Here is a 48,594-nt window from a genome sequence, read left to right on the forward strand (position 1 = left end):
CAGGGAACAGGGAACACACCGAACAGAGATTAAGAAGGAATATTCAGGCATTTTCTTCAATAACCAACATTATTTCCCTTATACGGTAAGCCTTTTCGGATTTTATCAAAACAATTTAGCATATTAGGTACTGAAGAACCTGAATAATTAAAGGCTCACGTTTTTTAGTCGCCCAAACAACAGCTTAATATAACCGCCATAAAGCCATAATTAAATTGATAAATTAAATCAAAAAATCACAGAATAAATCAAAATCACCTCAACCTCCTTCCAAGTCGGTTTTTAACCGACTTGAGCTTTGAGACGGGGAATTCATTCCCCGGCTCCGGTGTGTGGATAAATATCGACTATACCTAACGTGTGGAAACCCATGGACTGGCTCCGGTGTGTGGATAAATATCGACTATACCTAATGTGTGGAAACCCATGGACTGGCTCCCCCGTATGGATAACGATCGCCCCTGCGGTGTGTGGATAACTATTCACCGGCTCCCCCACATGGTTGTACGCGGTTATAAAAATTAATCAGGTCTTCCCCCATTTTCAGGGAACTAAAACGTTGAATATTTTCCAGTCCCGCTTGCACTAGCTTTGTTGCTTCCTCCGATTGGTTGAGTAAAAAGTCACACTGTGCAACTATGGCTGATAAATCATCAGGACTGGCCATCAGAGCAGCATTACCAACTATTTCAGGGAGAGAACCACTGTTAGAGCAAACAACTGGACAGCCAAAAGCCATCGCTTCTAAAGGAGGCCAACCAAATCCCTCATAGTAACTGGGAAAAAGCAAGATGGAAGCCTTCAGGTATAGGGAAGATACCGCCCCATCATTGGGATGGGAAACAAAGGTAATTTTGTCACCTACTTGCAGTTCTTGAATGATCATTTGCAGCTCCATATCTGGAGGAGACCCAGCCATCACCAATGACAGGGGGTGACTCTTGACCAGTTCGGCAAAAACTCGAATTACCGTTGCTCGGTTCTTATAGAAGCCATTGTTACCAATGTGCAAAATTATTCTTTTCCCATCCCGCACTCGTTCCTGCCATCCGGGTATTTCTGCCGGAATTAAGTCTAATAAGCTACTCCTAATACCCGGAAAAATGACGGTGGGAACAAGATTGCTAACATTCTGTTGAAAGTCCTGACCTGTGCAGGTGCTGTCAACACATATATTTTTCTGGGATTTGAGGGATTTTAGGTTTTCTCTAATTAACCAGCGGGCGAAAAAACCAGGCGGGGGTATGGGGAATTCCCCTTTTTGTTGCAAAACCGGAATTAAATCATGAAGGGTGACCACACATTTTTCTGGCGGTATTCCCCTGAGAACATAGCAGCTACTACCATCCATCAGGTGAAATATGTCCCCATTGTATTTGCGCATATATTTGCGCAACTGTAGCGGGGAAATCAAGAGTAACCAAAGCTGTTGAAACCGTTTTTTCAGTTTAGCCGGGAGAAAAAAAAGATCGGGGACAAGGTTCAGTAAGTCAATCCTGGTCAGTCGGACTTTTTGTGAGTAAGAAGATAAGGTTTCCGTCACCATTTCCACATAAATCAGCATACTGCCTACAGACTCAGTTGAACAAGTGGTGATTAATGCTACTTCTATCCCAGTTTGATTATCGTTAAGGGAAGGTAAGAATCCAGCCGATATTTCGGTCAATTTATCGGTCAATTTCAGAGTTTCCTATTGTTAGATTTTGGTTTATATTCTGGGTTTGATGCCATAAAAAAGCTTGCCAATACTTGGCGAAGGACAATACTAACCCCAGGGAGAACGCAATAAAAAAAGCAATAAAAGGGTCTGCCAATATTTGCCCAGAGACCATCAAGCTGCCAATGTTTGCCAGGAAAAAGGCTAAAATTCCACCTGTGTAAACCCCTAAGTACATTTGCAACTTGAATAGGGACTGCACTTGTGCCCATGCTGAAAGGACTAAACTGAGCAGCAGAAGGACTAAGGCTATAAAACCCGGTACTCCCAGTTCGACCATCACCCTACTGGTGCCACTTTCTTGCCAAGTTCTCGGTCTTTGGACATTGAAGATGGCAAGATTCTGGCTTCCTGGGGAAGCTGACCCCAGACCGGCTCCAAAAAATCCCGACTGACGCACTGTTTCGATCAAGGCATCAAAATTATGCTGTTGAAATTGTTCACCCGCAACAGCAAAATTATCTTGGTAATATCTGACATAGGTGGAGTCTTCTCCCAGATTGTTGCCAATATATGTCATAATTAACAGTGGAATCAGTAGAACGGGCAAAACGGAAAATATCCGCCCTCCACGGGCTTGGGCATAGATCAAAGTAAAAACTATTGCCGCTACGGGTAACATATAAAGCATCTTGCGACGACCACAGAAAAACAGGGCGGCGATCGCTATGACACAAATAGCTAACCAGAGGTAGCGTTGGCTCGGTTTCGAGGTGGTGGACAGAAAAAAACTGAGTATAGAAGTTGCTGAAGCGTGCCAGCCCATCACATCTGGGGAACGGTAAAAACCTGCTATCAGCTTGACAACGTAGCCAGTACTATGTCGCACCCAATCAAAGTCTAAGGCACTGGTACCTATAAGAGTCCATCCCGGCACGACATTAAAGTATTCTAAAAATGTACCACTCAGCATGACCACGGAGAGGAGACAATAAAAACTAAATAGTCTTTGGATATCTTCCAGGGATTGGGCAAAGTGAAAACCCACCAAAATCGCCGCCAAGAAAACGCCATAGTTAAAGATGCCAAAGACTGTCAGGAGCCAGGAGTTGGCACTATAGGTCAGAGAAATCAAGGCTGGTGGGATGCAGGCCACCAAAAACCAGTTAAAACTGCGGTTTACATTGGGATACATTCGCCAGAATGAATGCAACCAGCCTTTTTGTCCCGACATACCCACTATTATACCTAATATAATTGGCACACTTGCTAACAGGACACTGGCGGGGGCACCGGGGATCATTTTTCTCAGGGGGTCCTGTACTGCTGCTAGGAATACTAGCCAGTATATCCCCCGCCGCCAATTGCCTAGGGCGAGAATCGCCCCTAAAACTGAAATAAGTAATACTATACCAGATGCCATAAATCACTTTCCATTGTTGCTGGTAACAGTTAACTCCGCACATAACGAATGGCTTCTGTAATACCACAGACTACTTTTTGGTAATTATATTCCATCATCACTTTTCTCTGGGCGTTACTTCCCATCTCAGCCAGCTTTTCTTGACCTAGTTTGATCGCAGTGGCTAGGCGATCGCCTAGCTTGTCTATTTGTCCCATGGGGTAAGTCCAACCGGTTCCCGGTGCAATCAGGTCAAGATGACATCCCACTTGATCGGAAACAATCGCTGGTAGTCCACAAGCCATGGCTTCATTGACCACTAGCCCCCAGGTTTCACCGGCATCAGAGGGGAGGACGAGACAGTCGGACACCAGGTAAGCAGCAATGATTTCACTCTGGTTGAGGAACCCGGCAAACCTAACTGGTAGTTGGTGCTCTCGGACAAATTGTTCACAGATGGGGCGTAATTCCCCGTCTCCCACCATCAGTAGTTGCCCTGTGGGTTGATGGTTTTGTTGTAATAGGGCGAGCGCCTGGAGTAAATCTAGGGGATGTTTTTTAGGGATAAACTTAGCACAGTAAAGGAAGGTGACGGTGTGGGGGTCTAAGCGGAATTTTTCTAGAAGAGAGGATTTTTCACCAAGGATCTGACTGGTATGGGCAGTAAATCTCTCGTTGTCTATACAATAGGGGGTAGAAAATAGTTTTTGTGGTGCTACACCATTGTTGAGATAAAACTGTTGGTTAGCTCTTCCAATAGACAAACAGGCACTATACTGACTAATTAATAGCCGTTGCAGTTGTTTTTTCCACCATGCCCTATGGGCAAGATGATTAGATTCCCCCCGGACAATACAGGGAATGCCATACAACCGGCAAGCTACCAGGAGTTGCAGGCAGCTTTTAACAACCCAACCATTGACGATAAAAGCATCCCAATTGCCGTTTTTGACGATCGCAAAAATTTCTGGGGTATCACAGCCCCCAGAGTTGGTTACAGATGGTGTTTGGGCAATATTTGTTAAAACTTGATATTCATAGCCATTTAATAAAGGAACATCCCACTCAAAAGCCACCCCAAATCCATCCCCCTGCTGCATAGCATTGGGAATCATACAGAAAAAGACGTGCAGATCGATGTCGGCGTTCTGGGCTAATAGGCGAAACCAGGGTACTTGATATTGAATTGGGTGGGTGGTGAGAATACCGACTTTAAAGACCATAATTAAAAGACATAATTTAAAGTTAAAGGTAGCTAATTAAAGGCTTGGAAACTTTGTGCCATCGGAATCGCTCTGTATTTTCTAGTGCCATGGTAGAATAATTTCTCCAAGTTTCCCTATCAGTCAGCAAACATTGAATTAGTGGAATCTGCTCCTGGATTTGTTGTGGATCAATGACTATACCACCCGGTCCAGCCACTTCGGGTGGAGCGCACACATCCGCCACAATAGTTGGAGTCCCAAAGGCTTGGGCTTCTACTGCGGGTATACCAAAGGACTCTGAACGGCTTAAAAGACAAAATGCCCGAGCGCGGCGATAGTGTTCCCGTAGTTGACTGACAGATACTTTACCAGTAATTGTGACAAAATTACTGAGTTTGAGGGCTTGTATTAATGTTTCAATTTTCGAGCGGTAATCATCCGTACTCCAAGGACCGACTAGGCTTAAATGGGCACGGGTATTCAATTCGTGGAGTCTTGAGAGTACTTTGACAACATCTTCAATGGCTTTGTGGGGTGTCATTGCGGAAACAGTCAGGATTTCTAATGGACGTTGTTCAAAGGTTAGGTATTGACTTTGAGCGATTTGGTAGGTTTCGTCATCAATACCAACATAAAGAATTTTACCAGCTTGAGGTTTTACCCCCGCATCGTTTTCGTAGAGTCTGGCGACATATTCAGATAAATAAAACATGGCCTGTGCTTTTTTTTGGGCTTGTTTGTAGCCCTGTCTTTGCAGCCGCGCCTTCAGTCGATCGCCAATTGTGTAGTGAAATTCCCTAACATAACACCAGGGATTCTGGGCAATAACCACTTGGGGTAATTTAGTTCCCGGAACCAGAGCGCCGGAGGTTGAGATCATCAGTTGAGCTTCTAGTTGGGTCAGAAGGGACTCTAACTGAGTAAATTGCCACCAAAGTCGAGCCGGCCAGTTTTCACCAAAATTAGGGCACTCTATCCAGTGAAAACTCGAGCCTAGATCGCAACAAAGATCCCGATTGTTGTGGTGATGTAGAACAAAAAATTGATGGCGATCGCCATGATACTTGGCCAACATTCGTAAATGCCCAGAAATGACGTGTCTACCTGACATATGATTAATGGGCAGAGCATCTATGATGATGTTCATATATAGGAATCCGGTTTGATTTATGAATCTTTCGCAGAGGCAGGGAACAGGGAACAGGGAACAGGGAACAGGGAAAGAAGGGTTTCAGTATGTACTGGGTCTTGTTCAATAATCAAATAGAAGTCCTATATAGGACTTTTTGTCAGTAGTCCGTACTGGATAACGGGGAACGGGTCGAGGTCAAACAATATTTGATACACTAATCATAACTTGACAAACATCCTCTTAGTTAGCGAAAAACTATCGGGTAGGATGGTCCTTGACTAATCTTATGAATGGCTAAACTTAGCCCTCTGGCCTCTGCAATTAACGTGGGGAAGATCCACCAAGGATGAGTGATATGGTGTTTTGTGCGAATGGAACGCAATGGTCGCCAAAGTATTTGCCATAGCCAGCCATTGGGTTTTGACTTTAACAGGTAATAGTAAGCTCCCACAGCATGGGCGGGTTGGGCAGTTCTCAGGTGGTGACCATAGCTGCGTGTTCCTCCCCTTTCTACCCGTAGGTGGTGAATCAGGGCTTTCGGTTCGTAGGTAATCAAACCGTATTTTTGACAGTAGCGATGGGCAAATTCAGCTTCATAGCGGTACGCAGCCCCTATGAAGTTTTCATCAAATCCCCCCAGGGCGATCGCCACAGTGCGCTTAATGGAAAAATTGCCCCCCATGAACTCCGTAATTTGCCTGGGAATGTTACTAGTAAAGCGAAATGGATCCCCTGGTTGTAATGTCAGAGATTTTTCCCCGGGCTGTAGTACCTGTCCTGCAACCAGATCAGCTTGTTGATGGGCTTGCTGGTGAGCCTGTAGTAAATCCTCATGGGGGATAATATCATCATCGAGGAAAAGGACTATCTCACCTTTAGCTTCCAAGATTCCCCGGTTCATGGCCATGGGAATAGATGGTTTAGGTAGGCGAATCCAACGAATAGAGCCTTGTTCGGCCAAGCTGTTTAATCTCGACTCAATTGTTACAGAATGATTTAAGGTCTGGTCAATCACCAAAAGTTCAAATTCTGGTGCCATTAGTCGCTGTAAGGACTCAATGGTATCAAGCAGAACTTCTCCCCGCTCATAGGTGGGGATGATCACGGAAAGTTTCATTAGTTTTTTCCCAGTCAAAAGGTTAGTTAAATATTATTATGTGGTTGATAGTTGGGATTTTCAACGATTACCGTTTTGACCTAGGAAACTCGCTGGACGACTGTTAATGAGTCACAATGATCAATTTCTTTATATCGTTCATCTTTGAGAATAACGTTTTGTGTATACTGGGCAGCACCAACGTGATCGATGTTTCTTCCTTCATAAGATCGGCTATCATGCAATGCAATTATTCCTCCACATCTAACTAAAGGTGACCAGAGTATCCAGTCGTTTTTTATTCCTTCATAGCTATGATCGCCGTCAATAAACATGAAGTCTATAGGTTGAGTCTCTATCTGCTTAAATTTCTCAATTGCTTTATGGGAAAACTCTTCTAACCATATGATATTGCCATTTTGGGTTTTAGATGCTTCGGAATGAGCAATCAGCTTTTGCCAAGAAATCCCCAACTTACCCGGCTCAAAAGGGTCAATTGCATAGATGGTTCCCTCGGTATTCATGACTTCTCTAAGTTTTCTGGTATTAACTCCATGCCAAATGCCGATTTCTACCAGGCAAGTTTTATTTTTCGCATACTTAGTCAAACATTTTGACTCAGAAGAAGTTGTTTGTGTCAAGGCTGGCTGAATAGCCACTAAGTAAGTAAGATAGTATAACAATGGGTTGTTTTTAAACATGAGAGATGCAAGAATTAGCGTTTAAATACTAACTGAGTTCCGTTTCGAGGGTATTCAAAGGGTAGTGCTTGAACCAGAATCAATCCTGATGTTTCAATTTCAGTCTTCAAAGAATCGACAGTCTCATAGCTCATTGTTGCCCACAAGTCAGGACTAATTCCTTCATTTGACCCAGGGTCGGCTTCAATTATCAAGTAACCATCATTTTTAAGTAATCTTTTTATTTCTGAAAGTATTAATTTCAACTCATAACAATGGTCAAGGGAGTTTGAATAGATTACATCAACAGAATTATCGGAAAATTCTAATTTGTGGAAATCACCGTACATGACATAAGGATTGTTGTTACCAGGATTTAAATCAACGCCAACGGCAAAATAGCCTAAATCTCGAAAGGCCGCAACTTCAGCACCTAATCTTGCACCAAGACACAATGCTGTACGGTTTGAGGGTTTAATATAATCCTGTGAATGTAACTCTGATAATCTTTGCCTTAAGGATGTCCTAAATTTTTTTTCATGGCTAGATAGGTCTAGGTATTCAAGCTTAGATTTTTGAAGCTTGATATACTGGTCATAGGATGGGACATTTCTCTGAGAAATGTTTCCCGTGTTTTTCCAGTCATTCCTGGCAATAACTCTAATCTCTTGAAATCTCAGCCATTTTTTGAGAGATGAATAATCAAATAATTTGCCTAAGCGTTGCGGGCGATTGAGTGTATCTTTTAATTCTTTGACTACTATTTGTATGAGGTTCATATTCAAAATATGTTCTATTTAAACAGGGCTTGTATGTAAAAACGAGTTGCCTCGGTGGCACATTTCTTCCATGTGTAGGATTGTGAAGTAGTCACAGCCTGTTTGCTCAATTTGGTGGAAAATTCTAAGTTTTTTAAAAGTAAGGATATTCGGTTAACAAATTCCTCTGAATTACCAACTTCACATAAAAACCCATTTTCTCCAGATTTTATATAATCTTTCATTCCTCCTTGATTACTGGCTACTACACAAAGACCCCTTGACAAGGCCTCTAATGAGGTTTTCCCTGCTCCTTCTACGAAGGAGGGAAAAATAAAAATTCCACATGAATCATATAAAGCAATAAGTTTTTCTTGGGGTTGCCAATCTAGAAATACTACACGAGATAAAATCTGGGCATTAAGCAAGGATTTTAAATAATTATGGGAGTTAACAGGAGTAACCCATGTCATTGTGACATCGCGATTAGAAAGTAATATTTTGTTGATGATTGCAGCTAAGATGAGTGGTGCTTTAAAAAAAGCAGATTGCCCGACATAGAGAAGTTGCTGATGTCTTTCTAAGGAATATGATTGATTCGGTGTATTGAAAAATGCTTCAGGAACTCCATGGTGTATGACTTTAATTTTCTCCGCATTGATATTAAGCTTACTTACAAGACAGTGGCTATCATCTTCACAAGTAACAATGACACCATCGCAGTATTTAATCACTTCATGCCACTGACGCTGTAACAGACTACGCAGCCCTGTTGTTAATACTGCAGGAAAACGCGATTCCGGAACACCGAGTTTCTGATACCAGTAAGGTAACACTTCATCCACTCTTAACTCAACCCCATGACTGCGATTGATTACCAATCCTTTAAAGCCCCCCTGTTTTAAAGCCTTGGCGGCTAAATAAGCTTGAGGTTGACTCATTTGAATAACATCATAATCTTTTGTGGCGATCGCCTTCATAACAGCCCGGCGGTAGGCTCTAGGTTGCTCTAACAAGGAATGGAGATTACCGTGAGCAATGCGCCTGGGTCCTAAATCATCAGCCCAAATTTCATCTACCTCATGACCAATTTCTCTCAATGCTTGGTTGGTGTAATAAACTGTTCCTGCGGCTCCAGAGTTAGGATCGCAAGGAGTATCGGCAACTGTCAGAATGCGTAAAGAGGACTTCATCATCAATAGGTTCAGTGAGCGTAGTCGAACTGGTGAAACAGGAAGAAAAAGCCAACTTTTGTTAGCATTAGTTAGCTTTTTTGTATCGGAAATTGTAGAATACTTTGCCCCAAACGAAACCATCCTTTCCAGTGCCAGGGACACAGACGTACTGTTTGCCATAGGTAGTTAACTGCTCGGCGATCGCCGTTGGTTAGTAATTGAGATCCCAAAAAATAGGCAGCTTTAGCAACAGCCAAGGGATCGGGAGGATGTTTTGGCGATTTGTTGGCGAGGAGTTGGCTGCGTAGTTGTTTTGCTTGTTCTAGATAAACAGATTCTGACTGGCTGTTTAAACGGGCGGTTTTACACAGTTGACCCAGTTCTCCAAATCGCAGTTGTATGGCACGATTAACACCGGAGGTAGAGTTAATCTCCCTGCGGTGAAGATATAGTACCTGGGACAAGCTGGCAAACTGGGCTTTTTCTGCTATCCTTAACCATAAATCTGAATCTTGAGCAAAATAGAAATCAGGGCGGTAACCACCGACGGCATTGTACAGTGATTTGCGAAACAAAACACTACCATGGGCACCCGGACCCTGGCGGCGATGAAGTAATTCCTGGGTGGCTATTTCCGGCGTTTCAGCTCGTTGAATAATGGTCAGTGGCTCTCCTTGAGGTCCGATATATTGGGTAGAGCAGGAAACCATACCAATCTGTGGGCTACTTTGGATTTTAGCCAATTGCAGTTCCAGACGTTGCGGGTGGGAGTAGTCATCAGCATCCTGACGAGCAATGAATTCACCTTGGGCTTGGTTACACCCCCGGATTAAGGCCTGGGTTAGCCCAGTATTTTCTTGGTGAATTACTCTGATCCGCGAGTCCTGACTGGCTAGGCGATCTAAAATTGTTCTTGTTTCATCTGTTGAACCGTCGTTGATGATAATGAATTCAAAATCTGTGAAGGTTTGGTTCAAAATACTGTCTACTGAGGTTTTAACCCTCTGAGCATCGTTATAGACGCTCATAACAACGGAAATGATAGGCATACAGAAAGATTTTTATTTGGCTGAGTTTTTTAGCGGGGGGAAGACCGTAACCATAGCACTGTGAAAATGACTCCTAAACCAGCCCCCCAATTACGTCCGGTTAATGCTCCCAGGAATATAGCATGGCGACTGGGGTTAGGTAATCGCCAGTTGCTCGGTTGCCATAGATCAGTTTGATATACTGTGTGGGCAATTAACCCTCCCAAACCTATACCAGTGCCAGTGATTGTAGCCACTAGTATTAATCCTAACAATAGTTGAACCAGTGAAAGGGGCTGTCTCCTGTCGAGTTTGTGGGATGCTGTTAATATTGTGCCCACAAACAGACCAAACCGGAGTCCCCAATCTTGATGTTCTTGGGGGATGACAATGTAATCATAGCTGAGGCGATATAAACCGTAACCCAGCACTCTACCACCGATGGCACCAAACAATCCGGCGACAAGGATAATGAATATCCACACCCCAAGGCGCACTGACCTGCTGTTCATGTTATGTTCTTTTCTATATTGTTTCGGCACGCTAGACAAGTGCGCGGCTTACTTACTGGTGTTTAGATGATCGTCCCCCACACCACCATGAGGCGATCGCCATACCACTAATATCGCTAAATCTTTTGGTAATCACAATTTCATCTATCCGAGGAATCTTGTGTCAAAGTCATTCTTTAACGACGCAAAAACAAACACTACCAGCACGATATAGTTTATCTAATTCCTTCATTTTTTCCCCAAAAACAAATCTGGGGATAGGACTTTATGGATATCCACAGTTGCTGGATGATCTTCATATTGAAGCCAACCAGGTCCAGGTCGGGGTATTGACCAACCTTGGAACCATTGAGGATTTGTGCCGGGGTGAGGATATTCCTGGGGTAATGTAATCATTGTATTATTGCGAACTCTCACCTGGGGATGCCAAGGGGGATTATTCATCCCTTCCACGGCAAAGATATTTTCTTCCACCCATACATCTTTAACGGGTGGCCCCCAATAGGCAAGATAACGCCCAACAAAGGTATTATTGCGAATCTGAATATTTTGAATCGGGCTTTGATTATTGGGCGAACCGGTTTTATACCAAGGATTGAGTAACTTGACCTGGGAGCCATTGACCCCACCAGCAGGATGCAGGAATCGGTTATTTTCTACTAAAACTGGCCCGGTTAAAACTGGATTTAATCCTAAGTTTTGTTCAAAGTCGTAAACTAGGTTGTGATGAAAATGAACTTTTTCAGCAGGTCCATCCATTTCGATGGCATCATCCGTACCATACATTAAAAGATTACCATAGATATTTGCCCCATTCTGCCCGGGTTTATCCAGATGAGGGGAAATCTGCAAGGCATCACCACCATGGCTAACCACATTATGACGAATTACTAAATTAGGAGAACTCGCAGAAATCAGTGTAGAGTCTGAGTAATGAGCGTATACTTCATTCCAGGGAAGCCAATTCTTTAGCCAGTTGTATTGGGGATAATTATGGTAAAGGTTATATTCAACCACGAGATGGGATGGTGCATTGATGTGAGGTGAAGCACTAATTCCTGTGCCAGCGCCTGTCAGCAGAGTATTTTTAATAGTAATGTAACCACTATCCCACAGCAAAAAGCCAGAACCAACGCCAAGTTCTAACCGTAGACCGTCAAAAACTAGATGTTGTGCCTCTAGCCAAATATTGGCCACCCGACTATTGCCCCACTCTCGCGGTGACGGAATTTCTCGGTGAAATACTAGCTTTTGATTATTTGGTATTTCTCCATGGGGTAGAAAAAGATAAAAACGCTTTGTTTCCCTATCGTAGGTAAAAGTACTGTAGGAGTTGGGTTGACTTACTAAGGTTTTCAGTCTTTCTATTCCCCCCCAGCGAACATCATAAAGAACACTGCCGTTATACAGGGCATAGTAGATAGGCCAAGGGGTCTGGGTTGAATATAGTCCATTGCCATGCGATCGCCAGGTTAGATATTGGGTTACCTGTGGTGGAACAGCATTAGTGATGGTTACTGTTCCCGGTTGTTGGGCGCGAAAGGTAATGGGGCGATTGGGTGTTCCCCCACGGCGAACCCGCAGGTCTTCCCGATAGATACCGGGTAAAATAACTACCTCTTCTCCCGGTGTGGCCATATTCGCAGCCCGTTGTATAGTTTTAACAGCCCTTTGGGGACTGTTGCCTAGATTCCAGTCAGATCCCTGGGGAGAGACGTAAATTTTACCCTGGCGCAACCAAGGGGTTGGGGGTTGCCATAGATTGATGGCAGCTAAGAGGGTGCTAATTATTAGCAGGATGTCCCGCGGATAGTTTTTTATATTTTCCGACATCTAACGGCTTTTTTTCAAGGCTTCTGTCCAGGTTACTGCTCTTGGCCAACCCAAGACTTTTGTTAACGCTTTGAAGGTTCTAATTTCCCAAGGTGCATGGTGGGTAGCAACCATCTGTGTGGCAAAGCTGAGGGCTTCCTTAGCTTCTGCTATCAGTTGTCGTTCGCCGCATAGTCGAGCAATCCAGAACATTTTACGAGAAAATTGTTCTAGATAACTCCAATCAGTTAAGCCCTGGGATTTCATCCGCAGCCAAATGGATTTATGGGCCCGGAAGAAATCACGGGTCAAGGCTGGGGTAAACCCTGTTTTCATCCCACTGGCCCGATCGCCTTGATGGTCTCGAACAATAACGGCAACTTCCGGCACATGGACGGTTTTGACTCCTAACATCCCGGCTCTGAGATCGTGTTCCCAGTCTTCCATACAGCGGAAGTTACCCCACGGACCTATAGCATCGCAGACGCTACGTCGCCACAGAGGTGCATTGGTATCCCAGCCTCGTTGGGGCAAAAAGTCGGGAAAAATATTGTCAATTTTTTCGTTTGTTCTCGCCCAGGGTTTAATTTCACCTGTCACCATGTTTTTGCGTAGAGTAATACCGTAGGCTACCCCAGCATCAGGATTTTCTTGGAGGGCTTTGACCTGTAGCTGTAATTTTGTCGGTTCTAACAGGTCGTCTGAGTCTAAATATTGAATAAATTCCCCTTGAGCATGGGCTAAACCGGTATTTCTGGCGATCGACTGGCCGGAGTTTGGTTGGTAGATATATTTGACTAAATACGGATGCTTACTTGTTAGCGCATTGATCTTTTCCTGTGTGTCATCGGTTGAACCGTCATCAACCACTACAACTTCTATGGTACAATAGCTTTGGTTAATGGCAGACAGAATTGATTCAGTAACTAATCCCGAACGGTTATAGACTGGAACTATAATAGAAACAAGTCTGTTTTTAATTTTTTCATTATTCACCATCATTTCGGATCAAAAAGGGTAAATATAGAATTTACATGTTAAGGTATAAACCATACCTGCCTCAAATCTAGGCTAGCATGGACTTTATTCACCACTCATCTGTAAATGCTATAAAAGATTATTAATTTTTAGTTGTGATTAATTTTATACCACCTCAATCTTTGAACTGTTGCATTAATATTATCAATACCCAAAAATCGGTCGCAATAGTTTTTTTCTACTTCCCTGTTGCAATCATGTACAAAAACATCTGTATTTTGACTCGCCAAAATTGACGACCAAAAGATGCTTTTCATTCTTCCAGGCGCAGAATCGGAGCTACCGTCGGGCGCATCAACTAAAATGACATCCCAATCTTTGTTTAAGAGAAAATCAGGAAGTTGCTCCCTTAGACAATTGGGATTCAATAAAAGTTTTTGCCACTCTGCTCTAAACGTACCATAACTAACAGGGAGAATGTTTAAATATGGATAAATTGATTTAGCTATTTCCACCCATTCAAGGTTGTCTTCTACAAATAGAGTCTCACCTTTTTTGTTAAGAAGATACCAGAATTTGCTGTCATGTCCCGTACCAAATATTAAGAATCGAACTTTACTATTTTTTCTTTCTTTGTGTTTTACAACATCTGCTATTAATTTTAATTCTTCAACAGATAATTGAATTTTACAAAAGCTACGCATTTTTTCCAAAAAATAAGGATAAGGAAAATGGGATGCTATAGGCAAAAAAACTGAATTTCCTAAAGCTCTTATCATCCTATGCTTTATTATTCTAAATAAATCTAAACTAATCATCTTAATAAAAGTCTAAAGTAATGTTTAAATCTGAAAGTTTTGATACACAATCATGGTCGCTATTGATTGTTTTGTAAAACCAATTCTCTAAAATAATCTATCGGTATCTCATTGTCTAATGAGCGTAAGAGTCCACTAGGGAATGTAAATGAAATTCTTAGCTTATTTATAAAAATTTTATTGAATTCATCGTTAAATTGTCGTTGGTATCCTGCATCTCTCAACAAACTTTCAACTAAATTGATGAATTTCTCTCTATGGATCTTCATTTTTTGTATAGTCTTATTTCTAACGATAAAAGGATCTATTTCTCGATTTACAAGATTTTTGACAGCCTCACTAATCGACTTTGCAGAGTCTTCTACAACTTCAACATAATCGGAGTCAAAAAAGACCTCTCTACCTCCTAAGCTATGGGTGGAAACAACTGGCAAACCGCATAACATGTACTCAATACTAGCAGCCATTGGTCCCTCCTCGGCAGAAAGACAAAGTCCAACTTTGCACTGATTTAGATAGTTGATAATCTCACATGGCGGCACAAATTTTTTTAACGTATTCAACCATGTTGCATGATTTAATAGCTGACGAATACCATCTTCATATTTTTGAAGTTCATCATGATTATGGCGATGAGCTTGGTAAGTTATAATAGCCAAGTTTTCAATATTTGATGCTAATTCAAACCTTTTATAAGGTTTAAGTTGAGCATTATAAACAGCGTCAAAAACTCTTGGAGTATCAGGAATAACATAAAACATATTTTCATCAACAAAAGCATTTTTGTTAATAAAATAACAGTTTTTTATCCCTATGTCAGTAAAAAGTTTTAACTCCGATTCTGTTGGACAGATAAATGATAGGCTATGTTGAGGATATAATTGGTAGAATATTTCGACTTCTAATTGTAAATTATGCAGACGGTCTAAGCGCTCAAATGTGTGATAGGAATTTTTGATAAAATAAACTTTTTCATCCTTTAGTAATTCGGCAATTTCAAAAGTATGCTTCATTATGTTTCCAATATAAATTATAATTGGATCTCTACTTAAGAGATAGTAAGTTTTGAGGCTTTGTTGGTATAAATTTAGTTTGCTTAAGACTTGAATTAAATATCCACTAGTATTATTACCAAGTAATTTCTTATACTTTCTGGCAAAAGATATTTTATCTAAGTCAATATCTGGGATTATCGGATGTTTCATAACACTATTTTCTATTGGTCTACATATAAAGATATACCAAAATTATTCCAGATATTTTTAATCTGGTTAATCTGCCTTTCTTCTAGTTGATCTTTCCAAGTATGGGCCATTGCTAGGCTATTTCTAGCCACAGCATGGGGATGATAATTTTCAATAGCCTGTAATTCTCCATAACATAGGTGCTGATGTCGTTTTTTCACTTGGTCATCATAGGGCAAATTAAGATCCTCAAATATCTTGGCAAATTCATCAAGGGGATTTTGGCACAGTTGCTCAAAAAACAGTGGTTTGCCAATCTTTTTCTGCACGCAATCCCATAATACGGTAGTCAGCGCACCATACAAAACCGTAGCCGAATAGATTGTATCCTCATCACAGTATTTCTCCAGCAAATCTTGGTAGGGATGAAGGTGATCCGCCATCAAATCGGAATTTTGTAAGAATCGCTTCAAAGGCGCGCCACAGGGCCAACCTAAACGGCGAATGCTGGCGACGAACCCGCAAGGATGCCGAAAAAGAATGAGTGTTTCTAGATCAAAATTTTTAGTTAAATATTCTGTCATCAAACAAGCCAAGGGATCTTTGATCATGATGCGTTGTGACGGAGAAGGAAACAATCGCAGCGGCATCAAGGGGTGATCGGTATTGGCGATATGAACTGATTCGGGAAACTGATTATTCAGTACTGAAGTCATTAACCGGTCAACTTCAGGCGATGGATATCTAGGAGATTGATAGCTTAACCATTCTTTCCAGCGTTGCTTCAGAGGACTAAAGGGTTCATGAATATACCAAATCCCGGAAGCAGCTAACATACTAGCAAACCAGGTTGTGCCACTGCGATGGGTTCCCGTAACCAAGATTGGCTTACCTGTGGGAACCCATGCAATTCTCTGTCGTTGTTTTGGATAATCTTGCCAGGCTTTAATTAACTTCCCAGTTGTTAGCTTCCAGTTCATAATTGATTAATTATTAAAATTCAAGTCTACCGATGGACTAAGCTGTCGTGCAGCCAGATTGTATAATAGGAAAGTAAGTAATCAAGCGATCGCCCCGTGAATTATGCTAGCAAAAAACCATCTATCTAAAGAACGGAGAGAAGACCTTATAAGGACTATGTGAGGTAGAAAATCCTCATATTATTGTTGATAAATGATGGAAAAACTTACCAAGAAATAAGTGATTTTTTAGGCATAGGATGCACAACAGTAGCATATTGGGCAGTGCATGGTGATCCGGACAATATGGACGAGCCTACTTGTTCGCGGTTTAAAGACTCCTACTGAGTGAAAGTGAACTTCTTTCTCACGTATTCGAGTAGCTGTTGTAGGCTGTCCTCAACAGAAAGCTCCGAAGTTTCCACCAGTAAATCTGGTGTTATGGGTGGTTCGTAGGGGGCGCTGATTCCCGTAAAAGACTCAATTTCTCCACGGCGTGCTTTCGCATAGAGACCCTTGGGGTCACGTTGTTCACAAATTTCCATTGGAGTTGCAATATATACTTCATGAAACAGATCTCCGGCAAGAATACGTATTTGATCCCGGTCTTTCCTGTAAGGTGAAATGAAAGCAGTAATCACTAGACAACCCGAATCCGCAAAAAGTTTGGCCACCTCGCCAATACGACGGATATTTTCCGCACGATCAGCAGCAGAAAATCCCAAGTCAGCACATAATCCATGACGGATATTGTCACCATCAAGGACAAAAGTATACCAGCCTTTCTGGAACAAAATCCGCTCTAATTCGAGAGCCAATGTTGTTTTACCTGATCCTGATAATCCAGTGAACCATAGAATTCCATTTCGGTGACCATTCTTCAAACAACGATCAAATGGGGACACAAGATGTTTTGTATGTTGAATATTGGTTGATTTCATATCTATGATAAATATGATAAAAGTGATTGATACCCTTTTTTTGAGTACCCGTCTTAACCTGTTGGGACTCAATTTAACAAAGCGATCGCTTTCTAATTTTTCAGCTAATTGAACACTGTTGTATGTACGTGTTTTTTTTAAGGCATTCCTCCAAAAATACTATGTTTAAGACTTCTTAGTAAATTAATCATGTTAACAATTTGTTTGGTTAGGTTATTGTCTCTGTGCTGTCGCTGAATTCTTACGATGGTTTTACCCAATTTATGAAGAATATTTTTCAATCGACTGGATGGGTTTGTTCCCACTCTCGCTCTCTTAACTCCTCAATTCTACTTTGTGCAGGTATCTTTAAACGATCATTATATAACTGAGAATTGCGATCGCCGTTGGCTTTTTTGGGAGCGGAGGGGTGCCAAAGGTGAATGAAAGGCAACCACCCCCCTTCAGATATTTTACAAGTGCGTAAACGATCTAAAAATTCAGTGTCTTCTCCCCCCCATCCCCAAAAGTCTTGATCATGTCCACCAATGTCCCAGTAAGTAGATTTGTGTAATGCTAGAGGGGTAGGAGTATTTTCAACTATTTTCTCTACATTTATGCCAGATACCAATTCCTGGGCATTAACTATATGTTCAGTTGACTGACTATCAACATAAAAAATTAATCGTGCTAACCTGGCACTAGAAATTTTACCTAAAACTTGATTACATTCAATAACAAAATTAATTGGAACAACAAAGTCAGCATCTAAAATAATTAGTTTTTCAGATTTAGCTTCTCTAGCCGCTTTATTCAGTGCGGAACTCTTATTAAACCCCTTCTCAGGTTGCGGGTTGACTTGATGAAAATAACGAACATCAGTGGGCAACTTATTTCTCAACAGAGGTTCGGGAGATTGTTCAACAACAATGATTTCGTAATCAACATCAACTTGGGCACGGGCTGAGGCTAAAGCCAATTCAAATTGCGGAAAACGCTCTATACCGCCAACAACAAATAAAATTGAACAATCTGGCTTGTTTGATAAATTACTTTTAGATGCAAAGTTGAGTTTTACAGGATATAGTTGTAAAACGTGCTGTAGAATACCTAACCCCACGCCGGGAAAAACCCGTGAAACTGTTAGCTGGGAAGAAAATTGCCACTGACAAATTCGCCCCCCGGTAATTAGATCAGGTTGCAAAACTTCAGAACGATTACACAGATCCAACCAGCTTAAACCCAGCAATTGGGCTAATTTAGGGGATCTTAAAACTAACTCCGTTTGCCAGCGCTCGTTCAGCCAACATCCTAACTGCTCTTTTAATGTTGCCATCGGTTATCTGTCTCCTAGTTTTTTGGCAGGGACCCCACCCCAAATTTCGTAGTCAGGAATATCATGATTAACAACTGCATTGGCACCGACCACCGCACCATTGCCAATAGTAACCCCTGGCAACACCGTTACACCAGATCCTAACCACACATCATTCCCTAGGATTACACCAGTGCGGTTTTGATCTGATGGTTGGACTTTAATCGGTAAACTCCTGTGTTTTTGATGATTACTGGCAACTAATGTACAGAATTGGCTGATCAGACAGTCTTCCCCAATCTGGATGTCACCACCCCCAGCTCGTAAATTATTGTACTGCCCAATCCAAGTGCGATCGCCAATGATAATATTGCCGTAGCCATTCAGGGTATCCCCAAATGCCAGTATATTTCCTTGACTGATGGTGACTTGTCCTGTAAGTTTTAGTCGTTGAGGTTCGTGATTGATCAAAATCACATCATTACTAATTTTCGCTTTGGGAAAAGCTTGACGTATTCGGTCAACCTTAGCCAAGTGAAAGCGACGTTCTCCTAAATCTCGGATCAACAGCGGATCCCGCAGTTGCCAGATTCCTTTAAGTAAGGATAAAAACATTTTTACTCAAGCCGATCTAACTGTTGCGCTATATTCCAAAATTCGTTTTCTCTCTCGGATGTTTGTTTCTCACTCCAACTATGGGGCCATTCTCCCCCCGGATCACAGCTTGGGCCTGTGCGCTCCAACCAAATTCTAATTCTCTCAGCATTAGCCTTACCCAATAGTTTATCTAAACGATTATTTAACAACCGACTGTCTATATTGACAGGTAATATTTTTGAGGCAGATGTTGTTAAAATTTGCTCAAAAATCTTATTCCATTGCTGAACAGAAACAGGATGGGAATATTTTTTATTAATCGTTTCCCAACCACTTTGTTTTATTCTCTGCCACAAATCTTGATCTTGATGAAGCCGGATAATTTGTTGGCTAGCTGCTTGACAATCACCGACATCAAACATTAGACAATTTTCGTCATTTTTTAATGCTCCCTCTAGACCGCTGCCGACATAACGAGAGGATACAACTGCCACACCCCAAGCCATTGCTTCCCAAATCACAATTGGTCCTGTTTCCCAAGACGATGGCATAATCAATACATCACTTTCTTGATAAACTTGATTGATTAATTCATTTTCTTTTAATTGCCCTAAAAATGAAACCTCTTCAACTGAACTTAGCTCTTTCTTAAGTTCATTTTCTTCCGGCCCACTCCCCGCAATCAATAGTCTAAAGTTTAGATCAGCTTTTTTCAACAGACTGACAATTGTCACTAAATCATGGACTCTTTTTTGATGGCGCTCTAGTCGTCCCGAATAGGCAATAGTAAAAGGTAAATGAGGGTGTCTATTTAATGAGGTTTTGATTGCACTACCGTAAGGAGCATAGCAAACCTGATCAGCTTTTAACCCCCCATAGTTTTCCGTTAACTTACAAGCCAATTTATTTGTACAAACTACGGCATCCAGGGAATTTTTAAATAGTTTCATGTCGGCAAATAGGTCTTCCTGAATACCGTGACAGGTCATCACAATTTTAGCTTGAGTTTTCCCCCGACTTCTGAGTTCTGCTGTAGCGGCGATCGCATCAGGAATATTAACCGTTACTACAATATCTGGTGAATATTCTTGAATCGCCCTTTGCACAGCCCACCGTCGTCCTTGGGGAGTTCCAGTTTTGCAGGTAATGGCGATCGCGGTTTCACAGGGATGAACTGCTAAATATTCAGCGACTCGATGATACCGAGCCCCTTCTACTAGCCCCAAGGTAGTGCGCCACCCCAGTTGTTTTAGACCAGGTAACAGGTAGTCTAACCAGGTTGCCAAGCCACTAAGGGTGTAAGCGGAGGGTGCAATAAAAAGAATGTGATTATTCATACGAAGGCTCTATTCGATTATCGAAATAATTTATTAAGTCTTCATGATCTGGAATGGGAGAGTAGTAATGTCCCGGCAAAAATTCTTGTTGATATTTCCATTTTTCCAGTTCTTTTAACAGAAAATCTCTTTGTGCGATCAGACTACGAAATCCTGGCAACCTTTTAATAACTTGCTTAAGCATTTTGGCTATTTATATTAATTGTTTATGTTAAAGATTATATTATTCGGCAGTATCAAGGTCTTTCAAAACTTGGGAAATTTCCTCCAGCAAAGACTCAGAATGATGACGATAAAATAACGGCCACTCTTCTCCACCCGGGGGAATGGGTGACCCCAACAAAAACCGACGGAGGCGACGTAACCCGTCAATGACACTGGCTGGAATCCCCAACTGTTCTAATCTTCCAGTTGTGGTGGGAATCTTGGGTAAAGGAGACGAACTTAAAAGCGGAGGGCGAGCCATGACTTGTTCTAAAATTATTTTCCAATTAGTGAGGGAATTTTCCCAAGTATAGGGCTGTCCATGCACTTGCCCATTGCTAGACAGGCGGTGTCGTAAATCACCATCCTCGGCTAAACGCTGAATTTGTTGAGCCGCGCCAGCCATATCTCCCACAGGGAAGGACAAACCGGTTTCGTTTTCTTTGACTAAACCTTCGGCGTAAAAGCCGACATAACGGGACGTAACAGGGATTACACCGTGCATCAAGGCTTCCACAATCACAATGCCAAAGGCTTCCGATGAGGATAGTAAAATCAGTACGTCAAGGTTGGGAAATATCTCTTGATAAACAGCCTCGCGAGACAAAGCTCCGTGGAGTTTAACTTGGGGAGCCTTACCCAGAGCTTCATGGAGTTGAGCAAAACAAGGGCCGTCCCCGACAATATCTAATTGATAATTTAGGTTCAGCTTTTCGAGTTCTTGATACAGGGTAATTAAATCCGGCGATCGCTTGTCAAGGGTGGTTAAGCGGCCAATATATCCTATGCGAATAGGCTTTGCATTTCCTGATGAGATTGGACGTTGTGAACTGCACCCTGGCTGATTAGCACCGTTGGGGATATGAGTCACTCTGTCTGATGGAAACCCTCCCCAGTTAATTAAAACTCGTTTGGTTAGCTCTCCGGGGCAAATTACTTGGTCAATCCCATCCCGGTAACTCCTGAGATCAGCAAGCATTGGCTCTAAGTTTCCCTGAGCATGAATTACTAAACGAGTATCTAGCCCTTTTTGCTTGCTGCGAATCCCAGCCTCATAAGCATCGGCGATTCCCAATGGAATCACTATGTCAGGTTTAACTCCTTCAATACAGCGCATTAATGCCTTAACTCTACCTTCTCGATTACAGCCCCGTCCATCGACTTCAATGGTTTTTAGCTGGGGATGAACAGCACGATAGCGCTCTGGTTGGTTAAACTGCTGTCCTCGCAATAACCCGACTAATACTTCAAATTTCTGCGTTGTTAAATATTCATAAATTTCATCAAGCCATGTCTCCACGCCGCCTGCGATCGAACTAGTTGGCATCAAAAACAAGAACCGTTTGGGATAACTCATGTCTAACTAGTCAGTCCTTCCAATTCAATAAACCGTTTAACTTGATTGACAAAATTTTGGTGACTTAATTCCTTTTCCCCAACCCAAGCAACCGTTTTAGCAGAGGCTTCATAAAGGCTGGTATCTTCCGCTAGAGCGGTAATTTGTTCAGCAATGACTTTTGGATCTAAGGAAGTACAAAGCGCACCCAATGGATACTGGGCGTAAAAGTCCACCAATGAAGCATATTCAGGCACGTGGGCAAAAATTGGGCGACCGAGGCTAACATAGGTACTGAGTTTAGTGGGGAAGGAGAGTTGAGCCAAGGGTTTGAGGTAGGAAGCAAAGGGATAAGGAACATAGAGCAAATCGCACTCAGCTAGTCGTTGTCTAACTTCATCAGTGGTTCGCCAACCTAAGTATTCAACATGGGCGGGGCTTCTACAGGGTAGGGTGATTTTCCCCGACATGACAATCAATTTAATTGGCTTGTTGTCTGCGATTTGCCAATTGATATAAGCCAGAGCTGCAAACAATGCCTGCCAAGCATCGGGGGCATACATCCCCCCGGAAAAGCCGATGCGGAATTCATCGGTTGATGAATATTCAGTCCGAGCTATTACCTGATTAGGTAGTCCATGACGGATAATTTCACAACGGGCTGTGTAGCGTTGTTTATAGCTTTGACCCATAGTCTCACAAATCACACCAGTCTTAACTGATTTTTTCAGGAGTAGACCAAATCTCTTTCGGGTGCGAAATCGCATGGTAGCGTCAAGTCCACGCTGTTGGGTGAGGTAATCAATGTCATCCCAGACCTGGGTGTATAAAGGTAAATCACACTTTCCCATCAAACCAAACAGGGCATCAACCACCACGGTTGTATTCAAAATGCCCCAGATACGAGTGATACCTAATTCCCTCACTTGCTCCTCGATCTGGCTAACTAGGACTTTGATCTGTCTATCGTAAAATAGTAATCGTTCACCCGCACAGACTAAACCCCCCAAACGTCCACCCCAACGCCGAACGGCATGTTCTGGGGGAGATTTTAGCGGAAAAATTGTGTTCAACTGCTGACTATTACCCCTAGCTTCCTCGGTAAAGGTCTCCCCAGTTAAAAGAGGAGCAACAATAAACTCTTCTCTTTTGAGGCAGGTCAACATATCCCGCAACAAGATTTCTCCCACGTTAGCCCCTCCAGGGACAACGGAACCAATAACAATTAATGTTTTTGTCATCGCTGCAATAGGTACATGGTAGCCATTTCCTGGAAAATGCTATCTAAACTGCGGGTAATTTCCCAGTCGGGAAAATGAGATTTAATTTTGCTTAGGTCACTGATATAGCAAATGTGATCGCCTTCGCGATTTTTATCGACGTAAACGGTTTTGAACGGTTTATTTAAAAGCTGTTCCGCCTTGGCGATCGCCTCAAGGACGGAAATACTGTTTTTTCTACCACCACCCAGATTATAGACCTCACCGCAACGGGGATGTAAATAAAATTGATGCAACAAAGCACAGACATCAGAAGCGTGGATATTATCCCGCACCTGTTTACCTTTATAACCGTAGATTTTATATTCTCTTCCTTCCGCACAGGCTCGCACCACATAAGCTAAAAAACCATGGAGTTCAGCAGCGCTGTGGGCTGATCCCGTCAGGCACCCGCCGCGAAAACAGGCGGTTTTCATCCCAAAGTAGCGGCCATATTCCTGTACCATCACATCCGCTGCTACTTTACTCGCACCAAATAAACTATGTTTACTCTGGTCAATGCGACAGGTTTCGGTAATACCGCCATAGTCCTGGGGATTAGCATAGTCCCAACGGCTCTCTAGTTCCACCAATGGCAACTCATTGGGGGCATCACCATAGACTTTGTTAGTGCTAAGGAAACAAAACACTGCTTCAGGGCAAGCCCTTCTGGTGGATTCCAGGAGGTTTAGTGTGCCAACTGCATTAACATCAAAATCATCAAAGGGACGACTGGCGGCTAAATCGTGGGAGGGTTGGGCTGCGGCGTGAATAATCAGGTCAAATTTTTGTTCTGAAAAGAGGTTCAGAATAGAGGGGCGATCGCGGATATCAAGGGAGAAATGCTGATACTCCGGACAGTCAACTTGTAACCGCTGCAAATTCCAGGTAGTGTCACCGTCTTTGCCAAAGAAGTCGGCTCGCATATTATTGTCAATACCTGTAACCTGCCAGCCCAGTTGGGTGAAATAACGCACCGATTCAGAGCCGATTAAGCCAGCGGAACCGGTGACTAACAGTTGCTTATCAAAAGGCATATTTAGAATTTAAAAAGGTTTATACTACCAAAATAACCCTATATCTAAAAAAACAAATTTCCCCTAAATTAGGGAGAGTAACTAGATACCGATATTTTCAAAAATCGCATCTGCGAAAAGTATTTTATCGCCGGATCGAGAGCGAAATTGCTCCAGGTTGCCCCGATAAACAAAACCCAAATTGCATAGGTATTTGTAGATATCATCAAACAGGGGTTGTTTTTCATAAAACTCATAAAAAGAAACCTCAATAATTACTAGCTTGGCACTTTTGAAAGTCTTCTCTCCTCCTTTAATAACAGAAAGTTCATAGCCTTGTACATCCAGCTTAATTAAAAGATCATCCCCAATAGTTTTATTGTTCTCTTTTACCCATTGGTCTAAACAAGTTTGTTGAACCATAACACTGGTATTAACTGATGATTCTGGCCATTCTTCTTTATGCAGTTTAGACATATTCAACATCGAAGAACTAGGGGAAAAGGAACTTGAGAACATTTGCTTTGTGCCAACTTCGTTTCCTAATGCTAAATTAAAAGTTTTAATGTTAGTATCTTCTGCTACTGCTGAATAAAGCACCTTATAAACATCAGGTAGGGGTTCAAATGAATAGATAGTTGCAGCCGGAAACACATTACGAATTGTCCTAGCAAACTGTCCCTCGTTGGCACCAATATCGATAATACTTTTTATATGAAAATTCCCCAGAAATTTATAATTTTCTAATTCTTTCATTTTCTTTTCTCGTTTTTGTGCTTCACGAATATTCTTTAGAAGCCTAATTTCCAAACCAAGAGAATTGAATATTTTATGCATCACAGCTTTAATCATAGGGCTAGAAGATTGAGTTTCAAAAGATGGGTTTTAAACATATAACTAGGAAGTGATCGACAAGTTTCATAGTCCAAGGCACACTGGTTAAATGCTTAAGATGTGAGTATTGCGGGATTGAAAAGATGGCTCTTTGAGGAAGTCGCCAAAAACCACCCCGTTGCCAACACTCATAATAAGCAGCCTTGACGCGATCATCCCAAACCTCCCGACTGCTTCCCAATTGATGAGGAATCTCATACACACCTTTAACTTTAAGGGGCAATTTTTTCTCAACATAATCAAAAAATTGCCTTGTAGCAAAAGACAAATGCAATGGCGTTTGTAAGTACCAATGATTGCCCTTAAACCAACGCCAAGTCCAAGCATCCATATCGCCAGTGCTAATCAGCAATACCCCCCCCGGTTTAAGTAAATATTCTGCTTGATCTATTCCCTCTAGTGGATTGATGAGATGCTCAAACACATCAAACATTGTTACCACATCAAAACAATGATGCCACTTTGAATCTATATCTTGTAATCGCTGTGCAATAACATTAACTCCCTTAGCGCCAGCTGATTTAGCCGGTTGAATTCCCCCCTCAACGCCAAACTTGTGCCAATGAGTGGGTAAATTATGCAGAAACTTGCCCTCATTACAACCTACGTCGAGGACAGAAATAGACTCTTGATTCTGGAAATACTCTAGCAATAAAGTCTTACTTCTTGACCACCCTGCATTCTTTGCCAACTCATAATCCATTGCTCCACCCGGCGCTGTGGCATAAACCTGTTTAAGTTCATCCGCTGTTAAGCAAGGTAGCCGTTGTCCTAACCCACAGTCCTGACAACGATATAACTGACCGGGGGAAAGATCCGATAGTCCGACCTGTTCGAGTAATCCCTTGGGAAAGTCGGCACAATCCCATAAATAAACAAGACGATCAGAACCACAGGCCCGACACAGTAATTTTTTAGATTTTGTTAACACTGAATTTACACTCTATATATTTCAAGTATTCTGTGAAGGTGACAACGGCACTCTCTTTTGGCTTGACTGTAACTGCCAATAATTCCTATAAATACCCGACAACCCCAGTAACTCACTGTGGGTTCCCCTTTCCACAATGCGTCCCTGCTGAAGCACCACAATCTGATAAAATTGTACCTGGGGTATGTTGACTAATAGTTTGTTGTTGCAATATTTGTTTTTTATCATCCGTGAGTGTTAGTTTTTCTCGGATGTGTTCTGGAACAAGAGAAAATACGTTAATCATCTGAAGTCAAAGGTGGAATTTATTCTATAATGAGAGAATATAGTTTATTCATCTGAGTTTAAAGGTGGAATTTGTTCAGGAGTTAAGGTAACAACTTGGCCATCTTGCCAAATGCTAATCGCCTCGCCTAATTTGCGGTGTCTTTCAATAGCTTTAGCAATAGCGAGTTTAACACCTGCATCAAGGCTAGATAATTTCTCAGGAATTGGTTTATTTACAGAAATTGGCTTATTCATTAGTAGTAATTTGACTCCATAGTTGAGGTTGATAAATGATAGTTTCTTGATTTAAAGGGCGTTCAGCTATTAGCTGTAAAATTGGGTTAGAGTTATCATAAACAATCCATCTATAGTGATCCGATTTGATTCATGAATTTTTCGTAGAGGCAGGGAACAGGGAACAGGGAACAGGGAACAGGGAACGGGAAAGAAGGCTGTCAGTATTTATGGTGAGCGAAGCCGAACCATGTACGGAGTTCTGTTCAAAAATCAAATATTAGTCCTACATCACATAAAGGTAAGTATAATTCAATTAAGTTCTTTCTACCACGTTCGTAGCGACGGCGAATAGTGTCTTCTGGGATGTTGTGACCGCCACTTTCTACCCGTCTGCGTACCCTGGCGATCGCTAATTCTGGACTTTGCAACCAAAAGTAAATTAAGTTAATCATATAACCTTTATCTTGACATTCTCTCAAAAATCGGGCAAAGTTACGGGCTGCTAATGTAGTTTCAAAGGCAAAATCAGTGTTAGCATTTACCAGTGTTTCTAATCTTGCTAACATTAATCTTCCGGCTTGAACTGCTACAGATTCGGGGTTAAAAGGAGAAAGTCCGGCTGCTATTTCATCAGCGTTGACGTATTCAAATACTTCTAGAAAATAGGGGAGAATTTGCATAGCGGCGGTAGTTTTACCAGAACCGTTTGCACCACCAATAATGTATAAGTTAGGCATTATTTTAATGGTAAGTTTATTCAGCAAGCCCTATATATTTCAAGTATTCTGTGAAGGTGACAACGGCCCTTTCTTTTGGCTTGACTGTAACTGCCAATAATTCCTATAAATACCCGACAACCCCAGTAACTCACTGTGGGTTCCCCTTTCCACAATGCGTCCCTGCTGAAGCACCACAATCTGATCCGCATTAACAATCGTCGATAATCGGTGAGCAATCACTAACACCATCCGGTTTTGCCCAAACTGATCCAAAGCCTCTTGGACAAGCTTTTCCGAAACCGTATCTAGAGCGCTAGTAGCCTCGTCTAAAATCAGCAAATCCGGATCGGATAAAATCGCCCGGGACAGGGCGATCCGTTGCCGCTGACCCCCACTGAGTCGGTACCCCCTCTCCCCGACTACCGTGTCATAGCCCAGGGGTAAATCCTGAATAAAGCCATCGGCTTGAGCCGCCTGGGCGGCCGCCATCACTTCCCAATCTGTAGCAGTCGGACAAGCGAAACGAATATTTTCAAGGATAGTGGCATTGAACAGAAAAGTATCCTGACTGACAACCCCCAATCGTTGCCGCCAGCTACTAGGATGATAGTCGCGCAAATCCCGACCATTGACCACAATCTTTCCTCTGGTCGGCTCATAAAGCCCCACCAATAAATCCGCCAAGCTAGACTTACCCGCCCCCGACTGTCCCACCAGGGCCGTTACTTTGCCCAAAGGTAGGACAAGATTAATATCTTGCAGTACCTCCCCCTGATCAGCCAAGTAACGCAGACAAACCCCATGGAAGCTAATATCTGTGGCTAGGTTAGTAAAGGGCACTGTTCCCAGTCGCCCAAACTCCTTATCCCTGGGGTCAAGAATCTCTTGAAAGCGGGCTAACTTACCATAGTTATCAGCAAACCCCGTGACCGCTCCAGTAACACCCTGAAGACGGATATTAAACCGTTGCAAGGCCAACACAAAGGTGACTAAGCTGGGTAACACCCCAGTGCTCCGCCGGGAAAACAGCAAAAAGGCAATCCCCGCAATAATAGCCAACAAAACGACCGGTAAGGTTTGGGTAATGGGATTGGTAATATTCAGCAAGCGGATCTGTTTTTGCAGCCCCGGCTTAACCTGCTCTACTAATGCCTTAACTTGAGCCACAGCGCTGGATTGACGTCCCGTGGTGTGCAAGAGCCTTAACCCCTGCAAATTTTCCGTTACCCGTTTGCTAATTTCCACCAGTCCTTGCTCATTAACACTAGAGTAACGGCGGATACGGGGGAGTAATTGCTTTTGGATACCATAAAAAACTAAGACAGTGGCCAGAGCGGCCAATAACAGCCAAGGGGAAATGACCACCAGAATGCCTAGATAGACCAAAAGCAGCAAAAAGTTAGTGATCAAAGTATTAGCTAACTTAATCTGGGTTTGAACCGTGGGGCCAGCGCTAGCGGCATAGGAAGTTAAATCTCCTACCTTATAACGACTGGCACAGGCAAAGCTAAAACTGAGAATCAGGCGATGAATATACTCTGTGAACTTAACCTGTAATCTCACCCCTAGGTCCCCCGCAGTCACCAGATTCCAATAGTTGCAAAGCCCCAGGAAGATTTGGGACGTAACTGCTAGCCCTAATAAAAGAATAAATAACACCTCCTGACTAAGGGCATTCAACCAACTCCCTAGTCCGGGGACTCCTGCTAAGATGGCGTACTGGTTCGAGTCTATTCCTTGGGGGGTGCTCAACAGGGTAACCGCCAAGAAGATAATGCCAAAGGTTCCTCCTTCAAACATAGCCCCTACAATACCAGTGGCAAAGTTGGCTAGGATTAAGCCCCTGTTCTCCATTGCAGACTGCCAAATCAGTCGATCCGCTTCAGTTTTTAGGTAACGGTTCAAAAACCTAGAGGCTGATCTGCGTCCAAGCTTCACTGTCTTTGCTAAAGTCATTAATTCGGTTAAGGTTGTTTACAATAGTCTAGGGTAGCTGGGGAATGAATTAAGAGTCTAATAGCTTAACTCGGTTAAAAACCTACTGGTGTGGCTGGGTGTACCCAGTACCCAAGGCGATCGACCAAGGGTTGCTGCAAGCAGATCGCCCAATCGCCCAATTAGTTTAATATTTGCCATCACCTAGACAATCTAGCCGGTTTCAACTGGCTTGAGCTTTGAGACTGGGGTTTTAACCCCAGGATCCTGGCTGGTGTGGCTGGGTGTACCCAGTACCAAAAATCGCGTTAGCGCTGTTTGCAAATCCTTATGCCGATGGTAAATACTTATTGCCAATCTTGGCTAGTATCACAAAGAAAACTATCTGCGATCGCTTCTTCAAACCTGTAGGGACATTTTTCCGGAAAAGTTCTCAAGGGTAAGTTGGTTTCTCGTAGAGCTAAATCCACCCCCGCTGCAAAACCATCCTCTACAGCCTCAGCCATGGAAGACTTTAAGCTAGGATTGCGACGAAAATGGCGGTTGATTGCACGGCGCTGTTCTCTGATATTCAGAAACCAACTGCGACAACGGTTTTCTGGCTGATATTCCCACTTGAGCAGATGACCTAACAAGACAGTAAGACGACTGACTAATTCTCGGTATTCCTGTCTTCCCAACCCTTCTAATTCAGCTTGTAAATTTTGCCAGTCTAATTCTGATACTTGCCTTTCTGCTAGTGCTTGTACTTGCCACTGAGTCCAGCCATAAAAATCCTCTTCGTATCGTGAAGCCCCTTCAGATTTCATAGTCTTGATATTAAGCTTCAAGGGTAAAACTTTTACTATATATTTTACAGGTAGCCTGGGAATAAATTAAGAGACTAAGAGGATGTTTGATAAGTTTTCAGCCGTAATTTTCATCACATCTTCACCCCATTTAATTGATTAAATCCTGTCCCCTTTCCCTTCTAAAGGGAAAGGTGAGGGTGGGGTAAAATAATATTCGATACACTAATCATGACTTGACAAACATCCTCTTAGACTTCAATAATACTCCATGTCGATCGCTGCTTTGCGCAGAAGGTCGCCAGAAACCACCACTGGATCAGGAAATACTATCATTTGTGGATACTAAAGTTGCTGCTGATGAAGTTATTTCAGTGTATCACCATTTGCGACTGGCACTGTCTAGATAACGTTTGCGATTGCGGTCACACCTTTTGGGCAATTCGGCCCCCTAATATCAAAATCAATAGGAAGGTTACGTTTGGAGAAACTGAGATCAATTAGACCGTCAAAGCCCACTCCTAAAAAATCAGCCTATGCCGAGAGTAACTATTAGTTTTTTAATATAGCATTTCCCATGCTCGTGAGGTACAATTTTTTTTAGTTTGAGGGAACACCGGAATAGGGAATAGGGAATTGGTGTGTACTTCATGAGCCTGAAAAAGGCTATAAACTTGAGATTAAAACTTCCGTTAGGAATTATTTCGTTTTTAAAATTTTTTTTTATTACACATATCCATTGTACCACAAGAGTAAGAGCTAATTTCAACAATTTTTACTCTTTTTAATATTCGCTGTTTGTAGTAAAACCTCAAGATACTGTTGGCAAATAATTTGCGGTGTAAAGTGGGATTGTAGATACTCACGACCAGCTTTACCCATCTGTTCTGCTAGTGTTTGGTTATTTTGCAATAAACGGATAAATTCCGCCAGTCCCTGACCATCCCCATGGTCAAATGCCGACCCACATTCAGCCTCCGTAATTATTTGTCTTAAGCTAGAGTAGGGTGAACAAACTACCGCCAATGGCCTCCCAGCTGATAATGCTGAATACAACTTACTAGGTAATACTAAACTTTCGCTGCTGGGGCTAACACTCACCAAAGACAGGTCGCCGGCTGTGAGAGAATAGCCCAAATCTTCCTTATCTTGATAAGGTAAAAATGTAAAATTACTTAGCCCTAGTTCAAAAGCTTTAGCAATCAACTCTTCCCGTTTAGCACCCCCACCAATACACACAAACTGCACTGACTCATGTTGTAATTCTCTGGCCGCTACTAACAAAGTATCGATGTCATGACATCGCCCCATATTCCCAGAGTATAGGACTGTGAACTTATTGACTAACTTGTACTTCCAAGCAAACCAGTTTTCTGATTTGGCAATAGGTACAATTAAATCTGGGTTAGCCCAGTTATGAATTACAGAAACTTTATGGGCGACTTGGGGACAGTACTCTACAACCCGTTGTTTCATCTCTGGACTGAGAACCACAATTCCCCCTGCTTTGAGCCAGACTCGCTGATTTAAACCTTGCCAAAGTTTTGTTACCCAGTGCTGCTTTGATACTACACCCAGTGCGATCGCCACATCTGGATACAAATCATAGACTATACAAACATAGGGCAACTTCCACAGCACATTAGCCAAATAACCCACAATGGGCAAGAATGGTGGCGCTGTCGTGATCAGCAATACATCACTTCCCCGCCAAGGTGCGAGCAGATACAAAAAAGCACGAATGGTGTATAAAAGTCCATTTACAGCCTTACCGCGAATTCTCCCAGGCCACATTTGCGCAGTCCGAGACCTATAAATCCTAGTTTGCTCACGCAGTTCCACACGGGGAGCCTTACTCACCCTGAACGCATATCCGGGTTGACTGGTAAACACATTAATGTCTACCCCTTGCTGTTCTAACTGCTGCACAAGTTCCTCAATTAATTGTCCTGTAGCAGCATAGTCTGGGGGAAAAAACTGTGTGACCACAGATAACTTAATTGGTTGATCACAGGAACGATCATCAACGTTGTTTGTCAAGGGTATTAATGATTTGCGCCTCTGTTGGAGATTCTTCATAAAGAATGTTGCAAAACTTGAGGGTGTAGGCGAGCGGACTTTTGAATGAAAAGTTACAATAGACAGAAAATAAATTCAAGGTTAATATATCACCTAAGATAGGCTTTTAATAATAAACGATACAAGTCGTCACAAGTCGTCATCAAAGAAATAACATTAAGTTGAGATGTATCTATCGAGACTTAGTATTTTTGATTCACATTTAAAATAATTAACTTCAGCTTTTTATTTAGTGATATTTCAGTATTAAATATGTCTATCATTCACAACCAAACTGACAAACCCGTAAATCCCGAACAGACGAGAAACTCCATCACACCATTTTTTCCCTATTCCCCCATTCTGGAAAATCAGCAGCAAGGGGAGGATTGGAATTATAAAGAATTGTTAAGTTTGTTACGGCGTCGAGTTGTAGTTGTTGTGGGAGTAGCCACAGCTGTGCTCACAGGTGTAGGTCTAAATATTTACTTAAATCCCAAAACCCCAGAATATGAAAGCAGTTTTCAGATGCTGGTTGAACCCGTTGATAATGGGAGTGAGGTGTTAAACTTAGGCGGTAACATCAACCCAACAAGTAACCCAATAAGTTCAAGTCGTTTCGATTACGAAACTCAAATTCTAGTGCTCTTGAGTCCTCAAGTTCTGCAAAACAGCATTAAACAGTTACAAGCTAATTATCCAAACATCAACTATGGATATCTGAGTCGAGGACTGAGGATTTCTCGTGTAGGTCAAACCAAAATTATCCAGGTCAATTATCGTAGCCAAGACCCAGTGGAAGTGAAGGATGTATTAGAGAAAATCGCCGCAGATTATTTAGGCTACAGTCAAGGACAACGGCGAATTACCCTCAGTCAAGGTTTAAAATACCTAGATGAAGAACTACCCAATATACAGAAACGCGTCAACCGGGTTCAGGAAGAATTGGAAGTGTTCCGACGTAAGTATAATTTTCTCGGTCCAGATGTCCTAGCTGGTGAAATTGGAGAGCAAACCACAGATTTAACTCAACAACTCGAACAACTGGAACTACAGCTAGCCCAAGCTCGTGCTGATTGGAATTTCTTACAAACTGAAGATGGTGTCAGGTCTGTGCTGGATAACTATCCTGTATATCGGACATTAAATCAAGAATTGCGCCAATTAGAGATTCAAATTGCCACACAATCAGCTGTTTTTCAAGATGAAAACCCCACCCTAATTACACTCAAGGAAAAACAGGACAAACTCAAACCATTAATCGAGCGAGAATCACAACTATATATCCAAACCAGGCGAGCAGAAGCAGATAAATTACTCAAATCCTTAGAACTTAATCAACAAGAACTGGAAAAAAATCGCCGAATTTTAGAACTAGAACGTCAGGAATTACCCACCCTCATCCGAGAATATACAGAAATACAACGCCGTTTAGATATTGCTAATGAAAGTCTGAATCGTTTTTTATCCGCCCGGGAAGATTTGCTCATTCAAACCTCTCAGACGGAACAAGGTTGGCAATTAATTCATTTACCTAACCTACCCACAAGTCCCATAGCCTCTTCAACTATTATCCGGGATATTATTCTGGGAATTGCCGCGAGTATCTCCCTAGGGATTGGTGCAGCTTTACTCTTGGAAAAGCTAGATCATACTTATCACAATGCTTTGAGCCTCAAAGAAAGAATCAAAGTTCCTGTATTAGGGAATATTCCCTTGAACCAAGAGATGCAGCTGGGTAAATCTTCAACCCTCAAACTCAAAGATGCTTTGATGCAATTCTCGGATGGGCTGATGGAAACAAATACTCAGAGAAGCACCGTAGCCAAACGACGCTATAGCAATTACGCTAACCATTTTATCGAAGCCATCAGGCTGCTCTACACAAATATACAATTATTAAGCTCTGATGGTCCCATCAGTTCTATTACCATCAGCTCCTCTATGCAAGGTGACGGTAAAAGTACAGTTGCCTTTTATCTGGCTCAAATAGCTGTATCTATGGGGAAAAAAGTATTACTGGTAGATGCAGATTTGCGCCGCCCTAGTATTCATACCTTGGCAAATTTAAGTAATCTCTGGGGGTTGAGTAGTTTAATTACCACGGATATGTCCATAGAAAATGTAGTCACACCACTACCTGCTATGAATGAATTATCTATCATTACTTCTGGACCTATTCCCCCGGATGCACCTAAGTTACTCTCATCAGGGAAAATGAAAAAACTGATGACACAGTTTCAATATACCTTTGATTTAGTGATTTATGATGCTCCTCCCATTGTGGGGCTAGCTGATACTAATTACATAGCTCCCCAAACCGACGGTGTGGTGATGATCGCCAGGATGGATAAAACAGATCGTTCTGTGTTTGAGCGGGCTTTAACTGATCTGAAAAATTCGCCGATTAATGTGTTAGGTGTAGTTGCCAATGGACAGCAGCGTCATTCAGACAATTACTACAACTATTATTACTACCAACCTGACGATAAATAAGCCTCCCCTCCCGGTGCTATCCATGGGAAACCTAGCTTTTCATACCCCATGGTAGCTTTACCAGATTATGGAGTTGGTTTATGACCCAGTTTGATATGAGATAAACACGATTCTAAATATATACAGTCTTCACACTTTAGTTCTTTCCCAGGATTTGCACAGCCACAGGGAGGATTGACGAAACATTCCGCAGTATTTTGCGGTGTGGAATATTTTTTCCATATATAATACACAGCAGCTTCTTTTAAACAGAAAATAATATCTTGCACCATAAAAATTACCAATTACAGCATAGGCGACCTTGTACATCTTCCCATTCGATTAACCAATGCCAAATACTGAAGCAACAGTTGATTTCAATGAATCCCTAGCATCCCTGAAACCTTGAGCCAAAGGATGCTTGGCTTGCAAAAATACCCGGGCACAATTACGTCCTGGCATTCCCGAAATTGACCCACCTGGATGAGTTCCCGCACCAGTTAAAAATAGATTTTCAATTGGTGTTTTATAGTTTGCTAATTCTGGTAAAGGACGGAAAAACACCATCTGATCTAAGGTCATATCAATATGATAATAATTTCCCTTATAAGCTCCTAATCTTTCTCCCAATTCCGCGGGACTCTCCACCCGACGGGCGATAGTTGCTGCTTTTACATTTGGCGCGTAGTTAGCCAACTTATCAATTACTCTGTCTGCAACTTGGTTTTTGAGTTCATCTGTCCAACCTGTACCTTTTAAACCCGTACCTTGCGCACCTGCTATCTGGTAGGGAGCAAAAAACTCAATCCATAAAGTATGTTTACCTGGTGGTGCTAATGTAGGATCAAGGGCGCTAGGCATGACCACATACATAGAGGGGTTGGTATCGGGAATTTCCCCCAAGGTACATTTACTGTGGGCTTGTTCAACATGAGCCATGGAATCTGCAATTAAGATCGACCCAATCAGATAATCATCTTTGTGGTCATGGTAGGGAAAATGCAGAGGTTCATCTAACGCCAAGTCGATTTTCAGGATGGTTTCGTTATTATTAATAATCCGGCGTTCTAATCTTGGTCGTAAATCCGGGTCAGCATCATCTACCTCATCAGTGTCAATAAGTTGTAAAAATAGACGTTTAGCATCAATGTTAGAGATAATGCCATATTTAGCCCGATATTCTTGACCTCCCCCAACTCGGACACCCACAGCCTTACCATTGTCAATTAATACTTTCTCTACCTGCTGCTCTGTTAAAATCTTACCACCTTTGCTAGTAACTAATTTAACTAATGCCTGGACTAAGGCCCCAGTTCCACCGCGGGGTCTAGTCATACCGGGATGATGACGCATAGCCATCATCATCACACCAATGGCTAGGTTTTTTTGTGAAGGGGGCGCACCGAGTTCGGAAGCGAGTCGAGACAGTGGGGCTTTTAAGAATTCTTCATCAAACCATTCTTCTAGAATATCCTCAGCACTATTCAACATGGTACGAACAAAATCCAAGCTTTTGGATGGTGAACCGATGACGGAAAATAAATCTTTGAATTTTTGGATGTTATAATTACCAAAAATATCTATAAATGATTTGGGTGGGGCGTTAAACATCGGACCCATGGCACTGATGACCCTTTGCCAGTAGTCTGTAAATTCTGCGTATTTTTTAGCGTCCCGTTCATTATAACGGGCGATTTCTGCACAGGTCTTTTCTACTGATTTGTGAGCTAAAAAATACTTACCATCAGGATGGGGACAAAAAACCACTGGGTCACAATCTAAGTATTGTAAACCATATTTTTCTAGTTCTAATTCTTCGACAACTGGGCCTAAATGAATAAATTCGTGATCAATTGCACACAAGTTAAATTTAAATCCCGGGGCTTCTTGGGGTAAGCATTCCTCCGTTGTGGCTGCACCACCTGGAACTGAACGCTTTTCTAGCAGCAGAACACTATAACCAGCTTTGAGCAAATACGCTGCACATACTAGTCCGTTATGTCCTGCGCCAATGATAATAACATCATACTCTTGCATATTTGTGCTTGGATAATATGGTGATAAATTATTATTATTATAATTTGGGTTAGAAAGAATTTTGTTGATAATTGTATTCTACACCTGTGGTTATATGTCATGTAGTTTTACCCTGGTGTGGTTATCTATACCCCTTAATTTAAACTCTGGATATTCAACAATATATCTACAGTAAGTTATATACAAATAGCTGGTATTAATAATTAATTATCTTTGGCGTCTTTGGCGATCGACCGATCGCCCTTGTTGTCATACCATAATAATGGTTGAAATACGAAGGATTTAAAGTTCTTATCCTCACCTTGTGAAAAAGCAATAAATCCTCACCACCTCAAAGATGTGAACTACCTACACTGACCTGGCGGTACAGTATAGGCTTCCCAATTCATCGGATACCGCCTCAGCCTTCGTAGATTTTTTACGTCCCGAAGACTTTGGTCTTACATCCCCTCCAAGGGCACAAGAGCTAGTTCCTAACTCTAAAAGTCGCAATCCTTCATTTCTAATATTTATCGCCGCATTAATATCTCTATCATGCTGTTTTTGGCAGTGGGGACAATCTACAAGCCTTACACCCAATGAATCATAACCTTACCTCCCTATCGGGTAGGTGTGAGCCTTCTTGCTGTTTAAGGTAAAATTTCTGTTAAGTTCATTAAGCATCTACAGCTTGCCCAGTTTTTATAAGGTACTCAGTATGACATCCACAGCATCTTCCGCCCTGCCAAATTTTTGTGAAGGAATCCAATATTTTGGTGAGGCCTTGCCAAATTTTGCAACTTATGGTAAAATAGCTGCAATAGAACCAGGAAAAAAGGCGATCGCCGATCCCACAGATCCCGCAGCGGTATATCAAACCTTACTAGCTGCCGATGCCCTGCGCTATTTAACCCTACAAATCACAGCCAGTAAAGCTTCCGGACATCCGGGCGGTTTTGCCAGTCAAGCAGAAGCCTACGCAGCCTTGGTAATGCTAGGTCATAAAAACATCATGACAGAAGTGGGACACCACGCCCCCGGATTCTATAGCGCCATGTTTTTAGACCGCTCCCTAGAAGACATGGGGATTAATACAGTACAGCAACTGCGCGATCGCTTCCGGGAAAAGCACGGACTTTTAGGGCATCTTTCCGGCTACATCCCCGGCATTCTCGCACCCGCCGGACCCCTAGGACAAGGACAACACTTTGCCATGTCAGCCGCACTGCTGCACCCAGATAAGTTATTCCCCTTCACCCTGGGTGACGGCGGACTAGGCGAACCATATATTATGAGTTCCATGGCACATTTTAACACAGCCTATCCCAGTGCCACCAACTTCTTACCCGTCCTGGTGTGGAATGGCTACAGCCAAGAACATCATAGTATGGTTTCCCTCAAAACCAACGCCGAAATGAAAGCCTATTGGCAAGGAAACGGTTTTGCAGAAGTAATTCTAGTCGATGCCAAAGACTTTGACGACCAACACCAACCAGGGGACTATGTTGATAGTACCGCCTTTTCCTTTGAGCAGCGCCTAGCCTTCACCAAAACCGTACTTTTAGGCATAGATAAAGCCGCCCACTCCGCCCTCAACGGCAAACTTACCGTATTTATCATTAAACAACTCAAAGGCGCAGGGGTTCACGCCCGCGGTTCCAAATCTCATAACCTCTACCCCAAAGACACCCTAAACGCACCCCACATTATCAGTGCATTGCAAACCCGCGCCCTCCCCCCAGAAGCTTGGGAAATAGTCAGAACCAACGCCGAACGCGCCGGTGGCGGACCCGCAGCCAAAACAGTAGTCACAGAATTTGAATTACCATTACCAGACCTAGGGAAATTACCCCTAGAAGAATATACAGTCGCAGGTGACCCCCAAGTTTCCACCACCGCCATGGGGCGCTTAGTGGGAATCGTCGGTAAACAAGATAGTAAATTCCTAGTCACCAACGCCGACGGTAACGAAGCATCAGGAATTGCTAACATTAACCAAGCCCTCAAAGTCATTCACCCCACCACCGATGATTTATATAACCAAGCACCCAACGGTCAAGTTTATGAACCATTGAGTGAAGATGCTTGTGCAGGTTTAGCTGCGGGTTTAGCCCTCATGGGTGCGAGAACCCTATGGTGTTCCTATGAATCCTTTGCCATCAACGGGTTACCAATTTGGCAAACAGTCACCCAAGCCATGGCAGAATTACGCCGTCAAACTCCCTCAACCATCACCTTATTTACCGCCGGTGCATTAGAGCAAGGGCGCAACGGTTGGACACACCAACGCCCAGAAATTGAAGCATACTTTGCTTCCCTCATGCGTAATGGTAATATTTTCCCCCTATTTCCCCCCGACGCTAACAGCATTCAAGTTTGTTATGACTGGGCTTTGAACACCAAAAATAAAGGAATCGTCATCACCGCCAGTAAATCACCCTTACCAATTCGTACCACCCTAGAACAAACTCGCCAAGGTTTAGCAGACGGCGCAATCTTATTACAAGAAGTTCCCGGTGATAAACAAGTTGTATTTGCAGTCATTGGCGATATGACCTTAATTCCCGTCTTTGAAGCCGCCGCTTTCTTAGAAACCGAAGGTATAGGCGTAAAAATTGTTTCTGTCATTAACCCCCGCCGTTTGTATCGTCCTCATGACACAGCTTGGGAAACTTGCTCAGAACCCGATGGCGGTTTCATGGATGATGCTCAATTTGCCCAATTATTCAGCGGTGACGCATTAATTGGTGTCACTGGTGGCGCAGCGGCCATGCTTGAACCAATCATGTTACGCAGCAACTGCAAACGTGATACTTTCGCCTGGAAACGTGGGGAAACCACCGCCAGCGCCGGGGAATTGATGGCCTTTAACGGGTTAACTGCTGAAGAATTGACTAAACGCGCCATTGAATTAATCCACTAAATTCAGTTTTTACCCTTGACTACATACCCAAGTCCCTTAGAGGATGTTTGTCAAGTCATGATTAGTGTATCAACTATTGTTTGACCCATCCCTAACCCTCCCCTTGTAAGGGGAGGGGACTGGATTTTATTGTTTTTTGTGTGTTCGGTGTGTTCCCCAATCCTTCGGTGTTCCCTGTTCGGTGTGTTCCCTTTCCTCACTGATAATTTCTCAACTCAAATAAGATTCCTATATTACCTAGAAAATTGAGCAATAGGCATTCTGGGCGGTGCTGTTCTCCACATTAAATCAATCTCCTCTGCTGTCAGTTCATAGGCTTGGTTAACTAAATCAGCAAGTCGATATTCTAATTTTACAGCTTCATATTTCCGACTTTGGATTGCTGGAACATAATCATTATATCCTTGACGCAGCGCTTTAAACTGGGAGACACCCAAAGGGTCAACTGTTTTAGATTTTGGCATTCTTTTTCTCACCTCTTCCACAAACTCAGCCAATTCTAAACCAGCGAAATCTCCTAATTTTTGTCCCAGCTTCTCAATTTTAAATTCTATTTGCAACCACTCCAGGAAATCTTGCTCAACTTCCCCGTTCAGTTGAGTAATTTCAATTAACTTGGTAACTATTATTTCTACTTCTGCACGTATTTCTGCGGTAGGTGACGCAATGGGTAGAGTTTCTATCAAATAGCCGGCAGGGTTTAAAGCCTCATCTTTCATCCGTGGTAAACGTCGCCAATTATACCACCACATCAGAGGAGAATTGAGAACTCCCAGAATATATAAGTCAGATGTGGGAATGATAAAACCCTTATCATTTGTAAAATAAGCTCGTGTATCATAGCTGTAAGCTGGATGAAATTGTATTACCTGATAAATTATTTTAGGTTGTTCCAAAAGAGGGTAGAATGATGGTGATGCTTGCAGCTGCCACCATAACTGTTTACCCGCTCTAGCTTCCAACTTATTTCTATAAATTTCTAAATGTTGTTTGATTACAGGATATTCTTCTATATCTATATCTTTGTGAGCGAAAATCATCCATAAATTTTCCCATTTAGGAACCCACCTTTTAATATCTTGGCCTCTTAAATAAGGCTGAATGATTTCTGCAGATTTCGGGTCAGCTTGAACCAACTTCTTCTTAGTCGCTTCATCTATTAAAAACGCCTCATTAAAACCTGTCTTGATTCCATAACAAGGTTTTACCCCAGCAAACTCCTTTAACGGAACTCCTACCCGCTGAATTTTCCCCATTAATTCCTCAACCGCAGGGGGTTCTAAACTCCAAGCATTGCTAGTAAACCGCGACCAAGGGATAGTATAACTGTTCTCTGGATTCTGCACATATTGAGTCAGGTTAATTTTAGCTATCTCCTGACGGGGAACAGAACAAACTAAAACTGATTGATTCTCATTTGATATCTGAACAATTTTAGGTTTCCTCACTACCACAATACAGGGAAAGGTATCAGCATCTTGAAAAATTGGCGCGTGTCCAAAATCTATAATTTCTTCAAATACACTCGACTCAGAAAAGAACCGTCGCAACGGTTCACCGTAACCAGAACGTAACCATTTATTAGTAACAATATAAGAAAGTATTCCTTCTGGCTTTAATAAATTTAAACCTTTTTCATAGAAATAAACATAAATATCCGCAACTCCATTATAACTTTGATAATTTGCTTGTAAATAAGGTTTAAATTCTGATAATAATTCCTGACGGATATAAGGAGGATTCCCAATTACGACATCAAAACCACCCTCAGCAAACACTTGGGGAAACTCACCTCCCCAATTAAAAGCTAAATCTGTCAGTTGTGAATCACCCACAATAGAATTACCAACTTTAATATTATCATCCAAATAAGTTAAACTTTTTCCCTGAGTTGCAGTTTTTAACCACAAAGATAACTTAGTAATTTCTACCGACTCCGGCGATAAATCAACGCCAAACAAGTTATTACTGAGAATAGTTCTATCTAATTCGATATTTTCTAACCCCTGATATTCCAGAAAGAGTAAATTATCATTAACTCGTCGATACTGACTTTCTAAATAATCAAAAGCTGCAATTAAAAACGCACCTGAACCACAAGCGGGGTCAATAACTCGCGTTTTTACTAATACCTCATCTCGGTAAGTTAACCAAAACTGAATTTCTTGTTCTCGCTGTTGTAGTGTATCTGCTGCTAGCTCAAACCGCTGTCTTAACTCATGCTCTCGCGTTTGCAAATAACCACCAATAGCCACTTCAACGATATATTGCGTAATATAAGCAGGGGTGTAAAATACCCCTAATTTCTTCCGTTGACCTTGTTTTTTATCAAATTCCTTTTGAGTGATATCAGCTTTTAACTCTTCTAAATCTGTAATTGACTGCTCAAAAATCCGTCCCAGAATATCTACAGAAACTTCGGAATCAAAATCAAAGCGCGTCAGTTGTTTCAGTTGAGTACATAAAGAATCTGGAATATTTAACTGTTCATCTAACAGGGAATCATGTTGAAACAAACCCCCATTATAACCCGGAATTGGTGGATCATCATGACCTTGGTCAACCCAGCGGAAAACATTTTTATAAATTTCCCAAATCGGAACAGGAGTATAAGGGTTTCTACTATCATGAGCATTGCTAATTGTCCTCTCTGGTAATAGTCCCCTATCCTCACAAAAAGCAATAAATAAAATTCTATCTAAAGTCTTTTGTGCTTTCTCAATTAAAACTTGCTCCCGGTTGGGAATATTTAAATCACAAATAAAGCGGAAATGTTTAACAATGTTTAATCTAACTTGCTGATATTCGTCATAGAGTTGTTTTGTAATTTCCTCTTGTGCTTGATTAGAAGCAGTTAACAACCTATCAATTACAGATACATTTTTAATGGGTAGAAAATTTTGCCGACAAAAAATAAAGTAAAATATTTTAAATTCCTGGAAATCTGCTAAATCTGTCAAAGAGAACCTTTGATAATAAGCAGGAGTTTTATTAATGTGATAGAGTCTTAACTCTCGATAATTAGAAATAATAATCCAATGACAATCAGGTGTATAATTAGCATAATGCCATCCTTGATCAACCGCTGATTTATCCCTTCCAGATACAGCACGGTCTAAATTATTTTTACTTCCTTTTAATTCAATGGGCGCAACAACTAAACCCTGTAATTTTACTTGACCTTTATGGTTTTCTACGGCTGTAAAAAATCCCAAAGCTGCATCAGCAGCACCCCCACCATCAGCGATATGTTTTTCTGGGTAAATTTCCCAAGCTTTACCACCACCATCAATGACTGAACGATAACCCAACACATTTTGAAAGATATCTTTGAGAAAATCACCATGTAAGGAAACTTCACTTATTTGGTCAAGTGTACCTGTTTGTAGAGCCTTAACCCATTTTTGAATAGTCTGGTGACGTTGCTCTAAATCGGAGGGAAACTTAAAATTACCTAAAGCATTTTTGAGAGCCTTTTTTTGAAATAAAGCTTTATCATCTTGCTGAATCATATATCCATATTCTCAGTAACTATATGCTGTTTTAAAAACCTTAAACTCATGTATATAGCATTTCCCATGCTCGTGAGGTACAATTTTTTTTAGTTTGAGGGAATAGGGAATTGGTGTGTACTTCATGAGCCTGAAAAAGGCTATAAATAAACAAGTATACATTATACATTAGCATCTACCATCTCAATAACCGATGATACATATACCTAATCCTGATAAAATACTTAGTGGCTAAGTATACTTTATATGTTGTTGAGATTTTATACCTGCGTCTTAATCCATCTTAATATTCACCCATAGGTAAAAAAATGGGGACACCACCGACTGAACAGCAGTATCCCCAAAAACCTATTGCCAAATATAGATAAGGATAAACAAAACAATCCAAATCACATCTACGAAGTGCCAGAATAACGAGGTCGCATTGACCCCAAAGTGACCGGAATCGTAGTTTCCCGGTAAGAAAGAACGGAAAAAAATAATCAACTGTAACAGAATACCAGTGAGAACGTGCAAACCGTGAAAACCAGTCAGCAGATAGAACATCCCACCGAATACCCCGGAAGTGAACCCAAACTCGAGGTTACTCCATTCAATACCTTGTCCCACTAAAAAGTAGGTACCCATGGCCATAGTGGCGGCCAGATAGATGCGAAATCCCCTTAAATCGTGTTTTTGTAGGGCTCGTTCTGCTAAGTAAATCACAAAGCTACTGGAAACAAGAATGACTGTATTGATGGCGGGTTCTATAATTTCTAACCCGGAAACTCCATCTGGTAACCAGTTAGGAGTTGTGGTTTTGTAGACGATATACCCGGCGAAGAAACTCAGGAAGATAACGCTTTCCGATAGGAGGAACACAATGAAGCCAAACATTTTATTGCCTTCTTCGTCGTGTTCGTGTTCAACGCCTGTGTGATGGTGAGGTAATTGCAACTCTTCTGAGTTGATGGAACTGTCCATTGATGGGAATTCTCCTTTTTTAAACCCAGAGGAACGCGGAGATTTAGTCTGCGTTTTTTAATGCGGGGTTGTTGGCTGTTAAGGGTTCTAATTTGCCGTAGCCGTAAGGTTCAGAAATAATGATGGGAATTTCCTCGAAGTTTTCCACTGGGGGGGGTGAAGAAACCATCCACTCTAGTCCGATCGCTCTCCAGGGATTATCAGGTGCTTTTTCCCCTTGCATCCAGGAAATGACCATGTTGAAAATGAATGGTAAGGTGGACATTCCCAGCATGAAAGCCCCCAGACTGGCGATAATATTCCAAAATTCGTACTCTGGAGCGTAGGAGGAAACCCGGCGTAACATTCCTTGCAAACCCAAGGGGTGCATGGGTAAAAAGTTCAGGTTAGTGCCAATAAATGTTAGCCAAAAGTGCAATTTACCCCAGCCTTCGTAGTACATTCTGCCGGTCATTTTGGGGAACCAGTGGTAAATGGCGGAATATAAACCCATGGTCACTGTGCCAAAGAGGACATAGTGAAAGTGACCGACCACAAAGTAAGTATTGTTGACGTGTACATCTACAGGTACTGAGGAAAGCATAATACCTGTGATCCCGGCGAATACAAACATGATTAAGCCACCCAGGGAAAACAGCATGGCTGTATCTAGCCGCAGTTTACCGCCCCAAATGGTTGCTACCCAAGCAAATACTTTAATACCTGTGGGTACGGATACAAACATGGTGGTGAGCATGAATATTAACCGCATCCAACCAGGTGTACCACTGACGTACATATGGTGTACCCAGACGATACCACTGACTACCGCAATTAACATTGAGGAGATGGCAACTACTTTGTAGCCAAACAATGGTTTGCGGGCGTAGACTGGGAATATTTCTGAGAAAATGCCAAAGATGGGCAAGATAATCACGTAAACAGCCGGGTGGGAGTAAAACCAGAAGTAATGCTGAAACATCACTGGATTACCGCCGTGGCTGGGGTTAAAAAAGGCAGTTCCTGCGGTCAGGTCTAGTAGTAACATCACTGCACCGGCTGTGAGTGCAGGTAATCCAAACAATTGGATAATCTGGGCGCTAAATACTGCCCAGACAAATAAAGGCATCCGAAAGAAGCCCATCCCCGGGGCGCGCATCTTGACGATGGTGGTAACAAAGTTAACAGCACCCATGATGGAGGAAACACCGGAGATGGCTACTGCTAGTAACCAAACTACTTGACCATTAATTAAGTTACCGGTGGGGTTTTGCAAGCTTACTGGTGGGTAAGACCACCAACCGGCTTGGGCTGGACCACCGGGGACTAAGAAACTGGTCATTAAGAGAGTCCCTACCACCGGTACCATCCAAAAGGCGACGGCGTTGAGTCGGGGAAATGCCATATCCCTCGCCCCAATCATTAGGGGTACTAGATAGTTGGCAAAGCCTACTAGGGAGGGAAATGTCCACAAGAACAGCATGACAGTGCCGTGCATGGTGAACATCCCGTTATAAACGGTGCGGTCTACTAGGTCAGATTCGGGTGTAATTAGTTCTCCGCGAATTACCATGGCGAAGATCCCGCCGACGAGAAAGAAGATAAATGAGGTGACCAGGTACTGTATACCAATTACCTTATGGTCGGTGCTAAAGCTGAAGTATTTTTTCCAGCTACCTGGTTGCTCACCAGGGTGACTGATGTCTGTAACAGAGATATGTGTCATTGGTCATTACCCAGGATAATTGACTAGAGGAGATGTTGCTGGTGCTACTCTAGCCCAACCGTTTTTGACTGGCTGACTGGCTGCTTGGGCATACTCAGAGGCTGCCTGATTTGGGGCTGGTGTGGGCTTTTGGGTGGCAGCGTAGGATAGCCATTGATGGTAATCTTCGGGAGATTCCACAACTACATTGGCCTGCATGGTGGCAAAGTATGTACCACTATATTGAGAATCGGTTAACCGATACTGTCCCTCACGGATGGGTGTAAATTCAAAGTCAATGGTGTGGTTGGGTACAATGTCCTGCTTGAGGCGGAATGCAGGAATATAGAAGCCATGTAGCACGTCTTCTGATTTTAGTGCTAAACGTACCCGGCGATCGCTTGGTAAGTGCAATTCGGTACTGGTAACATTTGTTTCAGGATAGTGGAACACCCACGCCCATTGTTTAGCCACTACATCAATGTTTTCTACCGGTTCCCCTTGCTCCTGGGGTGCTGCATCAGCGGATTCCATACTTACAGGATGATGCAAATGGACTAGTTCCATGGGTCCTTGAATCCCCATTTGCTCGTAGACTTGGTAGCTATAGGCAGCAATCCATAACACTAACATAATGGGGATTGCTGTCCACACCACCTCTAAGGTAACGTTACCCTCAATGTGGGGGCCATCGCTCAAGTCCCATCTTTGTGCCCGGTGGAAAATGATCGAGTACATCAGAGTCCCGGTTACACCTAAAAAGATGAATGCACCCAGGGTGACTAAGAAGCTAATTAAATCATCAATTAGCTGAGATTCTGCTGCTGCTTGGGGGGGAAGCCAGCTATAAGCCTGCTGTCCTATCCAGAGACTGATGATAGTCACAATGGTTGCAGCCACCAACACGGTGAAAATATTTAAAATCTTCCGCAAGTCCATAATTGTTAGTTACTTGAGCATTGTGTTTAGGTCTGCGCCCATTCTCAGCAAGTTATCTGCTGTATTATGTATGCCAAATTCTGCCGCCATTTGCGCTCCTAGTGTGCCGTGGACGTACATAATCAACATCACTACTATTCCAGTGGCTAAATAACTCCACTGCACTTCTTGTGCTGGGTCTTGACTCCAAATAAAACGCTGCCATCCTCTCCAAACAGTCATCCCTAGAATCAGCCCCAGCAAGAATACCCCACCCACACCATGCCAAAGCATGGTTTCCATGGCCTGCATTCCCCAAGCACTTTTGACATCACTAGATGGTGTTGCGAGCAGCATTTCATAAAAGCCCGCAGCTACAGTGAAAATAGTAATGATAGTGGAGCCGACCATGTTGTACCACCCCACATCAAAAAAGTTGGCAGGTTCGACAGGAATGGCTAAAAACTTGAAGACCCATTTTTGCCAGGGGAACAGCATACCTACAAGATCAAAGGTAATGCCAATGATGAACAGACCCAAGGTAAGATGGACTAAGTTAGGATGAATGGGAATCGAGTAGGGTAATCCATTGGCCCCGAATTGGCCGCTTATTTGATCAATTAATTCCGAGTTCATGGCAAGATACCTTCCTTGACTGCTTCAACAACTGGTACTGTGTGCAGTCCATATACCCACACCAGTTGATCTCCCAGATATACTTGCACGCCGACAATCACAGTTAACAACAACCCAGCCAGCATATAATGAATGGGCAATTTGTACGGGTTGCGGCTGCGAATTACATACCGCCAAGCTGTAACGGATGCGATAATTCCCGATAGGGACCAACCAACCAATGTATGTACATTTAATACTGATTTAGCTTGGGTGTAGGGTTGTGCTAAACCGGCTTCAAATTGACCGAAAATAATGGCCACGAAGATAGCGATGGTCGCCACAAACATATTCCACCAACTCACTTCAAACAGATGAGTTCTACCAGTAAAGTAACCGAGTATATCGCAGAAGAATGCAAACAAAACCATCGCAATTACGAAGTGGACAATGATGGGGTGCATCGTATCTGGATAGGGCAAATTGTGATCGTTTAAAGATGTCAGATACTCAAGCATTGTGTTCTCCTGGACATATCTATTGCACCTCACTTGTCAATGTTGCAAATCCTCACACCACTATCATGATTAACACGTGACCGGAGTTTGTATAGCTACTTGCAGCGAAATCCGGTCAATGTCAAAATATCTTACTCCTAGGTCTCTACTGAAGCTCAAAGTGATGCCGTTACTATTTATCATCAAGCATTGAGTTCAGTTCATTTGTTCATGCCGATAATCTACAAGAGCAATTTTTAATTTATCTAACAAAATTGCTGTTTTCTGTCGGAACTGTGTAACCTATCTTTTAGCTTAAAGATTTTTTTACTAATTGTCAAAAAAAATTAGAGAAAGTTGGAAAATTGTTTATCTGAAGCAACGTAATATTTCTCTAATGTAAATTATCTTGCTATTTTTCATATATTGCATATATGAAAACTTTTAGATGTATAATCTGATAGGAATACGGGGAAAAAGCCATACATTAATCAATTATTAATTTGTGATTTCCATGACTTAACACATCTGTGAGGATGTTTGTCAAGTCATGATTAGTGTATCAACTATTGTTTGACCCCACCCTAACCCTCCCCTTGTAAGGGGATGTTTGTCAAGTCATGATTAGTGTATCAACTATTGTTTGACCCCACCCCCTTCCTTACAAGGTTAGGTTTTTAATATGATCTGTGAAGGCAAGACCACCGAAGACAAGGAAGGAAAGTGGACAAGGAAGATTTTATCCGGACAATGGTCTTTTAAGGGGCTATTTTTCTTACTAA

The 48,594-nt window shown here is 42.3% G+C and carries 40 protein-coding genes and 1 pseudogene; 2 read left to right on the plus strand and 39 right to left on the minus strand.

Annotated elements, in window-relative coordinates:
* Positions 1-312: 312 nt before the first annotated feature.
* From PN457_RS15900 to PN457_RS16050, 31 genes are all read right to left on the minus strand, one after another.
* A complete protein-coding gene (locus PN457_RS15900) occupies positions 313-486 on the minus strand; it encodes a hypothetical protein (protein WP_271734381.1) in 174 nt (57 codons plus the stop codon).
* Positions 479-1,678: a glycosyltransferase family 4 protein gene (locus PN457_RS15905; RefSeq protein ID WP_271734382.1), complete on the minus strand. Its 1,200-nt coding sequence runs from the start codon at positions 1,676-1,678 to the stop codon at positions 479-481. Before PN457_RS15905 ends, PN457_RS15900 begins: the two co-directional genes overlap by 8 nt.
* Positions 1,668-3,080 (minus strand): hypothetical protein, encoded by a 1,413-nt coding sequence (locus tag PN457_RS15910; RefSeq protein ID WP_271734383.1) that lies wholly within the window; start codon positions 3,078-3,080, stop codon positions 1,668-1,670. Before PN457_RS15910 ends, PN457_RS15905 begins: the two co-directional genes overlap by 11 nt.
* Positions 3,081-3,109: 29 nt before the next feature.
* Positions 3,110-4,282, minus strand: coding sequence for a glycosyltransferase family 4 protein (locus PN457_RS15915; RefSeq protein ID WP_271734384.1), 1,173 nt, complete (start codon positions 4,280-4,282; stop codon positions 3,110-3,112).
* A gap of 22 nt (positions 4,283-4,304) precedes the next feature.
* Entirely contained in the window at positions 4,305-5,411 is a 1,107-nt protein-coding gene (locus PN457_RS15920) for a glycosyltransferase family 4 protein (protein WP_271734386.1), read from the minus strand.
* 229 nt (positions 5,412-5,640) lie between these two features.
* Entirely contained in the window at positions 5,641-6,513 is an 873-nt protein-coding gene (locus PN457_RS15925) for a glycosyltransferase family 2 protein (RefSeq protein ID WP_271734387.1), read from the minus strand.
* An 80-nt stretch (positions 6,514-6,593) separates the two neighbouring features.
* A complete protein-coding gene (locus PN457_RS15930) occupies positions 6,594-7,175 on the minus strand; it encodes a class I SAM-dependent methyltransferase (RefSeq protein WP_271734388.1) in 582 nt (193 codons plus the stop codon).
* Between the two features lie 32 nt (positions 7,176-7,207).
* Positions 7,208-7,951, minus strand: coding sequence for a class I SAM-dependent methyltransferase (locus PN457_RS15935; protein ID WP_271734389.1), 744 nt, complete (start codon positions 7,949-7,951; stop codon positions 7,208-7,210).
* 14 nt (positions 7,952-7,965) lie between these two features.
* Complete coding sequence (locus tag PN457_RS15940) at positions 7,966-9,126, minus strand: glycosyltransferase family 4 protein (RefSeq protein WP_271734390.1); 1,161 nt, start codon at positions 9,124-9,126, stop codon at positions 7,966-7,968.
* 68 nt (positions 9,127-9,194) lie between these two features.
* Positions 9,195-10,154, minus strand: a complete 960-nt coding sequence (locus tag PN457_RS15945; protein ID WP_271734392.1) for a glycosyltransferase family 2 protein — start codon at positions 10,152-10,154, stop codon at positions 9,195-9,197.
* 29 nt (positions 10,155-10,183) lie between these two features.
* Positions 10,184-10,645, minus strand: coding sequence for a hypothetical protein (locus PN457_RS15950; protein WP_271734393.1), 462 nt, complete (start codon positions 10,643-10,645; stop codon positions 10,184-10,186).
* A gap of 228 nt (positions 10,646-10,873) precedes the next feature.
* Entirely contained in the window at positions 10,874-12,478 is a 1,605-nt protein-coding gene (locus PN457_RS15955) for a right-handed parallel beta-helix repeat-containing protein (protein WP_271734394.1), read from the minus strand.
* Positions 12,479-13,456: a glycosyltransferase family 2 protein gene (locus PN457_RS15960; protein ID WP_271734395.1), complete on the minus strand. Its 978-nt coding sequence runs from the start codon at positions 13,454-13,456 to the stop codon at positions 12,479-12,481.
* Positions 13,457-13,584: 128 nt separating this feature from the next.
* Positions 13,585-14,253 carry a hypothetical protein gene (locus PN457_RS15965; RefSeq protein ID WP_271734396.1) on the minus strand — a complete coding sequence of 223 codons (669 nt, stop codon included), beginning with the start codon at positions 14,251-14,253 and terminating at the stop codon, positions 13,585-13,587.
* A gap of 59 nt (positions 14,254-14,312) precedes the next feature.
* Positions 14,313-15,458 (minus strand): glycosyltransferase, encoded by a 1,146-nt coding sequence (locus PN457_RS15970; RefSeq protein WP_271734397.1) that lies wholly within the window; start codon positions 15,456-15,458, stop codon positions 14,313-14,315.
* Positions 15,459-15,469: 11 nt separating this feature from the next.
* A complete protein-coding gene (locus PN457_RS15975; protein WP_271734398.1) occupies positions 15,470-16,417 on the minus strand; it encodes a sulfotransferase in 948 nt (315 codons plus the stop codon).
* 320 nt (positions 16,418-16,737) lie between these two features.
* Entirely contained in the window at positions 16,738-17,337 is a 600-nt protein-coding gene (gene cysC / locus PN457_RS15980; RefSeq protein WP_271734399.1) for an adenylyl-sulfate kinase, read from the minus strand.
* Between the two features lie 277 nt (positions 17,338-17,614).
* A complete protein-coding gene (locus PN457_RS15985) occupies positions 17,615-18,652 on the minus strand; it encodes a galactosyltransferase-related protein (RefSeq protein WP_271734401.1) in 1,038 nt (345 codons plus the stop codon).
* A 3-nt stretch (positions 18,653-18,655) separates the two neighbouring features.
* Positions 18,656-19,246 carry an acyltransferase gene (locus PN457_RS15990; protein ID WP_271734402.1) on the minus strand — a complete coding sequence of 197 codons (591 nt, stop codon included), beginning with the start codon at positions 19,244-19,246 and terminating at the stop codon, positions 18,656-18,658.
* Positions 19,247-19,248: 2 nt separating this feature from the next.
* Entirely contained in the window at positions 19,249-20,565 is a 1,317-nt protein-coding gene (locus PN457_RS15995; RefSeq protein WP_271734403.1) for a glycosyltransferase family 4 protein, read from the minus strand.
* Between the two features lie 223 nt (positions 20,566-20,788).
* Entirely contained in the window at positions 20,789-22,126 is a 1,338-nt protein-coding gene (locus PN457_RS16000; protein ID WP_271734404.1) for a glycosyltransferase family 4 protein, read from the minus strand.
* 2 nt (positions 22,127-22,128) lie between these two features.
* Positions 22,129-23,346, minus strand: coding sequence for a glycosyltransferase family protein (locus tag PN457_RS16005; RefSeq protein ID WP_271734405.1), 1,218 nt, complete (start codon positions 23,344-23,346; stop codon positions 22,129-22,131).
* Positions 23,343-24,401 (minus strand): NAD-dependent epimerase/dehydratase family protein, encoded by a 1,059-nt coding sequence (locus PN457_RS16010; protein WP_271734406.1) that lies wholly within the window; start codon positions 24,399-24,401, stop codon positions 23,343-23,345. The genes PN457_RS16005 and PN457_RS16010 overlap by 4 nt, the downstream gene beginning before the upstream one ends.
* 81 nt (positions 24,402-24,482) lie before the next feature.
* Positions 24,483-25,232, minus strand: a complete 750-nt coding sequence (locus PN457_RS16015) for an FkbM family methyltransferase (RefSeq protein ID WP_271734407.1) — start codon at positions 25,230-25,232, stop codon at positions 24,483-24,485.
* A gap of 19 nt (positions 25,233-25,251) precedes the next feature.
* A complete protein-coding gene (locus PN457_RS16020; protein WP_271734408.1) occupies positions 25,252-26,205 on the minus strand; it encodes a class I SAM-dependent methyltransferase in 954 nt (317 codons plus the stop codon).
* 330 nt (positions 26,206-26,535) lie between these two features.
* Positions 26,536-26,727: a hypothetical protein gene (locus PN457_RS16025; RefSeq protein ID WP_271734409.1), complete on the minus strand. Its 192-nt coding sequence runs from the start codon at positions 26,725-26,727 to the stop codon at positions 26,536-26,538.
* A gap of 245 nt (positions 26,728-26,972) precedes the next feature.
* Positions 26,973-27,446: a zeta toxin family protein gene (locus tag PN457_RS16030; protein WP_271734410.1), complete on the minus strand. Its 474-nt coding sequence runs from the start codon at positions 27,444-27,446 to the stop codon at positions 26,973-26,975.
* Between the two features lie 39 nt (positions 27,447-27,485).
* Complete coding sequence (locus tag PN457_RS16035; RefSeq protein ID WP_271734411.1) at positions 27,486-29,333, minus strand: ABC transporter ATP-binding protein; 1,848 nt, start codon at positions 29,331-29,333, stop codon at positions 27,486-27,488.
* A 108-nt stretch (positions 29,334-29,441) separates the two neighbouring features.
* Positions 29,442-29,564 (minus strand): hypothetical protein, encoded by a 123-nt coding sequence (locus tag PN457_RS16040; protein ID WP_271734412.1) that lies wholly within the window; start codon positions 29,562-29,564, stop codon positions 29,442-29,444.
* A gap of 146 nt (positions 29,565-29,710) precedes the next feature.
* The gene (locus PN457_RS16045) at positions 29,711-30,172 is read right to left on the minus strand and encodes a DUF29 domain-containing protein (RefSeq protein ID WP_271734413.1); all 462 of its coding nucleotides are present in this window, start codon (positions 30,170-30,172) and stop codon (positions 29,711-29,713) included.
* Between the two features lie 744 nt (positions 30,173-30,916).
* Complete coding sequence (locus PN457_RS16050; protein ID WP_271734414.1) at positions 30,917-32,191, minus strand: glycosyltransferase family 4 protein; 1,275 nt, start codon at positions 32,189-32,191, stop codon at positions 30,917-30,919.
* Between the two features lie 291 nt (positions 32,192-32,482).
* Between PN457_RS16050 and PN457_RS16055 the strand changes: the two genes are divergently transcribed.
* On the plus strand, positions 32,483-34,705 hold the full coding sequence (locus PN457_RS16055; protein WP_271734415.1) for a GumC family protein: 2,223 nt from the start codon (positions 32,483-32,485) through the stop codon (positions 34,703-34,705).
* Between the two features lie 321 nt (positions 34,706-35,026).
* Here the strand turns inward: PN457_RS16055 and crtO are convergent, their stop codons facing one another.
* Positions 35,027-36,721: a beta-carotene ketolase CrtO gene (crtO, locus tag PN457_RS16065; RefSeq protein WP_271734417.1), complete on the minus strand. Its 1,695-nt coding sequence runs from the start codon at positions 36,719-36,721 to the stop codon at positions 35,027-35,029.
* Between the two features lie 348 nt (positions 36,722-37,069).
* Positions 37,070-37,312 (minus strand): annotated as a pseudogene (locus PN457_RS16070) (zinc ribbon domain-containing protein); the annotation flags it as partial.
* Between the two features lie 106 nt (positions 37,313-37,418).
* Here PN457_RS16070 and PN457_RS16075 point away from each other — a divergent pair.
* Positions 37,419-39,623, plus strand: coding sequence for a phosphoketolase family protein (locus PN457_RS16075; protein WP_271734419.1), 2,205 nt, complete (start codon positions 37,419-37,421; stop codon positions 39,621-39,623).
* Between the two features lie 233 nt (positions 39,624-39,856).
* Here the strand turns inward: PN457_RS16075 and PN457_RS16080 are convergent, their stop codons facing one another.
* The 6 genes from PN457_RS16080 to PN457_RS16105 form a co-directional block, all read right to left on the minus strand.
* The gene (locus tag PN457_RS16080) at positions 39,857-43,135 is read right to left on the minus strand and encodes an Eco57I restriction-modification methylase domain-containing protein (protein ID WP_271734420.1); all 3,279 of its coding nucleotides are present in this window, start codon (positions 43,133-43,135) and stop codon (positions 39,857-39,859) included.
* A 348-nt stretch (positions 43,136-43,483) separates the two neighbouring features.
* A complete protein-coding gene (locus PN457_RS16085; RefSeq protein ID WP_271734421.1) occupies positions 43,484-44,098 on the minus strand; it encodes a cytochrome c oxidase subunit 3 in 615 nt (204 codons plus the stop codon).
* 43 nt (positions 44,099-44,141) lie between these two features.
* Positions 44,142-45,803 carry a cytochrome c oxidase subunit I gene (ctaD, locus tag PN457_RS16090; protein WP_271734422.1) on the minus strand — a complete coding sequence of 554 codons (1,662 nt, stop codon included), beginning with the start codon at positions 45,801-45,803 and terminating at the stop codon, positions 44,142-44,144.
* Between the two features lie 6 nt (positions 45,804-45,809).
* Positions 45,810-46,721: a cytochrome c oxidase subunit II gene (locus PN457_RS16095; protein ID WP_271734424.1), complete on the minus strand. Its 912-nt coding sequence runs from the start codon at positions 46,719-46,721 to the stop codon at positions 45,810-45,812.
* 9 nt (positions 46,722-46,730) lie between these two features.
* Positions 46,731-47,336 carry a DUF2231 domain-containing protein gene (locus PN457_RS16100; protein WP_271734425.1) on the minus strand — a complete coding sequence of 202 codons (606 nt, stop codon included), beginning with the start codon at positions 47,334-47,336 and terminating at the stop codon, positions 46,731-46,733.
* A complete protein-coding gene (locus tag PN457_RS16105; RefSeq protein WP_271734426.1) occupies positions 47,333-47,833 on the minus strand; it encodes a DUF2231 domain-containing protein in 501 nt (166 codons plus the stop codon). The genes PN457_RS16100 and PN457_RS16105 overlap by 4 nt, the downstream gene beginning before the upstream one ends.
* Between the last annotated feature and the right edge of the window lie 761 nt (positions 47,834-48,594).

Source organism: Anabaenopsis arnoldii (assembly GCF_028331025.1).
GTDB classification, from domain to species: Bacteria; Cyanobacteriota; Cyanobacteriia; order Cyanobacteriales; family Nostocaceae; genus Anabaenopsis; species Anabaenopsis arnoldii.

Bases quoted from the DNA above. Each gene is read 5' to 3' on its own strand.
- PN457_RS16085 (WP_271734421.1), bottom strand. From the start codon at position 44,098: ATGGACAGTTCCATCAACTCAGAAGAGTTGCAATTACCTCACCATCAC.
- PN457_RS16095 (WP_271734424.1), bottom strand. From the start codon at position 46,721: ATGGACTTGCGGAAGATTTTAAATATTTTCACCGTGTTGGTGGCTGCA.
- PN457_RS15985 (WP_271734401.1), bottom strand. From the start codon at position 18,652: ATGGCAACATTAAAAGAGCAGTTAGGATGTTGGCTGAACGAGCGCTGG.
- PN457_RS15910 (WP_271734383.1), bottom strand. From the start codon at position 3,080: ATGGCATCTGGTATAGTATTACTTATTTCAGTTTTAGGGGCGATTCTC.
- PN457_RS16040 (WP_271734412.1), bottom strand. From the start codon at position 29,564: ATGGCAAATATTAAACTAATTGGGCGATTGGGCGATCTGCTTGCAGCA.
- PN457_RS15935 (WP_271734389.1), bottom strand. From the start codon at position 7,951: ATGAACCTCATACAAATAGTAGTCAAAGAATTAAAAGATACACTCAAT.
- ctaD (WP_271734422.1), bottom strand. From the start codon at position 45,803: ATGACACATATCTCTGTTACAGACATCAGTCACCCTGGTGAGCAACCA.
- PN457_RS15950 (WP_271734393.1), bottom strand. From the start codon at position 10,645: ATGAACAGCAGGTCAGTGCGCCTTGGGGTGTGGATATTCATTATCCTT.
- crtO (WP_271734417.1), bottom strand. From the start codon at position 36,721: ATGCAAGAGTATGATGTTATTATCATTGGCGCAGGACATAACGGACTA.
- PN457_RS15990 (WP_271734402.1), bottom strand. From the start codon at position 19,246: ATGTTTTTATCCTTACTTAAAGGAATCTGGCAACTGCGGGATCCGCTG.
- PN457_RS15975 (WP_271734398.1), bottom strand. From the start codon at position 16,417: ATGAACTGGAAGCTAACAACTGGGAAGTTAATTAAAGCCTGGCAAGAT.
- PN457_RS16100 (WP_271734425.1), bottom strand. From the start codon at position 47,336: ATGAACTCGGAATTAATTGATCAAATAAGCGGCCAATTCGGGGCCAAT.
- PN457_RS16080 (WP_271734420.1), bottom strand. From the start codon at position 43,135: ATGATTCAGCAAGATGATAAAGCTTTATTTCAAAAAAAGGCTCTCAAA.
- PN457_RS16045 (WP_271734413.1), bottom strand. From the start codon at position 30,172: ATGAAATCTGAAGGGGCTTCACGATACGAAGAGGATTTTTATGGCTGG.
- PN457_RS16105 (WP_271734426.1), bottom strand. From the start codon at position 47,833: ATGCTTGAGTATCTGACATCTTTAAACGATCACAATTTGCCCTATCCA.
- PN457_RS15940 (WP_271734390.1), bottom strand. From the start codon at position 9,126: ATGATGAAGTCCTCTTTACGCATTCTGACAGTTGCCGATACTCCTTGC.
- PN457_RS16015 (WP_271734407.1), bottom strand. From the start codon at position 25,232: ATGATTAAAGCTGTGATGCATAAAATATTCAATTCTCTTGGTTTGGAA.
- PN457_RS16075 (WP_271734419.1), top strand. From the start codon at position 37,419: ATGACATCCACAGCATCTTCCGCCCTGCCAAATTTTTGTGAAGGAATC.
- PN457_RS15965 (WP_271734396.1), bottom strand. From the start codon at position 14,253: ATGATTAGTTTAGATTTATTTAGAATAATAAAGCATAGGATGATAAGA.
- PN457_RS15925 (WP_271734387.1), bottom strand. From the start codon at position 6,513: ATGAAACTTTCCGTGATCATCCCCACCTATGAGCGGGGAGAAGTTCTG.
- PN457_RS16000 (WP_271734404.1), bottom strand. From the start codon at position 22,126: ATGAGTTATCCCAAACGGTTCTTGTTTTTGATGCCAACTAGTTCGATC.
- PN457_RS15970 (WP_271734397.1), bottom strand. From the start codon at position 15,458: ATGAAACATCCGATAATCCCAGATATTGACTTAGATAAAATATCTTTT.
- PN457_RS16005 (WP_271734405.1), bottom strand. From the start codon at position 23,346: ATGACAAAAACATTAATTGTTATTGGTTCCGTTGTCCCTGGAGGGGCT.
- PN457_RS16025 (WP_271734409.1), bottom strand. From the start codon at position 26,727: ATGAATAAGCCAATTTCTGTAAATAAACCAATTCCTGAGAAATTATCT.
- PN457_RS16010 (WP_271734406.1), bottom strand. From the start codon at position 24,401: ATGCCTTTTGATAAGCAACTGTTAGTCACCGGTTCCGCTGGCTTAATC.
- PN457_RS16030 (WP_271734410.1), bottom strand. From the start codon at position 27,446: ATGCCTAACTTATACATTATTGGTGGTGCAAACGGTTCTGGTAAAACT.
- PN457_RS15995 (WP_271734403.1), bottom strand. From the start codon at position 20,565: ATGAATAATCACATTCTTTTTATTGCACCCTCCGCTTACACCCTTAGT.
- PN457_RS15960 (WP_271734395.1), bottom strand. From the start codon at position 13,456: ATGGTGAATAATGAAAAAATTAAAAACAGACTTGTTTCTATTATAGTT.
- PN457_RS15955 (WP_271734394.1), bottom strand. From the start codon at position 12,478: ATGTCGGAAAATATAAAAAACTATCCGCGGGACATCCTGCTAATAATT.
- PN457_RS15945 (WP_271734392.1), bottom strand. From the start codon at position 10,154: ATGCCTATCATTTCCGTTGTTATGAGCGTCTATAACGATGCTCAGAGG.
- PN457_RS16055 (WP_271734415.1), top strand. From the start codon at position 32,483: ATGTCTATCATTCACAACCAAACTGACAAACCCGTAAATCCCGAACAG.
- PN457_RS15915 (WP_271734384.1), bottom strand. From the start codon at position 4,282: ATGGTCTTTAAAGTCGGTATTCTCACCACCCACCCAATTCAATATCAA.
- PN457_RS15920 (WP_271734386.1), bottom strand. From the start codon at position 5,411: ATGAACATCATCATAGATGCTCTGCCCATTAATCATATGTCAGGTAGA.
- cysC (WP_271734399.1), bottom strand. From the start codon at position 17,337: ATGAAATCAACCAATATTCAACATACAAAACATCTTGTGTCCCCATTT.